At 39.7% G+C, this 57,671-nt stretch carries 54 protein-coding genes (2 of these 54 running past the window's edge); 23 read left to right on the forward strand and 31 right to left on the reverse strand.

What is annotated here, in order from left to right; translation table 11 throughout:
• Nucleotides 1-272, reverse strand: partial view of a cation:proton antiporter gene (locus tag ASU1_RS01605; RefSeq protein ID WP_014991116.1) — the start only. The gene continues 1,042 nt to the left of window position 1, outside the view; the window shows 272 of its 1,314 coding nt (coding positions 1-272); its start codon is at nucleotides 270-272; the stop codon falls past the left edge of the window.
• Nucleotides 273-526: 254 nt separating this feature from the next.
• Here ASU1_RS01605 and ASU1_RS01610 point away from each other — a divergent pair, with 254 nt between their 5' ends.
• From ASU1_RS01610 to apbC, 4 genes are all read left to right on the forward strand, one after another.
• Entirely contained in the window at nucleotides 527-2,404 is a 1,878-nt protein-coding gene (locus ASU1_RS01610; protein WP_014991117.1) for a SurA N-terminal domain-containing protein, read from the forward strand.
• A 118-nt stretch (nucleotides 2,405-2,522) separates the two neighbouring features.
• Complete coding sequence (locus tag ASU1_RS01615; RefSeq protein ID WP_039194890.1) at nucleotides 2,523-3,176, forward strand: YchE family NAAT transporter; 654 nt, start codon at nucleotides 2,523-2,525, stop codon at nucleotides 3,174-3,176.
• A gap of 13 nt (nucleotides 3,177-3,189) precedes the next feature.
• Nucleotides 3,190-4,740, forward strand: a complete 1,551-nt coding sequence (locus ASU1_RS01620) for a peptide ABC transporter substrate-binding protein (RefSeq protein ID WP_014991119.1) — start codon at nucleotides 3,190-3,192, stop codon at nucleotides 4,738-4,740.
• A 3-nt stretch (nucleotides 4,741-4,743) separates the two neighbouring features.
• On the forward strand, nucleotides 4,744-5,841 hold the full coding sequence (gene apbC / locus ASU1_RS01625; RefSeq protein WP_014991120.1) for an iron-sulfur cluster carrier protein ApbC: 1,098 nt from the start codon (nucleotides 4,744-4,746) through the stop codon (nucleotides 5,839-5,841).
• A 221-nt stretch (nucleotides 5,842-6,062) separates the two neighbouring features.
• Here apbC and ASU1_RS01630 read toward each other — a convergent pair whose 3' ends face one another.
• The 4 genes from ASU1_RS01630 to galT all read right to left on the reverse strand — a co-directional run bounded on the left by ASU1_RS01630 (nucleotide 6,063) and on the right by galT (nucleotide 12,345).
• The gene (locus ASU1_RS01630) at nucleotides 6,063-9,068 is read right to left on the reverse strand and encodes a glycoside hydrolase family 2 TIM barrel-domain containing protein (protein ID WP_014991121.1); all 3,006 of its coding nucleotides are present in this window, start codon (nucleotides 9,066-9,068) and stop codon (nucleotides 6,063-6,065) included.
• 24 nt (nucleotides 9,069-9,092) lie between these two features.
• Nucleotides 9,093-10,061: a galactose-1-epimerase gene (locus tag ASU1_RS01635; RefSeq protein ID WP_014991122.1), complete on the reverse strand. Its 969-nt coding sequence runs from the start codon at nucleotides 10,059-10,061 to the stop codon at nucleotides 9,093-9,095.
• A 63-nt stretch (nucleotides 10,062-10,124) separates the two neighbouring features.
• The gene (galK, locus tag ASU1_RS01640; RefSeq protein WP_014991123.1) at nucleotides 10,125-11,279 is read right to left on the reverse strand and encodes a galactokinase; all 1,155 of its coding nucleotides are present in this window, start codon (nucleotides 11,277-11,279) and stop codon (nucleotides 10,125-10,127) included.
• Nucleotides 11,280-11,295: 16 nt separating this feature from the next.
• A complete protein-coding gene (gene galT / locus ASU1_RS01645; protein ID WP_014991124.1) occupies nucleotides 11,296-12,345 on the reverse strand; it encodes a galactose-1-phosphate uridylyltransferase in 1,050 nt (349 codons plus the stop codon).
• 363 nt (nucleotides 12,346-12,708) lie between these two features.
• On the opposite strand from galT, the gene ASU1_RS01650 reads away from it, so the two are divergent.
• Nucleotides 12,709-13,848 carry a calcium-binding protein gene (locus ASU1_RS01650; protein WP_014991125.1) on the forward strand — a complete coding sequence of 380 codons (1,140 nt, stop codon included), beginning with the start codon at nucleotides 12,709-12,711 and terminating at the stop codon, nucleotides 13,846-13,848.
• Between the two features lie 112 nt (nucleotides 13,849-13,960).
• On the opposite strand, the gene ASU1_RS01655 is transcribed toward ASU1_RS01650, so the two are convergent.
• From ASU1_RS01655 to ASU1_RS11925, 8 genes are all read right to left on the reverse strand, one after another.
• Nucleotides 13,961-15,340 carry an ATP-binding protein gene (locus ASU1_RS01655; RefSeq protein WP_014991126.1) on the reverse strand — a complete coding sequence of 460 codons (1,380 nt, stop codon included), beginning with the start codon at nucleotides 15,338-15,340 and terminating at the stop codon, nucleotides 13,961-13,963.
• A complete protein-coding gene (locus tag ASU1_RS01660) occupies nucleotides 15,333-15,998 on the reverse strand; it encodes a response regulator (RefSeq protein WP_014991127.1) in 666 nt (221 codons plus the stop codon). The genes ASU1_RS01655 and ASU1_RS01660 overlap by 8 nt, the downstream gene beginning before the upstream one ends.
• A gap of 183 nt (nucleotides 15,999-16,181) precedes the next feature.
• Nucleotides 16,182-16,541: a YgiW/YdeI family stress tolerance OB fold protein gene (locus tag ASU1_RS01665; protein ID WP_014991128.1), complete on the reverse strand. Its 360-nt coding sequence runs from the start codon at nucleotides 16,539-16,541 to the stop codon at nucleotides 16,182-16,184.
• 56 nt (nucleotides 16,542-16,597) lie between these two features.
• Complete coding sequence (locus ASU1_RS01670; RefSeq protein ID WP_014991129.1) at nucleotides 16,598-16,966, reverse strand: YgiW/YdeI family stress tolerance OB fold protein; 369 nt, start codon at nucleotides 16,964-16,966, stop codon at nucleotides 16,598-16,600.
• A 42-nt stretch (nucleotides 16,967-17,008) separates the two neighbouring features.
• Nucleotides 17,009-17,392: a YgiW/YdeI family stress tolerance OB fold protein gene (locus ASU1_RS01675; RefSeq protein ID WP_014991130.1), complete on the reverse strand. Its 384-nt coding sequence runs from the start codon at nucleotides 17,390-17,392 to the stop codon at nucleotides 17,009-17,011.
• A gap of 261 nt (nucleotides 17,393-17,653) precedes the next feature.
• A complete protein-coding gene (glyA, locus tag ASU1_RS01680; RefSeq protein WP_014991131.1) occupies nucleotides 17,654-18,919 on the reverse strand; it encodes a serine hydroxymethyltransferase in 1,266 nt (421 codons plus the stop codon).
• Nucleotides 18,920-19,147: 228 nt separating this feature from the next.
• Nucleotides 19,148-20,035 (reverse strand): NAD(+) kinase, encoded by an 888-nt coding sequence (locus tag ASU1_RS01685; protein WP_014991132.1) that lies wholly within the window; start codon nucleotides 20,033-20,035, stop codon nucleotides 19,148-19,150.
• Nucleotides 20,036-20,160: 125 nt separating this feature from the next.
• Nucleotides 20,161-20,298 (reverse strand): hypothetical protein, encoded by a 138-nt coding sequence (locus ASU1_RS11925; RefSeq protein ID WP_158319027.1) that lies wholly within the window; start codon nucleotides 20,296-20,298, stop codon nucleotides 20,161-20,163.
• Between the two features lie 102 nt (nucleotides 20,299-20,400).
• Between ASU1_RS11925 and thrS the strand changes: the two genes are divergently transcribed.
• The 6 genes from thrS (at nucleotide 20,401) to ASU1_RS01715 (ending at nucleotide 24,857) form a co-directional block, all read left to right on the forward strand.
• Nucleotides 20,401-22,332 carry a threonine--tRNA ligase gene (gene thrS, locus ASU1_RS01690; RefSeq protein WP_014991133.1) on the forward strand — a complete coding sequence of 644 codons (1,932 nt, stop codon included), beginning with the start codon at nucleotides 20,401-20,403 and terminating at the stop codon, nucleotides 22,330-22,332.
• Between the two features lie 200 nt (nucleotides 22,333-22,532).
• Nucleotides 22,533-23,075: a translation initiation factor IF-3 gene (gene infC, locus ASU1_RS01695; protein ID WP_081456961.1), complete on the forward strand. Its 543-nt coding sequence runs from the start codon at nucleotides 22,533-22,535 to the stop codon at nucleotides 23,073-23,075.
• Nucleotides 23,076-23,322: 247 nt separating this feature from the next.
• The gene (gene rpmI, locus ASU1_RS01700) at nucleotides 23,323-23,520 is read left to right on the forward strand and encodes a 50S ribosomal protein L35 (protein ID WP_005596065.1); all 198 of its coding nucleotides are present in this window, start codon (nucleotides 23,323-23,325) and stop codon (nucleotides 23,518-23,520) included.
• A 67-nt stretch (nucleotides 23,521-23,587) separates the two neighbouring features.
• Nucleotides 23,588-23,941, forward strand: coding sequence for a 50S ribosomal protein L20 (rplT, locus tag ASU1_RS01705; RefSeq protein WP_005596075.1), 354 nt, complete (start codon nucleotides 23,588-23,590; stop codon nucleotides 23,939-23,941).
• A 48-nt stretch (nucleotides 23,942-23,989) separates the two neighbouring features.
• Nucleotides 23,990-24,526 carry a recombinase RecA gene (locus ASU1_RS01710; protein ID WP_039194921.1) on the forward strand — a complete coding sequence of 179 codons (537 nt, stop codon included), beginning with the start codon at nucleotides 23,990-23,992 and terminating at the stop codon, nucleotides 24,524-24,526.
• 31 nt (nucleotides 24,527-24,557) lie between these two features.
• Nucleotides 24,558-24,857, forward strand: a complete 300-nt coding sequence (locus ASU1_RS01715) for a hypothetical protein (RefSeq protein WP_014991135.1) — start codon at nucleotides 24,558-24,560, stop codon at nucleotides 24,855-24,857.
• Nucleotides 24,858-24,895: 38 nt separating this feature from the next.
• Here ASU1_RS01715 and paeA read toward each other — a convergent pair whose 3' ends face one another.
• A complete protein-coding gene (paeA, locus tag ASU1_RS01720) occupies nucleotides 24,896-26,191 on the reverse strand; it encodes a polyamine export protein PaeA (RefSeq protein ID WP_014991136.1) in 1,296 nt (431 codons plus the stop codon).
• Between the two features lie 43 nt (nucleotides 26,192-26,234).
• Entirely contained in the window at nucleotides 26,235-26,885 is a 651-nt protein-coding gene (locus ASU1_RS01725) for a TIGR01621 family pseudouridine synthase (RefSeq protein ID WP_014991137.1), read from the reverse strand.
• Nucleotides 26,886-26,934: 49 nt separating this feature from the next.
• On the opposite strand from ASU1_RS01725, the gene ASU1_RS01730 reads away from it, so the two are divergent.
• Entirely contained in the window at nucleotides 26,935-27,567 is a 633-nt protein-coding gene (locus tag ASU1_RS01730; RefSeq protein WP_014991138.1) for a histidine phosphatase family protein, read from the forward strand.
• A gap of 67 nt (nucleotides 27,568-27,634) precedes the next feature.
• On the opposite strand, the gene ruvX is transcribed toward ASU1_RS01730, so the two are convergent.
• From ruvX to rsmE, 3 genes are read right to left on the reverse strand one after another with little or no spacing between them, the layout of a single operon-like run.
• Nucleotides 27,635-28,048 carry a Holliday junction resolvase RuvX gene (ruvX, locus tag ASU1_RS01735; RefSeq protein ID WP_005596085.1) on the reverse strand — a complete coding sequence of 138 codons (414 nt, stop codon included), beginning with the start codon at nucleotides 28,046-28,048 and terminating at the stop codon, nucleotides 27,635-27,637.
• 51 nt (nucleotides 28,049-28,099) lie between these two features.
• Nucleotides 28,100-28,660 carry a YqgE/AlgH family protein gene (locus tag ASU1_RS01740; protein WP_014991139.1) on the reverse strand — a complete coding sequence of 187 codons (561 nt, stop codon included), beginning with the start codon at nucleotides 28,658-28,660 and terminating at the stop codon, nucleotides 28,100-28,102.
• A complete protein-coding gene (rsmE, locus tag ASU1_RS01745; protein ID WP_014991140.1) occupies nucleotides 28,660-29,391 on the reverse strand; it encodes a 16S rRNA (uracil(1498)-N(3))-methyltransferase in 732 nt (243 codons plus the stop codon). Before rsmE ends, ASU1_RS01740 begins: the two co-directional genes overlap by 1 nt.
• 141 nt (nucleotides 29,392-29,532) lie before the next feature.
• Between rsmE and ASU1_RS01750 the strand changes: the two genes are divergently transcribed.
• A complete protein-coding gene (locus tag ASU1_RS01750; RefSeq protein ID WP_014991141.1) occupies nucleotides 29,533-30,966 on the forward strand; it encodes an SPFH domain-containing protein in 1,434 nt (477 codons plus the stop codon).
• Between the two features lie 69 nt (nucleotides 30,967-31,035).
• Here ASU1_RS01750 and nrdB read toward each other — a convergent pair whose 3' ends face one another.
• The 4 genes from nrdB to ASU1_RS01770 all read right to left on the reverse strand — a co-directional run bounded on the left by nrdB (nucleotide 31,036) and on the right by ASU1_RS01770 (nucleotide 37,604).
• Nucleotides 31,036-32,166, reverse strand: a complete 1,131-nt coding sequence (gene nrdB / locus ASU1_RS01755) for a class Ia ribonucleoside-diphosphate reductase subunit beta (protein WP_014991142.1) — start codon at nucleotides 32,164-32,166, stop codon at nucleotides 31,036-31,038.
• 152 nt (nucleotides 32,167-32,318) lie between these two features.
• Nucleotides 32,319-34,589: a class 1a ribonucleoside-diphosphate reductase subunit alpha gene (gene nrdA / locus ASU1_RS01760; protein WP_014991143.1), complete on the reverse strand. Its 2,271-nt coding sequence runs from the start codon at nucleotides 34,587-34,589 to the stop codon at nucleotides 32,319-32,321.
• A 216-nt stretch (nucleotides 34,590-34,805) separates the two neighbouring features.
• Nucleotides 34,806-35,885, reverse strand: coding sequence for a metallophosphoesterase (locus tag ASU1_RS01765; RefSeq protein WP_014991144.1), 1,080 nt, complete (start codon nucleotides 35,883-35,885; stop codon nucleotides 34,806-34,808).
• Between the two features lie 192 nt (nucleotides 35,886-36,077).
• On the reverse strand, nucleotides 36,078-37,604 hold the full coding sequence (locus ASU1_RS01770) for a catalase (protein ID WP_014991145.1): 1,527 nt from the start codon (nucleotides 37,602-37,604) through the stop codon (nucleotides 36,078-36,080).
• A 228-nt stretch (nucleotides 37,605-37,832) separates the two neighbouring features.
• Between ASU1_RS01770 and htpG the strand changes: the two genes are divergently transcribed.
• Nucleotides 37,833-39,710: a molecular chaperone HtpG gene (htpG, locus tag ASU1_RS01775; protein WP_014991146.1), complete on the forward strand. Its 1,878-nt coding sequence runs from the start codon at nucleotides 37,833-37,835 to the stop codon at nucleotides 39,708-39,710.
• A gap of 93 nt (nucleotides 39,711-39,803) precedes the next feature.
• On the opposite strand, the gene metC is transcribed toward htpG, so the two are convergent.
• The 3 genes from metC to nhaB all read right to left on the reverse strand — a co-directional run bounded on the left by metC (nucleotide 39,804) and on the right by nhaB (nucleotide 43,248).
• The gene (gene metC / locus ASU1_RS01780) at nucleotides 39,804-40,994 is read right to left on the reverse strand and encodes a cystathionine beta-lyase (RefSeq protein ID WP_014991147.1); all 1,191 of its coding nucleotides are present in this window, start codon (nucleotides 40,992-40,994) and stop codon (nucleotides 39,804-39,806) included.
• Between the two features lie 76 nt (nucleotides 40,995-41,070).
• Nucleotides 41,071-41,610, reverse strand: a complete 540-nt coding sequence (dsbB, locus tag ASU1_RS01785) for a disulfide bond formation protein DsbB (protein ID WP_014991148.1) — start codon at nucleotides 41,608-41,610, stop codon at nucleotides 41,071-41,073.
• Nucleotides 41,611-41,706: 96 nt separating this feature from the next.
• Complete coding sequence (gene nhaB, locus ASU1_RS01790) at nucleotides 41,707-43,248, reverse strand: sodium/proton antiporter NhaB (protein WP_014991149.1); 1,542 nt, start codon at nucleotides 43,246-43,248, stop codon at nucleotides 41,707-41,709.
• A gap of 175 nt (nucleotides 43,249-43,423) precedes the next feature.
• Here nhaB and fadR point away from each other — a divergent pair, with 175 nt between their 5' ends.
• Complete coding sequence (gene fadR / locus ASU1_RS01795) at nucleotides 43,424-44,152, forward strand: fatty acid metabolism transcriptional regulator FadR (protein ID WP_014991150.1); 729 nt, start codon at nucleotides 43,424-43,426, stop codon at nucleotides 44,150-44,152.
• An 8-nt stretch (nucleotides 44,153-44,160) separates the two neighbouring features.
• Nucleotides 44,161-45,231 (forward strand): PhoH family protein, encoded by a 1,071-nt coding sequence (locus tag ASU1_RS01800; protein ID WP_014991151.1) that lies wholly within the window; start codon nucleotides 44,161-44,163, stop codon nucleotides 45,229-45,231.
• A 106-nt stretch (nucleotides 45,232-45,337) separates the two neighbouring features.
• Here ASU1_RS01800 and tkt read toward each other — a convergent pair whose 3' ends face one another.
• On the reverse strand, nucleotides 45,338-47,344 hold the full coding sequence (gene tkt / locus ASU1_RS01805; RefSeq protein WP_014991152.1) for a transketolase: 2,007 nt from the start codon (nucleotides 47,342-47,344) through the stop codon (nucleotides 45,338-45,340).
• A gap of 379 nt (nucleotides 47,345-47,723) precedes the next feature.
• Between tkt and rpmE the strand changes: the two genes are divergently transcribed.
• Nucleotides 47,724-47,936, forward strand: coding sequence for a 50S ribosomal protein L31 (gene rpmE / locus ASU1_RS01810; protein ID WP_005597698.1), 213 nt, complete (start codon nucleotides 47,724-47,726; stop codon nucleotides 47,934-47,936).
• Between the two features lie 60 nt (nucleotides 47,937-47,996).
• On the opposite strand, the gene ASU1_RS01815 is transcribed toward rpmE, so the two are convergent.
• Nucleotides 47,997-49,058 carry a heptosyltransferase gene (locus ASU1_RS01815; RefSeq protein ID WP_014991153.1) on the reverse strand — a complete coding sequence of 354 codons (1,062 nt, stop codon included), beginning with the start codon at nucleotides 49,056-49,058 and terminating at the stop codon, nucleotides 47,997-47,999.
• Nucleotides 49,059-49,166: 108 nt separating this feature from the next.
• On the opposite strand from ASU1_RS01815, the gene ASU1_RS01820 reads away from it, so the two are divergent.
• Genes ASU1_RS01820 through ilvY form a run of 3 tightly spaced genes read left to right on the forward strand, consistent with a single transcriptional unit; the run spans nucleotide 49,167 to nucleotide 51,777 of the window.
• A complete protein-coding gene (locus tag ASU1_RS01820; RefSeq protein WP_014991154.1) occupies nucleotides 49,167-49,850 on the forward strand; it encodes a glycosyltransferase family 25 protein in 684 nt (227 codons plus the stop codon).
• Nucleotide 49,851: 1 nt separating this feature from the next.
• Nucleotides 49,852-50,892 (forward strand): glycosyltransferase family 9 protein, encoded by a 1,041-nt coding sequence (locus tag ASU1_RS01825; protein WP_014991155.1) that lies wholly within the window; start codon nucleotides 49,852-49,854, stop codon nucleotides 50,890-50,892.
• Nucleotides 50,893-51,777, forward strand: coding sequence for an HTH-type transcriptional activator IlvY (gene ilvY, locus ASU1_RS01830; RefSeq protein ID WP_005623398.1), 885 nt, complete (start codon nucleotides 50,893-50,895; stop codon nucleotides 51,775-51,777). It abuts the gene before it with no gap.
• Between the two features lie 66 nt (nucleotides 51,778-51,843).
• Here the strand turns inward: ilvY and xthA are convergent, their stop codons facing one another.
• Nucleotides 51,844-52,647 (reverse strand): exodeoxyribonuclease III, encoded by an 804-nt coding sequence (gene xthA, locus ASU1_RS01835; RefSeq protein ID WP_014991156.1) that lies wholly within the window; start codon nucleotides 52,645-52,647, stop codon nucleotides 51,844-51,846.
• An 88-nt stretch (nucleotides 52,648-52,735) separates the two neighbouring features.
• Nucleotides 52,736-54,112 (reverse strand): Na+/H+ antiporter family protein, encoded by a 1,377-nt coding sequence (locus ASU1_RS01840; protein ID WP_014991157.1) that lies wholly within the window; start codon nucleotides 54,110-54,112, stop codon nucleotides 52,736-52,738.
• A gap of 482 nt (nucleotides 54,113-54,594) precedes the next feature.
• Here ASU1_RS01840 and ASU1_RS01845 point away from each other — a divergent pair, with 482 nt between their 5' ends.
• Entirely contained in the window at nucleotides 54,595-54,903 is a 309-nt protein-coding gene (locus tag ASU1_RS01845; RefSeq protein WP_014991158.1) for a CBU_0592 family membrane protein, read from the forward strand.
• 39 nt (nucleotides 54,904-54,942) lie between these two features.
• Here the strand turns inward: ASU1_RS01845 and ttcA are convergent, their stop codons facing one another.
• Together ttcA and yfbV are read right to left on the reverse strand one after the other, a co-directional pair.
• Nucleotides 54,943-55,896 (reverse strand): tRNA 2-thiocytidine(32) synthetase TtcA, encoded by a 954-nt coding sequence (ttcA, locus tag ASU1_RS01850; RefSeq protein ID WP_014991159.1) that lies wholly within the window; start codon nucleotides 55,894-55,896, stop codon nucleotides 54,943-54,945.
• Between the two features lie 169 nt (nucleotides 55,897-56,065).
• Nucleotides 56,066-56,500, reverse strand: coding sequence for a terminus macrodomain insulation protein YfbV (gene yfbV, locus ASU1_RS01855; RefSeq protein ID WP_014991160.1), 435 nt, complete (start codon nucleotides 56,498-56,500; stop codon nucleotides 56,066-56,068).
• A 143-nt stretch (nucleotides 56,501-56,643) separates the two neighbouring features.
• On the opposite strand from yfbV, the gene ASU1_RS01860 reads away from it, so the two are divergent.
• Both ASU1_RS01860 and ASU1_RS01865 read left to right on the forward strand, forming a co-directional pair.
• Entirely contained in the window at nucleotides 56,644-57,363 is a 720-nt protein-coding gene (locus tag ASU1_RS01860) for a hypothetical protein (RefSeq protein WP_014991161.1), read from the forward strand.
• A gap of 14 nt (nucleotides 57,364-57,377) precedes the next feature.
• Nucleotides 57,378-57,671: the 5' portion of a septation protein A gene (locus tag ASU1_RS01865; protein ID WP_014991162.1), read on the forward strand. It continues 258 nt past the right edge of the window; only the first 294 of its 552 coding nucleotides appear in the window; its start codon is at nucleotides 57,378-57,380; the stop codon falls past the right edge of the window.

Raw genomic sequence — 57,671 nt, forward strand, 5'->3', positions numbered from 1 at the left:
AGTTTTACCCCAAGTGATCCGGCAAAAAGCAAGAAACCAAGAATACCGTTAAGTAAAAAGCTCTTGAAGTCGATTTGTTCCATCACTTCTTTGGCAATGGTGTCGATATTAAACCAACCTAGTGAGCCTAAAACCCAAACGAGTAATGAACAAACCATAGCTGCGGCTGTAATAGCAATGGTTGATTGTACTTTTGCGCTAATTTTACTTGTAATGAATCCGAGCAAAATAGACAGCGCCGAGAGGAAGCAAATATATGCGTAAATGCCCATAGGTAATCCTGTCGATATGAATATAAGAAATGAGAAAGCCAGACATAGGCTGATGAAAGAGTGAAATTAAAACAATTTTCCGTATTAATGTAAAGGGAAAAGGCGAACTTAGAGGGCTGCAAGCGGTCTGATTTGTGCGTAAATTTACCAATAAATTTGTAAAAAAGTGACGAATTTCAGATTTGAGAATTGCTCACTTTACAGTATAATCGACACAATTTTTTGCATTAAACTTAATAATTAGGAATCTATCAATGATCGAAAAAATGCATGAACGGACAAATGGTCCCGTCTTTAAAATCATTTTTGCGTTAGTCTCTTTATCTTTCGTTATTACCGGGATCGGTACCGGCTTAGCGGGCGTAGATACTTCAGCCGCTAAAGTAAACGGTACGGCTATTGAGCAACAAGCATTCAATGCTGCAAAAAGTCGCCAACAAAATATTTTAAATACGCAAATGGGCGAGCGCTTTTGGGATTTATTAGATACGCCGGAATATGCGGCGCAATTCAACCAGTCTATCTTAAATGGCTTAATTGATGATGAACTTCTGCGTCAATATGCTCAGAACCTCAAATTAGGTATCAGTGCGGAACAAATCAAATCAGAAATTGTAAATAGTCCGACATTCCAACAAGACGGAAAATTCAATAATCAATTATATCAACAAGCATTACGTAATAACGGTTTAAGTGCTGACGGTTATGCCGCGATCGTAAATGAAGGAATGTTATTTTCTCAAATCCAAGAAGGGATTATTGGCAGTCATTTTTCCGTACCGGCAGAACAAGAATTATTAGCTAAATTATTACTGCAAAAACGCCAGGTTCGTTTAGCAAATTATTCAGTTGCAGCTGAAGCGCAAAATCAGACCGCTTCAGGTGAAGAATTACAGGCTTATTATGATGCGCATAAAAACGCATTTGTTGAGCCGGAAAAACTGGCTGTTGAGTATGTGACCTTAACACCGGAAAATGTGGCAAAAAATGTTCAAATTACAGATGAACAAATTGCAACATATTATGAAAAAAATAAAGCGGATTATGTTACTCGTGGTGAGTCTCATATCGCCCACATTCAAGTAGCAAATGAAGCGGAAGCGAAAGCACTTGAGCAACAGCTTGCCGGCGGTGCGGATTTTGCTGCATTGGCTAAGGCAAAATCAACTGACAAATTATCGGCGGCACAAGGCGGCGATTTAGGTTGGGCGAAAGCAGGAACTTTCCCGAAAGCATTTGAAGAGGCTGCGAATGGCTTACAAGTCGGCGCAGTTAGCCAAGCGGTAAATGTTGATGGTGCTTATCATATTATTAAAGTGCTGGCGCGTAAAAATGAGCAAGCGATTCCACTTGAACAAGTAAAAGACAATATCGCGAAAACGATTCGTAATGAATTGTTATTAACCGAATATTCAAGTTTAGCGCGTGAAATGGCAAATAAAGCGTTTGAGAATAACGGTTCATTAGAAAGCGTTGCTCAAGCGGGGGGGGGAGCGATTCAAAAAACAGCGCAATTTACCCAACAAAATGTGCCGGCTGAATTAAATAATGAGAAAGTATTAAAAGCATTATTTAGTGGCGAATTACGTCAAAGCGGTCAAAACTCTGATGCATTAGATGTTGGTGATGAACATAATCCGAAGACAATGTTCGTCCGTGTAAGCGATTATCAAGCTGAGCGCGTAAAAACCTTAGACGAAGCAAAGACGGATGTTGAAGTTGCAGTGAAACGGCAAAAAGCTGAGCAAGCATTAATCGCTAAAGCGCAAGAAACAATTAAAGCGTTGGAAAGCGATCAAGCGGCAGATGTTCAGTTTGGTGCGGCACAAACATTAGTGTATGCGCAAGCGCAAGGACAACAACCGGTATTAGCGCAAACTGTGTTTGCTATGCCAAAATCGGCCGATAAAGCGACTTATAGTGTCGCTCGTGATGAGCAAGGCAATGTGGTAATTGTTGCTTTAGATAAAGTGATTGATGGAAGTTCGGAAGAGTTTAAACCGCTTGCGGCGCAATTTAGCCAAGCAGATCAATTACTATTACGTAATGATTTGTTAAAAGATTTACGTGCGAAAGCTTCCATTGAAGTAAATGCAGATTTTATGGAACAACTAGGATCAGCATCACATTAATTTAAATTAGCTATTGTTATAAACGCCTAGAACATTGAGTTTTAGGCGTTTTTATTTTGTCACAGGATCGTATCCCCGATATAATGTTAATTTAGCTGTTATGTAAAAGTAGGTTTGTGTGGAAATAGTCATTAATTTTGCCATTTATCTTCAATTTTTTATCGGTTTATTTGCGATTGTGAACCCGTTTGGTTCATTACCGATTTTCTTTAGTATGACAAGCCATCAATACGAGGCGGAGCGTAATCATACAAGCCTAGTGACGGCAGTTTCTATCGGTGTCATTTTATTAGTCAGTTTATTTTTCGGAAAACTGATTTTAGATGCTTTCAGTATTTCACTTGATTCTTTCCGTGTAGCGGGCGGCTTCTTGATTGTGAGCATTGCGATGACGATGATTAGCGGTAAGTTAGGCGAACATAAACAAAATAAAGAAGAGAAAAATGCTGATGTAAGCGAATACGAAAATATCGCCGTTGTACCGTTGGCTATGCCGATTATGGCGGGACCGGGTGCTATCGGTTCGACGATTGTGTGGGGAACGCGTTATAATCATTGGGTGGATTATGTCGGATTCAGCGTAGCAATAGCTGCATTTGCTGCAGTATGTTACGTATTATTCCGTTTTTCAGCCCCTTTAGTGAAAAAATTAGGTAAAACAGGTTCTAATGTTGTAACCCGTATTATGGGATTGATTTTGATGGCATTAGGTATTGAAATTATTGTGGCGGGTTTAAGTAATCTATTTCCGGGTTTAACAGCTATTCATTAATAGGATTATACAGATGCTTTTTCTTAAACAAGCGGTCAAATTTTTGCGATTTTTTGCAATTTGCACAGTAGGTGCTGGGTTACTGTCTGCCTGCGATCAAAAAAGTAAGCAACCACAAGTCGTACAAACAAAATCACCGGAAATGCCAATTCGTGATCGAAGTATATTGAAGCGTGCTGTGTATGCAGAGCGTTTGAGGCTAGATACTCACTTTATCCAAACGGCAGATGAAGCTGCGTTTGCTCGAGATATTTTTGCTGGTTTGGTTGAGTTTAATGAAAAAGGAGTGGTTGTTCCGGCTCTCGCAAAAAATTGGTTTAGTGAAAATAATAAAGATTGGCTATTCATTCTTGATGACAGTGCTAAATGGTCAAATGGTGAAAGCGTAACGGCAGATGATTTTGTAGCTAGCTGGCAGCGTTTAGCTGATCCTAAAAACGTTGCTCCTCTTGCACCTTACCTAACTTATATGGGGATAGAAAATGCTAAAGAAATTGCTGAAGGGAAAAAGCCGGTTAGCGAATTAGGTATAAAAGCGTTAAATTCGCATAGCTTACAGATTAAGCTAACTAAGCCAAATGCGCAATTAGTGAAAATGTTAGGACATTCCGCTTTATTGCCAACTTTTAAAGGTGAAGCGCCGAAACTTAATACTTTGGCCACGAGCGGCGCTTATCATATTGCGGAAATGAGTGATAGATCTGCGAAATTACAAGCGGTTAAAAACGGCTTGGATTTTGCGAAAGTGGAGCATTATGCGATCAGCGATTTGCAAGCAATTAAGCAATTTGATGTGATTGAAAATCCATTGCAGAGTCAGCAGCATAATATTTGGGAATTCCCTCGCTTATGTACTTATTACTATGAGTTTAATTTTGCCGATCCGCAATTGAAGAAAAAAGAAGTACGCCAAGCGTTGAAAGCAATCGTGCTTTCTGCACGTATTCCACATTTATACGGCGTGGCTAATTTCTCTGTATTACCAAGGAATATGCAGGCTTCTGTGACTCGTCAATGGGCGCCGGTAGTGGTTGAACCATTATTAGCTCAAGCCGGAATTAACGTGCAGAATCCGCTAAAACTTACGCTGCTGTATGATGATCATGGCAGACACAGCGTGATTGCAAACCAAATGGTACGTACTTTAGGAGAGTCTGATCTATTACAGATCCAGCCGCAAGGGGTAAGCTGGGAACAATTTTTGGCATTAAGAGAGCAAAAAGCGTTTCAATTAAGCCGTTCCGGTTGGTGTGCCGAGTATGCGGATCCGCTACCGTTCTTATTACATTTCCACTCAAAAAGTCCGGATAATAAGAGCAATTATGCTAATGCCATGGTGGATAAACAGTTAGAACAATTGCAGAACGAGAAATTATCGGAAGAGCAGCGCCAACAACTTATTCAGAGTATTGTTCAGCAATTAGAGCAAGATGTAGCGATTTTGCCTATGTTCCAATATCATCGCAAAGTTGCGTTAGACTCCACCATTTTAGGTATTGATCTACATAACGATAGCGAAGTAATTTATAGTAAACATTTATATCGAATGAAGCCCAAGGATTAATCGATGAATCAACTTAACGAACAGCAATTAAGTGAAATTAAATTTATCTTACAAAATTTCACTCACCCTACCTTGCAAAAAGACTTAATCGCATTGAATGCGTTTAAAAAAGCGGAATTAGGCGCAGGCATTTTGCGTTTGGAATTTACCATGCCGTTTGCTTGGAATAGCGGTTTTGAAGCATTGAAAGCGGAAACAGAAGCAAAACTCAAACAAGTTACCGGTGTAAATGAGGTAAAATGGATCTTAAATTACCAAATTGCAACCTTAAAACGTGCCAATAACCATCCGGCAGTAAATGGTGTAAAAAATATTATTGCGGTTACTTCAGGCAAAGGCGGTGTAGGTAAATCGACCACCTCAGTAAATCTTGCATTAGCATTAAAAGCGCAAGGCGCAAAAGTGGGCATTTTAGATGCGGATATTTACGGCCCGTCAATTCCGCATATGTTAGGCGCTCAGGATCAGCGTCCTACTTCTCCGGACAACAAACACATTACCCCGATTGAAGTTTACGGTATTCAATCAAACTCAATCGGTTATTTAATGGCAGAAGATAATGCCACCATTTGGCGTGGACCAATGGCAAGTTCTGCACTAAGCCAGTTATTGAATGAGACGTGGTGGACTGAGCTGGATTATCTTGTGATTGATATGCCGCCGGGTACCGGTGATATTCAGCTTACCCTTTCGCAACAAATTCCGGTAACCGGTGCGGTAGTAGTTACAACGCCACAGGATATTGCGTTATTAGATGCAATTAAAGGCATTTCAATGTTCCAAAAAGTGTCGGTGCCAGTATTAGGTGTTATTGAAAATATGAGTGTACATATTTGCCAAAATTGCGGTCACCATGAAGATATTTTCGGCACCGGCGGAGCGGAGAAAGTGGCGAAAAAATACGGCACGCAAGTATTAGGTCAAATGCCGTTACACATTCGCTTACGTCAAGATTTGGATGCCGGTACACCGACTGTTGTTGCGGCACCGGAACATGAAACTAGCCAAGCGTATATCGAATTAGCGGCAAAAGTCGCTTCAGAATTATACTGGCAAGGTTCGGTTATTCCGTCTGAAATTATGATTCGTGAAGTGAAATAAACCCGTTCACTAACAACCACATAAAATAAAACAAGCGGTAGGATTTGCAGAAAAATTTGCAAATCCTACCGCTTGTCTTATTATAGTTAGAAATAGCTCTCGATAGGGCTAATCATGATTTAAAATATAAAAAAAGCACTCGACGGAGTCGAGTGCCAGTTAAGAGAGTAATTCAGACCTGTTATTGACGAGGTCATCTTCAGTCTATTTTCGTCGTTAAACTAACCCACCACTAAATCAAATCTCACACTAAACTTGTTTTCCATTAAACGGTATTGCTCTTTTAAGTTCGGGCCGCAAGAGTTGGAGCCGATGCCACTCATTTTGTAATCGATACATAGCACGCTGTAATCGGATTCTTGTAGCTCGTAGCAATGTTTTTTCGCGGTTAATTCTTCTTGCGTATATGGCGAGAGATTAAAGCTGAACGGTTGGCTTGCACGTACAAACAGATTTTCCGATTTGAGATATTCGCAACCGTAATGGCTGCCGTTCTCCTGCGGTTTAACATAATCGGTATGATTTTGTTTTGCCGTGGTATGGTAGATGCCTAACTTCGCTAAATGGTGTTTATCCACATAGCTTTCTTGCTCGCCATAACCGAAATATTCGACCGTATTTTCCGCTTTAGCAAGCCAGAAACGTAAACCGAAACGAGGTAAATACGGTAATTCGGTTGGGCGGATTGCGTTGATTTCCACCGAAATCTGTCCGTCATTGAAGATACGATAACCAATATCCAGTGTTAAAATGCGACCGCGAGAAATCGATACAATCGCAGATTTTACTGAAAATTCGACCGCTTGTTCGCTTTGCTGCCACTGAATTTCATACGCTCTGGTATAGGCTTTATCGTAGCCGGCATTTTGCCATGCTTCACGAATGAGACGATCATTATCAGTCGGCGCACGCCAGATATTAAAATCTAACGGTTGCTGAATAATCGCTTTACCGGCTTTTTCAATACGACTGAAAATCCCTTTCTGTTTATCTAATTGATAACTAAATTGCCCGTTGTGTACGTTAATGTGGAAGCGATCTTCCTGTACTTCAAATGTACTGTTCTCAATCGTGAATTGTGGCAATCCTAATTTATTTTCGCTAAATAAATTGAGCTGCTCGAAACCAAGTGAATGTGCTTCGTCTAATAATTCAACCACGGTATTTAAGCGATAATTTAAATTCAATAGCCATAAATGCCCGTTATTTTTTGGTAACTCAATCGGTAATACTACGCTACTGTGCGGTTGGCAAGAAACGGATAAATTTCCACCGCTTGTAACCACGCCGTTTTCGACAAATTCATAATCAATCATCAGATAATCAGCAAGATCGGTGAAATCCAAATAGTTGTGGAGCACAATTTGGTTATCGATTAATTCGGCACGTGCAGGGCGATTCACATTTTTAAGCTCTAATAAGTTACTGTGCGGAATACGATCCGGTGAAACCAAACCGTCCATACAGAAATTTCCATCGTGCGGGCTGTCGCCGAAATCACCGCCGTAACCGAATTGACCGTTAGCACGGTAAGGGGCGTGATCACTCCATTCCCACACAAAACCGCCGCATGATTGCGGATGACGATGGAACGCTTGCCAATAATCTTCCGCATCGCCGTTTGAGTTACCCATTGCATGGCTGTATTCACACAACACGAAAGGTTTGGCTTGCGCAGTGGCACAATAGCGGTCGATATCTTCGGTTGAGCCATACATTTCACTATAAAAATCCAAATTCGACAGATCATTGTTATCGGCAGAATGTTGGTAAATTGAGCTTTCGTAATGGACTAAACGAGATTTATCGCGTTGTTTAATCCATGCTACTGCCGCTTCAAAGTTTGCACCGTAGCCAGATTCATTACCTAACGACCAAATGATAATCGAAGTACGATTTTTATCTCGTTCCACGTTGGCTTGTTGGCGGTCTAAAATCGCTTTTTTGAACAGCGGATCACGGGCAAAGTAGCAGAAATTATCGATCGTATCTTGGCGGATACGTGCGGTTTGCAAATCGTTTTCATGGTTTAAGAAAATACTCGGTTCTGGTGTTTTGACCGTTAACATTGAAGCACCGTGCGATTCAACATCACTTTCGCCAATCAGATAAAAACCGTATTGATCGCATAATTCGCTAAACCAAGGCGCATTCGGATAATGGGCGGTGCGGATTGCATTGATATTATGTTGCTTCATCAGCTGTAAATCTTTATGCGCTTGTGCGTAGCTAATCGCATAACCGGTTTTCGGATCGCTATCGTGGCGGTTTACTCCTTTAAATTTAATCGGTTGCTGATTAAATAATAAAATGCCGTCTTTGATTTCCACTTTTCTAAAACCGATTTTTTGCACAATCACTTCTTCCGCAGTACGCAAAATTAAGGTGTAAAGTTGTGGGTTTTCGGCATTCCATAACTGAATATCTTCGACATCAATATTAAGCTGCGTATCGGTTTGATTGAAAACGGTAAAGCCTTTCGGGTCGAGTAATTGGTATTCAATCGCTTGCGGTTGGCGGCTAAAAAGCGTTTCCACTTTCAGATTTGCGTGACGTAATTCACCATCCAATTCATATTGAATAAAGAAATCTTGCAGATAATTTTGTTCACGCTCAAGCAAATAGACATCACGGAAAATGCCCGACATTCTGAATTTGTCTTGGTCTTCTAAATAGCTACCGTCACACCATTTCAATACCACTACGGTTAAATGGTTGGTGCCGACTTGTAAATAATCGCTAACATCAAATTCGGAGGTGTTGTGGCTGATTTGGCTATAGCCGATAAACTGTTTATTCACGTAAACAAATAAACAAGAGTCCACGCCTTCAAAATTGAGCAAATAACGCTTATTGCTTTTCGGAGTAAGTTGCAGAGTACGATGATACACGCCACATGGAGTTTGATGCGGTACAAATGGTGGATCAAACGGGAACGGGTAGTTAATATTCGTATAGTGATGATGATCGAAGCCGTGATTTTGCCAATTTGCCGGTACCGGAATTTTATGTTCAAACGCAACATCAAGGAAATTATCCGGTAGGTCATGATAGCTTTGGAAGTAATTAAAATCCCATTGACCATTGAGCAGGGTAAAGTAATCGGATTGCTCACGTTTACCACTTAATGCGGTTTCATTTTGTTTATGCGGAATAAAATAAGCATGATGATCAACAGTATTTACGTGGAGTATATTCGGATCTTGGAAGTAATTTGGCAGTATCATGATAATTTCCTCGATGTTTACAAATTAAAAGTGAAAGGTATAACGAATATCGTGTTTATAGTGTTCGCCCGCTTTGGTGATGCCACCGAATTTTGCCAGTTCAGCTTGGTTTGGCGAATCAGGGAAAAACTCCGGTTCTAAAGCAACGCCAGCATAGTCTTGATGAGTTGAACCGTTCAGATTCGGTTGCCCGCCAAGCCAATTCCCTGAATAACATTGCAACGCCGGCATTGAGGTATTGAGTTCAAGGCTAAGATCTTCAACGGTTAAACAAGCGGTCGGTTTTGAGGAATTTTTTACTAATTTGAAAGCGTGATCATAGCCTTTTACCAACTGTTGATCGGTATCTTTCAGCAAGTCTTGCCCGATAGGTTTAGGCGTTGAAAAATCGAAGCCGGTGTGAGCCACCGCTTTAAACGGTAAAATCGGGATACCGTCTGCGCCGACTGGTAAATATTCGTCTGCATTAATCATCAGTTGATGCGAAAGTACATTATCGCTACCAAGTAAATTGAAATAAGCGTGATTGGTAAAGCAGAGTGGGGTATCTTGATTGGCGGTTGCGTCAATTTCAATTTCGACTTCTTTTCCATGCAAACGATAAGTAACAACGGCATGAACTTCACCTCCGAACCCTTCCTCGCCATCTGCAAAAACTCGGCTGAATTTGACCGCTTGCGGATCAATTTGCTCCGCTTGCCAAACTTGCTTATCCGCCCCTTTTACACCACCATGTAAGCTATGTTCGCCATTATTTTTTGCCAATGTGTAGGTTTTGCCGTCAAGCCGATATTCGGCATTAGCAATACGATTGGCATAGCGTCCGCAGGTTGCACCGAAATAAGCGGTCTGATTTTGCCAATTTTTTGCAGAGGTAGTGATTAACACTTCTCGTTCGCCTTTCGGGTGTTTAACTACACAAGAAAGCCAAGATGCACCTAAATCGGAAAGGGTAATTTTGAGGAATGAGTTTTCGAGGGTAAATGTTTTCATAGTTCATATCCCAAGCAGAGGGAAAGTCACGGAAAATCTTCCGTGATTTCCGTGAATTAAACATTAAATAAGATGAACGCCGTCACAAGCGGTACAAAGGTGGAAAGTTTCTTTAATACCGGTTTGTTTTTCATAATTATCGGCAATGAGTTGGCGTAAATGTTCTACTTTTTCATTTGGTACTAAACAAACAATACAACCACCGAAGCCACCACCAGTCATACGTGCGCCGCCATTTTTACCGATCGCCACTTGTGCCAGTTCGACTAAGTAATCAATTTCCGGAATGGTAATTTCGAAATCATCACGCATAGAGTCGTGAGACCCGGCCATTAATTGACCGAGTTTGACCATATCATTTGCTTTTAAAGCTTCAACCGCTTCTAATACACGCTGATTTTCGCTGATGATATGTTTTGCACGTTTATAGGCAAGCTCATTTTCTGCTTGTAGCTCCGCCGCTCGCTCGATAAATTGCGCAGGTGTGACATCTCGTAATGCTTTCACACCGAAGAATTTAGCAGCAAATTCACATTCCTGACGGCGACTGTTATATTCACCGGTCACTAAATCGTGTTTGACGTTAGAATTGATGATCGCAATCGAATAGCCGTGCGGTACCGGTGTCGGGGTAATGTCTAGCGAACGGCAATCAATCATAATTAATTGATCTTTTTGTCCGAGCGCCGAGGTGAGTTGATCCATATTGCCGCAGTTTGCGCCAACGAATTTATTTTCAGCTTCTTGTCCGATTAAGGCGATTTTCGCCAAACTAAGTGGCAAATCACCTAACACTTGTGCGGTTTTACCGATTGAAATTTCTAATGCGGCAGAAGAACTTAAACCGGAAGACATCGGTACGTCACTGGTCATTGCTAAATCCGCACCTTGTTTAAACTCCGGACATTTCGCCTGAATATATTTCACCACGCCACGTACGTAATTCGCCCATTTGTGTTCGGACGGTTCAATCGGTTGGCTAAGGTCGAACTCATCTTGTTGGTTAATATCGATCGCATAGACTCGCCAAACCGAATCGTCACGTTTACTAAAGCTGGCAGCCATACCGTAGTTAATTGCACAAGGCATTACAAAGCCGTCATTGTAATCGGTGTGTTCACCGATAATATTGACTCGTCCCGGAGCAAATACGGTTTGAGCAGCCGAATAGCCGTAATGCTCGGCAAATTTTTGTATCGCAAGTTGTTGTGGTTTCATAGTCTCGGTCTCTTTTCTATTTATCTTTATAGTGAACGCTGTCGCTCACCGCATTTAATCTTTCTGCCGCTTGTTCCGGTGTCAGGTCTCGCTGGCTTTCCGCCATCATCTCATAGCCGACCATAAATTTACGTACAGTGGCAGAACGTAACAACGGTGGATAGAAATGAGCGTGTAGCTGCCAATGTTCATTATCACTTTCATTAAACGGTGCAAAATGGAAACCCATTGAATACGGGAAACTGATATTAAATAAGTTATCGTAGCGAGTGGTTAGCTTTTTAAGTGCGAGAGCTAAATCCGCTCGTTCGGCTTCGTTTAAATCGGTAATTCGCTTAAAGTACTTACGTTTTGGTAACAGTAAAGTTTCAAACGGCCAAGCCGCCCAGTAAGGCACTACGGCAATCCAATCTTCAGTTTCTACCACAATACGTTCTTTTTTAGTTAATTCACGGTCCGCATAATCCAGTAATAATGGGCGGCCGTATTGAGCAAAGTAATTCGCCTGACACTCGTCTTCAATCGCAATTTCGTTTGGTAAGAAATTACTTGCCCAAATTTGACCGTGCGGATGTGGGTTAGAACAGCCCATCATCGCCCCTTTGTTTTCAAAAATTTGTACCCATTGATAACGGCTTTTTAATTCATTAGCTTGTTCTTGCCAAACTTGTACGACTTGCTCTATTTCAGCCACCGAAAGTTGCGGTAAGGTTTTACTATGGTCGGGTGAGAAACAAATCACACGGCTTTCGCCTTGAGTATGTGAAATTTGGAAAAGCGGATCAGAATTGGTTTCCGGAGCAGGAGTATCCGGCAATAGTGCCGAGAAATCGTTTTTAAATACGAAAGGTTTTGTATAAGCAGGATTTTGCTCGCCGGTAATGCGTTTATTGCTTGGGCAAAGGTAGCAAGTCGGATCATAACTTGGTTTATCGTCAGCAACCGTTTCTTCTTGCTGACCTTGCCACGGGCGTTTTGCACGATGTGGTGAAACGAGAATCCATTGATTTTTTAATGGATTAAAACGGCGGTGAGGGTGATCATTTAGGATAAATTGCTCGCTCATGTAGAATTGCTCCAATTTAAGTTTTGTTATCGGAGTATAACCGACAATTTGAACTAAGGATGTGATTCTGATCACAGAAGCCGATTTTAGCTTACTGTTTTCTTTATCTTAATTGAATACTCAAATGTTAACGTTACCATTTGGTTTTTTAAAGAAAAAATTCTAAAAAATGTGAGAAAGATCACGCTTTTTTTGCAAGTGTAAATAGTGTGTAAATTATAGAGAATGATTTATTTTTTTGTAGGAAAATTGGTCTAAGCCTGATCGGTTCAAGATGTACCAGTAGTGGTCAGGCTGGCGTTTTGCATAAGTATTCTATACAGTGCGAGCGTTCTTATTCCACTTTATACATAAGGAGTGTATATGGCTTTCGATATCTTTAATTACTGGGGTAATTTTGATCCGATCAGACCTAATAGACCTGTAGTTGATGAATCAAATGATCCCGTAGGCCCTGTTCAGCTGTTACAACAATTTGTGATCGATGATGATCAGGCTACATTAGTATTAATTAATGAATGGGTAGCACCGCCGAGCTATCGTGATCGTATTGTGTTTGATGATATTAGCGGTGGTCGTTTACTACTTGTAAATAACGACGGTAGCTATCGTGAAATCAATGATTCAGATAATAACAACTGGGCATTCAGAGAATTAAGAAATACAGAGCATAACCGCCTTTATTTCTTACCGGATAATCCTAGCTCTGAAGATACGAGAATCCATGTAAAACTTCATGTGGAACCGAATAACTCAAATGTTGTGGATGTTCATGACGTTTATAATACGAATTATTCGATCCATTTTGATGTTCAGGATATCGCTTCAAGCAGTCCGGTTAAATTTGGTACGGATTATGCGGATAGTCTGTATGGCACACGTGAAAGCGATACGATCCATGGCTTAAATGGTAATGATTTTATTATGGGCGAAGCTGGTGATGATGTGATCACCGGTGGTGCTGGTAATGATCGTTTATTAGGTGGCTATGGTGATGATACATTATATGGCTCAGAGGGTGCTGACTGGCTAAATGGTGGTAATGGTAACGACTTCCTTTATGGTGGTGCAGGTAATGATACTTACTACTTCTATAAAGGCGCCGGCCGTGATGAAATCTTCGATGTTGAAGGTGAAAATACCTTACAATTTGCGAATGGTATTCGCCCTCAGGATATCACTATTGATGCGACAACAAATGATTTAGGTAATGTAAGTTGGCATATTCGTGTGAATGGTACGGATGATCAGGTTTTCATTTATGATCAATATTCAAATGGCGGTAAAACAATCGGTGTGAACAAATTTATCTTCGGTAATGATTTCTTCACAACGGAAGAGATCTCCGATATGTTCGGTTTACCGGAAGTACCTGTATTAGAAGCGGAAAATCCAGAACCTAACTTTGTTATTGAAGTAGCTGGCTATAACGATCTCATGATTCCAATTGCGGAAATCTCACCGATCACTTATCCAGAATATGCTAACTCATTCATGTTCTAATTGTAGCTATGTAATATAGTTAGTCATATAAGAAAGCGGTCTAATTTCGCGAAGAATTTGCAAATTCTTGCTGAAACTAGACCGCTTGTTATTTGGAAATGACTGAATTTGCTTAGAAGAAAATTTCAGCCTTTAACCCACCCATTTCACTACGACTCAATTTCAATCCAAAACGATGTAATTCGACAATGCGTTTAATGATTGAAATACCTAAGCCGCTACCTTTTTCATCTTGACTGGATTGAATCGGACGATCGACCGGACGGTAAAACGGCTGACCCAGTTTAGCCAAATCTTCATCACTCACCCCATTGCCGTTATCTTCTACGACGAGACTATTCGTTGATAACGTAATCTTGATGAGACTTTGTTCCGGCGTATAGTTAATCGCATTATCAATCAGATTTCGCAGCACTAAATTAAGCAATAATATCTTTCCTAACTGCGCTTGAGGTTCAGCTTGCAAATCAACAATGATTTCCGACCGCTTGTTTTCAGCTTGTTGGTAAAGCTGACTAACATTAGTTTCTATCAATTTTCGCCAATTAATCGGTTCCAATTGATCTAGTTCGGTTAAATTTTCCAAACGAGAAAGCGTGAGTAACTGCTCAATCAATTGCGCAATACGGTCGATACTATTTGTCATATTTTGTAGCGCTTTACCGTGCTCAATCGGATCGTCTAATGTCATTTGCGCTATCTCGGTTTGAATTCGCAAGCCAGCAAGCGGGCTACGCAATTCATGTGCTGCATCCGAAGTGAAACGTCTTTCCCGATTGAACATTGTTTGCGTGCGCTCAAAATAATGATTGAGATTATTGACCAACGGAATAATTTCACTGGGTAATTGTGCCGTACTAATCGCTTTGAGCTCGTCCGGCTTACGCAATGCAACATCATTTTCCAGTCGTTTTAAGCTGATAAATTCACGGTGAATAATCCATAAAATCGCTAAGATTGTCATCGGAAAACCGAATAACCAGCTCCAAGACTGCGAGATAATCGTTTTATTAATTAAATCGTTTCGATAATCAATTTCTTGCCCTACTGCAATATAAACATCATTATCTTTTAGCCAATAAATGCGCCAAATATCAATATCTTGTTCATCATCAATCTCATCATCTGCTTCTGTCAGCTGAATGTTCTGAAAACCTTCTACCGGTGTGAACGTAAAAAATTGTCCATCACGGCCATCATTAATAATTTGCTCGCCTTTATCAGTAAAAATTGCAAAGGCCAGCGCATCATCATCGACATCTGCTTGATAAAATCCACCTTTATTCTGGACGGTATGAAAGCCTTCGGCAATATTTGATGAAGCTAAACGTTCGGCAAAGAAAATTTGCTGCGAGTCGAATAATTCATTAATTTCTTTATGTAACACGCGCCATTCAATCATCGCAGAAATAAGCCAAATCAGCAGTGATATCCCAGAAAGTGCAACGAGCAAGCGGTATTTTAAGCTACGATTTTTTAATACTTTAGCCATCTTCAGCTCCTAAACGATAACCCACACCATGGACGGTTTTTATCCAGCTTTTACCTAGTTTCTTACGTAAATTATGGATATAGACTTCAAGCGTGTTACTGCCGACATCGTTGTCCCAGCTATATAATTTTTCCTCGATTGAAGAACGTGTTAACACCTTATCCTTATTGCTCACAAAAAGTTGCAATAACTGAAATTCTTTGGCGGTTAAAATGACCGCTTTTTCCGCTAGCGTGACGCTATGGGTATTATTATCAATTCGTAAACTGCCAATCACAATTTCACTTGAGCTTTGTTGATAACGGCGGCGAACCAATGCTTGTAAGCGCACAACCACTTCCATTAATGCAAAAGGTTTACAAAGATAATCGTCTGCACCTGAATTAAAGCCAAGAATGCGATCATCGAGCGTATCTCGAGCGGTCAGAATTAACACCGGTATGTCTTGATTTTCTTTGCGCCAGCGTTTCAAAATGTCTAAACCGTCCATTTTCGGTAAGCTGAGATCGAGTACCACCGCATCGTATTGCGTGGAGAACAGCGCATCAAAACCGAGTTTTCCATCTTGAAACCAATCAACCACAAAATTTTGTTTGGTCAATCCAAGCTTTAAGCCGTCTCCAATGAGTTTGTCATCTTCAATAAGCAATATACGCATTTCGTATCCTTTAAATAAGCAAACAAGCGGTTGAATTTTGCAAAAAATTTGCAGAATTTAACCGCTTGTAAGGAGTAAGAGTCGTTGGTTAACTTTACTTTGCAATTCCGCCTAATTTGGACAAAATTTTACCAACTATTTAAAACTAAACAACACACAATACTTCAAAAAGTGAGTAAGCAATTATTGTGCTTTCTCAACCGTATAAACATCAATCGATGAATGGAAAGTTTCTTTATCTAACTTACCTTGAATACGGATTTTATCGTTTGGGGTCACGTTTAAACCGTTCCATACGTGATCATCAATTTCAATTTTGATATCACCAGTTGCATCTGCAAAGATATATTCGTCGTTATCCACTTGACGAAGAATTTTACCTTCTAATGTTACACGGCTGTCATCGTGTGATGATTTCGCTTGTGCAACAGTAACGATACTGGTTGTATTAGCACCAAATGTTTGATTTTGAGAAGTCGGTTGAGAACAGGCTGCTAATAATGTTGCTGCCGCTAATGTTGAGAGAACAGTCAATTTTTTCATGTAAAACTCCTAATATAAAAGTGGAGGGGCAGAAATAGTCGTTAAATAATTAAGCATTATTTTTTAATGCTATATACATCAATGCTGGATTTACCCCAGTCATTTTTATCTACTTTACCTTCAATGGTAATTTTGTCTTTCGGGGTGACATTTTGTCCGTTCCAAGCGTGATCTTCCACTTCGATCTTAATTTCACCGCTAGCATCTTTAAAATAGAACTCATCGTGATCGATTTGCTTGGTGATATAGCCGGTTAATTTTACCGGTGCATCGTCCCACGCTTCGAGTGCTTGTGCAACGGAAGTCGGAGGTGTTTTTGTTCCTTCACCGCTAAAACCGCCTTGCTGTGCGGCAGGGCCTTCAAAATTTGCCACTGAAGTTGCAGATAAAGAGAGAAGCGTCGTTAAAACTAATACTTTTTTCATCGAAAATTCCTAATTAAATTTTTATTGTTTATGTTTATTAGATTATTTTAAAACAGTGATGTTATTTACATCTAAAGTCACTCGGCCGTCATCAAGGTCAACTTTGCCTGAAATACGCACACGGTTATTTGCATTTACTGTTTTGCCTTGCCATGCACCGTCTTCAACATCAATATGTACAGAACCGGTTGAATCTTTGAAGGTACAATCATCGTTATCGTAGCAATTGATAATGTTTCCAGTCATTGAAAAATGTGCGTTATCACCTGCTTTCTTTGCTTGTGCTACGTTCTTGATTGCTGCAGCTTGAACGTTTGTGTGGTTAGATTTAAAGCCATCGTTATTCGCTGAGGTGGTGTTTTCAAATCCAGCCATTGCCGGTGAAGAGATTGCGAAAATTGCAGTTAAAGCTAAAAGTTTTTTCATAAATTTGCTCCGAGTAAAAGTCGTTAAATAACCAAGATAAAAATCAAAGAAATAAAAAATTAAAAAATAAACAGTCGTTAAATAAAACACAAATGTGAAGTGCGTGCCTTATCGATGTGTGTATTAAATCAAACAGATCTTAACGAAATCTTAAGAAGTAAAAATTTTTTACCTTTTTGCTAAAAAATGATGGGGAAAGCTGATTGAACTCGGTGAGCATTAAAGAATAAGAAGCCCAAATAGGGCTTCTTACTTGAGAGATTATTTCGGATAAACCGGTAAGCGGGCGCAGATTGCTAAGACTTTTTGTTTGGTTGCGGCAATCACACTTTCTTCATTGTCAGTACCCATTGCATCTAGCACATCGCACATCCAGCCGGCTAATTCACGCACATCCGCTTCATTAAAGCCTCGGCGAGTAACCGATGGTGTACCGACACGAATCCCTGAGGTGACAAACGGTTTTTGCGGATCATTTGGCACGGCATTTTTATTTACCGTAATATTGGCTTTACCTAAAGCTGCATCTGCCGCTTTACCGGTTTTACCTTGTTTAATAAAGCTAACTAAGAATAAATGGTTTTCCGTACCGTTTGAAACGACATCGTAACCACGTTGTTTGAACACTTCTACCATTGCTTTTGCATTCTTGATTACATTTTGCTGATAGACTTTATATTCTGGCTCTAACGCTTCTTTAAAGCAAACCGCTTTTGCCGCAATAATATGTACTAACGGGCCGCCTTGGTTCGCTGGGAAAACCGAAGATTGAAGTTTCTTATAAATTTCTTCATCGCCACAAGCAGAAAGAATTAAGCCGCCGCGAGGGCCACCGAGTGTTTTATGAGTTGTAGTTGTTACAACATGAGCGTGCGGTAATGGATTCGGATATAAACCTGCTGCAATTAAACCTGCAACGTGAGCCATATCGACAAATAAATAAGCACCGACTTCATCAGCAATTTCACGCATTTTCGCCCAATCTACGATTTGTGAATAAGCAGAGAAACCGGCAACAATCATTTTCGGTTTACATTCAAGCGCTTTTTTGCGCACATCTTCATAATCAATTAAGCCTTCGGCGGTGATACCGTAGAGTACCGAATTATAAATTTTGCCTGAGAAGCTCACTTTTGCACCATGCGTTAAATGGCCACCGTGAGCTAAGTCCATACCTAAAATGATGTCGTTCGGTTGAATTAATGCGCCATAAACAGCCGCATTCGCTTGAGAACCTGAATGCGGCTGTACATTCACATAATCCGCACCAAATAATTGTTTTGCACGATCAATGGCTAATTGCTCAACGATATCTGCATATTCACAACCGCCGTAATAACGTTTACCCGGATAGCCTTCCGCATATTTATTAGTAAATTGCGAACCTTGCGCTTGCATTACTCGAGGACTTGCATAGTTTTCCGAAGCGATTAGTTCAATATGTTCTTCCTGACGGCGATTTTCGTTTTCAATTGCTTGCCATAAAATAGGGTCGTAATCTTGAATGTTCATGTTTGCTGTAAACATATGAAAGTCCTCTGTGTGCTAGTAAAGAAAATTGCGCAAACGTTTGCGCAATATGTTTTACAAGCATTCTACACATTTATTATGCTCTATGGTAGTGCTTTTTTAATAAAACAATTGCATATTAATTTGTGTAAATAATGAATGCAATTCATGTTACCTGGGTAAGCGGTTGAATTTAGATAATAATTTGCAAATAAAAAGGCACTCTGAAGAGTGCCAATATCTAGATTAGAATAACTTGCTAGACCAGCCAAGCTTAGAACCAAGCACCGTAAAATAATTATAATTGTTAAGGTGTAGCAGGTGTAAGGTATCCGGACTTTTGGTAACGATAATGCGATCTTCCGGTGTAAACGGCAAATCATATTGTCCGTCACAACTTACTTCCAAACTAGGTTGATTATATTGCGCAAAGCGTAAAGAGATTTGGCTGTCTCCATCAATCACTAACGGTCGGGAAGAGAGCGTATGCGGGTGCATCGGTACTAATGCGATCGCATTCATATTCGGCGTTAAAATTGGGCCGCCCGCCGATAATGAATAGGCTGTCGAACCTGTCGGTGTACTAATAATTAAACCGTCCGAACGTTGTGAGAATGCAAATTTACCGTCAATATATACTTCAAATTCAATAATGCGAGCCACTTGGCTGGGGTGAATTACAACTTCGTTCAGGGCATTATTGGTTGCAATAATTTTGCCATTACGCTCAATACGAGCTTCGAGTAAGAAGCGTTCTTCAATCACAAACTCCCCACGCTCAATACAATTATGTAATTGTTCAAAAGCAGATTGCGGTGCAATATCCGTCAGAAAACCTAAGTTCCCTCGGTTAATCCCAATCAGCGGAACACGATATTTTGCTAATTGACGAGCCATACCGAGCATATTGCCGTCCCCACCGATAACAATGACCAGATTGGCTTGCTGACCGATTTCTTCCAAACTTTTGCCATCCGGAAGATTGAGCTGACGAGCAATATTTTCTTCTAACAACACATCATAGCGGCGATCTTTCAACCAATTATAAACGGCTAAATGCGTCTCTAAAGCAATATCGTGACGAGGTTTACCTACAATCGCAATACATTCAAAAAATCGTTCTACAGATTTCATCTTTTTTACTCACAAAATAAGAATTGCTAAATTCTATCCTTTTTTTCACCGATAAGATATGTAAAAAATTTATAAAAAATGACCGCTTGTTACTACACATAAGAAGTTGAGAGCGTAATATCTTTTTATGAAGTGCGTACAACAAGCGGTCTATTTTCAGAGAAATTTTGCAAATTGAGCGAGAAATCAGACCGCTTGTTGAGATTTTGTGATAAAATTCGTCCGTTTTGCTCTTCATCCATGGTTGGGGTGATGTAAAACAAATTGTAAAAAAAGATTCAAATCAGACCGCTTGTCAGCGGTTTTTATTTTTAAACTAACAAGTCACCTCTCGTATGGGTGACCACTGTAACAAGGATATAAAAATGCCTATTATCACTTTACCAGACGGCTCACAACGCCAATTCGATAATCCCGTTTCTGTAATGGAAGTTGCGCAATCAATCGGTGCAGGTTTAGCAAAAGCTACGATTGCAGGGCGTGTAAACGGCGAACGCCGTGATGCGTGTGACATCATTTCTGAAGATAGCTCACTTGAAATTATTACTGCAAAAGATGAAGACGGTTTAGAGATCATTCGTCACTCATGTGCGCACTTATTAGGTCATGCGATCAAACAATTATTCCCAGATGTAAAAATGGCGATTGGCCCGACAATCGACAATGGTTTCTATTATGACGTGGATTTAGATCGCTCACTCACACAAGAAGATTTAGATGCGATTGAAAAGCGTATGCTGGAGCTGGCTAAAACCAACTATGATGTGGTGAAAAAACGCGTAAGCTGGCAAGAAGCGCGTGATACGTTTGAAAAACGTGGCGAACCGTACAAAATGGCGATTTTAGATGAAAATATCGAACGTACTGCAACGCCTGCGTTATATCACCACGAAGAATATATTGATATGTGTCGTGGTCCGCACGTACCAAATATGCGTTTCTGCCACCACTTCAAATTACAAAAAGTTGCAGGTGCATACTGGCGTGGCGATAGCAAAAACAAAATGTTGCAACGTATTTACGGCACGGCTTGGGCAGATAAAAAACAATTAGCGGAATACTTAACCCGTTTAGAAGAAGCGGCAAAACGTGACCACCGCCGTATCGGTAAAGCGTTAGATTTATACCATATGCAAGAAGAAGCACCGGGTATGGTGTTCTGGCACAATGACGGTTGGACGATTTTCCGTGAACTTGAAACTTTCGTGCGTACTAAATTAAAAGAGTACGATTACCAAGAAGTAAAAGGTCCGTTTATGATGGACAGAGTGCTTTGGGAGCGTACCGGCCACTGGCAAAATTATGCGGATTTAATGTTCACTACGCAATCTGAAAACCGTGAATATGCAATCAAACCGATGAACTGCCCAGGTCACGTTCAAATCTTCAATCAAGGTTTAAAATCATACCGTGACTTACCAATCCGTATGGCGGAATTCGGTTCGTGCCACCGTAACGAGCCGTCAGGTTCATTGCACGGCTTAATGCGTGTACGTGGTTTTACTCAAGATGATGCGCATATTTTCTGTACTGAAGATCAAATTGAAAGCGAAGTAACTAGCTGTATCCGTATGGTTTACGATATCTACAGCACTTTTGGTTTCAGCAACATTCAAGTGAAACTTTCAACTCGTCCTGAAAACCGTATCGGTGATGATGCGATGTGGGATCGTGCGGAAGATGGTTTAGCAAAAGCATTAACGGCAAATGGCTTAAGCTATGAAATCCAAGAAGGCGAAGGCGCATTCTACGGTCCGAAAATTGAGTTTGCATTACGTGACTGTTTAGATCGTGAATGGCAATGCGGTACGATCCAATTAGACTTCGCATTACCGGGGCGTTTAGATGCGTCTTATGTGGCGGAAGATAACGGTCGCCGTACACCGGTTATGATTCACCGTGCGATTTTAGGTTCTATCGAACGCTTTATCGGTATTATTACCGAAGAATACGCTGGTTTCTTCCCAACGTGGTTAGCGCCGACTCAAGCAGTGGTAATGAACATTACCGATAGCCAAGCTGACTACGTACAAAAAGTAACGAAAGCGTTATCTGATGCGGGTATCCGTGCGAAATCAGACTTACGTAACGAAAAAGTCGGCTTTAAAGTACGTGAACACACCTTACGTCGAGTACCTTATATGCTTGTGTGCGGCGATAAAGAAATTGAAGCGGGCAAAGTATCGGTACGTACCCGTAAAGGTGCGGATTTAGGCACATTCACCATTGAAGAATTTGTTGAAATCCTTAAAAACCAGGTGAAAGCTCGTGAACTTAAATTATTAGGCGAAGAGTAATTTCATTATTTGTAAAAAAGCGGTCAAATTTGACCGCTTTTTTGCATTTGAAGCGCACAAATAATTTCAGCAAATCATTGCACTATTTTACAAAATCAATTAAACTCAAAACGTTTTTGTGCTTGGTTTTGCTAAGCCTATATATTCATATCTCTGCTACTGCAGTCGATCGTAGTTAAATTAATAGAAGGAATAATACTATTAAACCTGTAAAACGTGTTCAGTCGAATCGCGCACATCGTCTTAATGATGAAATTCGTGGCGTGAAGGAAGTTCGCCTAACTGATGAAAATGGCGAACAAGTTGGTATCGTATCAATTCAAGATGCTTTGGCGAGAGCGGAAGATGCTGAATTAGATTTAGTTGAAATCAGCCCTAATGCAGAACCGCCGGTTTGTCGTATTATGAACTACGGTAAGTTCATCTACGAAAAAGAAAAAGCTGCAAAAGAGCAAAAGAAAAAGCAGAAAGTCGTACAAATTAAGGAAATTAAATTCCGTCCTGGTACAGACGATGGCGATTATCAAATTAAATTACGTAGCATTTTACGTTTCTTAGAAGACGGCGATAAAGTTAAAATTACCGTTCGTTTCCGTGGTCGTGAAATGGCACACCAAGATATCGGTTTAGACGTTTTAGAACGTGTTAAAACAGATACGGCTGAAGTGGCAGTAGTTGAATCGGCACCGGGCAAACTTGAAGGCCGCCAAGCGGTAATGGTTATTGCACCGAAGAAAAAATAATTTATTCTTGCATAAAACGGGCGGATCCTATAAAATCCGTCCGTTTTCTCTTTCGTAAAAAAGAGAAACAAAAGCGATCTACAGGCACATTTCGCAGCCTGATTTGCTTTTTAAGCTGCAAAGCTTATGAGCGGTAACGCTCTTTCGAGATAATTAGCGCTTTCCAAGTAAAAATATGATTAGCAATAATCGCATTTTTCGCCTAATTATTGTGTATTATGTAAAACAATGCGGAGTTTATAAAACAATGCCTAAAATTAAAACAGTACGTGGTGCTGCTAAGCGTTTCAAGAAAACAGCTTCAGGCGGTTTCAAACGTAAACAATCTCACTTACGTCATATTTTGACTAAGAAAACCACTAAACGTAAACGTCACTTACGCCACAAATCAATGGTAGCGAAAGCAGACCAAGTATTAGTAGTAGCGTGCTTACCATACGCATAAGCGTTGAGTCAAGTTAAAACGTACTTTAGTGAATTTTAGTTAATTATATACATTAGGAGATTTAATAATGGCTCGTGTAAAACGTGGTGTTATTGCAAGAGCACGCCATAAGAAAGTTCTTAAGGCTGCTAAAGGTTATTATGGTGCGCGTTCACGTGTTTATCGCGTTGCGTTCCAAGCTGTAATTAAAGCTGGTCAATATGCTTACCGTGACCGTCGTCAACGTAAACGTCAATTCCGTCAATTATGGATTGCACGTATCAACGCTGCAGCACGTCAAAACGGTTTATCTTACAGCAAATTCATCAATGGCTTGAAAAAAGCTTCTGTTGAAATCGACCGTAAGATTTTAGCTGACATCGCTGTATTCGACAAAGTTGCATTCGCAGCTTTAGTTGAAAAAGCAAAATCTGCTCTTTAATTTTAAAGAATAGAGATTAGGACGCCTTCGGGCGTCCTTTTTTATATGATGCGAAAATTAATCATTATTCGAGGGCATTCCGGTTCGGGCAAATCAACGTTTGCTAAGCAAAAAATAGCGGAGTTTGAGCTGCATTTTCCGAATGGCAAAATTTTTCATATTGAGAATGACCAATTTCTATATGAAAACGGTGAATATATTTGGACGAAAGAAAGATTTCGGTCCGCTAAAATGTTAGCTGAACAGAAATTAGCATTAGCTTGGGAATTTGCCAAAAGTCATCCGCAACTTCCCGTATTCATTGTGATCAGTAATGTGAATCTTAGTTTACAAGCGGTTGAAAAATACCAAAATATTGCAAATTCATTACAGATGAAGATAGAAAAGTATCGTTTGATGAATTTCTTTAAGAATCAACATCATGTTGATATTTATACGGTATTAAGTATGTATTTGGCGTTAGAACAGCAGCCGTTAGTAGATGAAGTTATTGTCAGACCAATCAAGAAAATGCCTTATTTTATGCGTATAATATTAGAAAAAATGCGTAAGCGTAGGGATAAAAAAGACATACAAGCGGTCTAATTTTCGCTTATTTTTACAAAGAGGAAAAATAATGAAAAAAGTAATGTTACTTGCGTTGCCTTTCGTTGTAGCGGCTTGTTCGGCACCGGAGCAGCAAAGTACGGTTCCGATGGATATGCAAGTAGTTGCGGAATATCAACAACGTGTCGCAAGCGGGAATACCGTTTCGGAAAAACAAAAGCAACGTGTTGCTCAGCAAATTGAACCGGATGAACCGCTTAATCAAAGTGATAAGCGTCCGAAAGTAGTCAGACAGGTTGTAAGAGAGCCGGTGATTTATCCAAGCATTGGCATTGGTTACGGTTATCACAGACATCGTCATCATTGGTAACAAAAAAAGCTCCGATTAAGGTCGGAGCTTTCACTATGCTAGTTTGCGATATCTTTACGGAAAGAAACCATTAATTGGTCGATTTTAAAATTCTCGGTATCAATAATTTCGAATTTATATTGATCATAAAGAACAAAATCGGTTTTCTTTGGAATTTTACGTAACATATACATCATAAAACCACCAATAGTTTCATAGTTTTCCGCATTCGGGAAGCTTTCGATTTCTAACGCTTTCATCACGTCTTCGAGCGGTGTAGCACCGTCAATTAACCACGAATCTTCATCTCGGCGGACAATTTGTTCCTCTTCGGTTGAAACCAATTCGCCCATCACGATACTCATTACATCATTGAGGGTTAGAATCCCCACCACTAATGCGTATTCATTTACGATAACCGCAAAATCTTCACCGGCAGATTTAAACAGCTCTAATACTTCGTAAAGTGACAGAGTATCCGGGATGAAAAGTGATTTTTTCAGTAATTTCGCATCTGTTAGCGACACGTTATCGTTTTTTAGGTACTGTGTCAGTAGATCGTGCGTTTCAATATAACCTAAAATTTTATCCAATCCGTCATCGCAGATCAGTACTTTGGAATAGGGATCTTCACCCAATGTTTCCAGCACTTTTTCTCGGTTATCGGTGCGATTTAAAAACACAATATTTTCACGGGTGGTCATCGTTGATGTTACACGGCGTTCCTGCATTTCAAACACGTTTTCAATGAGATAATGTTCTTGTGCTTTTAAAATACCGGCTTTCGCTCCCGCATCAACTACTGCAACAATATCTTCGGAGGTCATATTGTCTTGGCGAACAGTAGAAACGTGAAATAACTTAAATAATGTGTTGGCAATCCAATCGAAAAACAGTACAAGCGGCTTAAATAATGCAATACAAAACATCATAATGCCGATGGTTCGTACTGCTACTTTTTCCGGGTATGTCATCGCAATACGTTTCGGCATTAAGTCTGCAAAGAGAACAAATGCCGAAGTGACAATGATAAAGGCAATCCAAGATGCTGCACTATCAACCCATTCCGCTTGTGTATATTTGGCAAGCCATTCGCTAAAGTAAGGATTAATCGCACTTTCACCGACCACACCACCAAGGATCGCCACCATATTTAATCCGATTTGTACCACGGTAATAAAGCGTCCCGGCTGTTCCTGGAGCTTTAAAACTTTTTCGGCACGGAGGTCGCCCTCGTTAATCATTGCCTGTAATTTCAGTTTTCTTGCACCGGCAAGAGAGATTTCTGAAGATGAGATAATTGCACTGGCAATAATCAGTAATAAGATAATCAAACTTGCTTCAAATAAGCTCATAAAATCCTCTGTTTGATAAGTTATGATGTATAAAATTATAGCATTAAATATTTTTTACAGATTCAGCATTGCAAATTTTTGCCCAAAATTGACCGCTTGTCGGTGGACTTTGGATACAAAAAGATTCGCCTTGATATTCAAATTTTAGCTGATAAGCATGTAAGTAAACCCGATCCGCTTCTGTGCCGGCATAGAGTTGATCACCTAAAATCGGGCTGCCTAAACTTTTCATCGCTACCCTTAATTGATGTGTTTTACCGGTTTTCGGTTGCAAAATAAAATGGCGTAAATTTGGTTCAAGCGAGTATGAAATAAATTGAGTCACGGCAGGATTCTGTTTGCTATGGCACAATTTCCACGCGCCGTTACGGCTTTTTTGCATATCACCGCTAATTTTACCTTGTTTCTTTTTCGGTTTTTGATCGCTCAATGCCCAATAGGTTTTTTCGATTTTATGTTGTTCAAATAGGTGATAAAAGTGTACGGCTGCTTGTTTATTCAAGGCAAAAATCAATAAGCCGGACGTGACTTTATCTAAGCGATGTACCAGCCATACTTGTTCCACTTGTAATTGTTTAGCGAGTTTTTCGGTTAATCCGACCGCTTCCTCGTCTTTGTGTACACTCACGCCGACCGGTTTATCAATCACAACAAAGTCGTGATGTTGGAAGCAAATAGTCAATTTTTCAGTCATTTTTTGCTATACTCCGATAAATTTTGTCTATTTTAACAGGGAATTGAATATGGCACTCAACATTTATTTAGTCCGTCACGGGAAAACTGTTTGGAATTTAGAAGGGCGTTTGCAAGGCTCCGGCGATTCACCTTTGGTTGAAGAAGGTATTGAAGGGGCGAAAAAAGCGGGGAGAGCGTTAAAAGAGGTTAAATTTGCCGCTGCTTATTCGAGTATGCAAAAACGTGCGCAAGATACCGCAAATTATATTTTGGCAGAAAATAGTGAGAAGAACATTCCGCACTTTCACCACTTCGGTTTAAATGAGTTTGATTTTGGGCTTTGGGAAGGTACGAAATCGGTAGATTTATACTCAAATGATGAATATTGGACGATGAAAAAAACACCGGCGGAATATCGTGCGGAAACTAATGGCGGTGAAACTTATGAAGATCTTTATAACCGAGTGATTAAAGTGTTTAATCAAATTGCTCAGTTGCACCAAGATAATGAAAACGTATTAATTGTTGCACACGGTATGACATTAACCGTTCTCACAGCGGTATTACGAGGCTTGCATTGGTCGGAATGTCGTGATGAAACTAAACACAGTTTTGTGATTAACACCGCTATTAACCGAGCGGTTGTTGAGAATGGTAAGGCTGAATTAGTTGAGTTTAATCGCGTGGAACATTTGGCTTAGACTTGCAAAAAAATCCCAAAATTAGACCGCTTATTTGCGTTGTTCAAATTAGCGGTCTTACTCTTTTTTATTGGGCTTCAAACCAGCTTTCTAAAATTAAGCAGGCGGAAATCGAATCCACTTTATCTTTTTTTAAGGCTTTGTAACCGCCCCGTTCAAAAATTTCCGCTTTCGCTGATACTGTTGTGAGGCGTTCGTCTTGTAACTCAACCGGCAAATTAAAACGTCCGTTTAAGCGATTCGCAAATTTTTTCGCTCTTTGGGTAAGCGGCTGTTCGCTGCCGTCCATATTGAGCGGTAAGCCGACCACTAAGCGTTCCGGTTGCCATTCTTTGATCACTTTTTCAATTTGATCCCAGTTCGGAATCCCGTCTTGCGCTTTAAAAGAGGGAAGTCCCTGCGCCGTACCGGTAATATCCTGCCCGACTGCACAGCCGATGCTGTAAGTACCGAAATCAAATGCGAGAATTGTTCTTGCCATATTATCCTTTTGCAAAAAATTGTTTATTTTCGACCGCTACTTAAGCCATCATTAGGCTCTGCCGGCACGGGCTAACACACCTGAAATACCGAGCATTTCATTTGCTTCTACCCAACGTTCTAAATAACCGGTTTCGAATAAGGTTTTGTCGTTCGCATCGGATACCAACCAATAATTGCGTGCGATTTCTTGTTCGAGTTGTTCCGGTTTCCACGTGGCACAACCTAAACAGACAATAAATTTTTCCGGCGCTTCTGGTTTACCAAGGCTATCCAGCACATCGCCTGATGTAGTTAACAAAATATTATCGGTAACACGATAGCTATGTAAAAATTCTTGTTCGGTTTTGGTGTGAATAATAAAGCCCCGATCTTGACTGACCGGCCCGCCGCTTAAGACCATCTGATCTTTATGGTAATTACGTTGATTCGCCATTTGAAAATCCATACGGGTAATCAATTCCAAAACGGATAAGTCGGTCGGTGTATTAATTACTAAGCCCATCGCGCCATTACTGTTATGTTCGCAGATATAAATTACCGTGCGATCAAAGTAGTCATCATCAATTTCCGGCGTTGCAATCAAAAATTTGCCTTGTAAATTTTCTAACATTAAATATCTCCAAAACAAACCTGTAGGGCGGTAATTGCCGCAAGGGAGGCGGTTTCCGTACGCAAGACTCGTTTGCCGAGTAAAACTTCGGTAAAGCCTTGAGTTTCAGTCATCGCGATTTCTTCAGCGGATAAGCCGCCTTCCGAACCGATTAATAAACGTACGCCAGCTTCAGGCACATTTGGCAGCTGGCGAATGGTGTATTTCGCACGAGGATGCAGATTTAATTTCAGCATATCATCTTGTTCTTTGCACCAGTCGGTCAGTTTCATAATCGGGCGAATTTCAGGAATTTCATTACGTCCGCATTGTTCACAAGCGGCAATCGCAATTTTTTGCCATTGCTGTAGTTTTTTGTCTTGGCGTTCATCGTTAAGTTTTACCCCACAGCGTTCAGACCAAAGCGGAGTAATGGTTTTTACGCCTAGCTCAACCGATTTTTGAATGGTAAATTCCATCCGATCGCCGCGAGAAATCACTTGCCCTAAATGGATCGCTAAATTGGATTCACGATTATCCAATTCGCTGCTATCAATTTTTGCAATAATTTGCTTTTTTCCAACCGCTTGTAATGTCGCGTGGAAAATGTGGTTTGATCCGTCAAATAAAATAATTTGATCGCCTTCCGCCATACGTAATACACGACCGACGTGATTAGTTGCATCTTCACTTAAAATACAACTGGTTTGATTCGCTAATAATTCAGGATGGTAAATTCTTGGAATGCGCATAAGATATTCTTTCATTAACAATAATATGCTTATTGTAATGGAAATTGCCTGTTAAATAAATTTTTGCAAAATATTTCTAGAATTTCACCGCTTGATGGCGTAAATTGATAGAGATTCATTCTTTCAAAAGGAGGCTAAGTTATGGATTTTATTTATGTCGCAGTGGGTGTTGCGCTGATTGCTATTTTAGTGCTTTCATTGGTAATTGCATTGCTATTTCGCCGAGTGGTGAAAACCAATGAAGTACACATTGTACAGTCGGGCGGAAAGACCACCTCTTATGGTAAAGATACCGGAAATGGTAACGTTTATTATGCGTTTCCTTCATGGTTACCTGTGATTGGTGTGAGTACGATTGTGCTGCCGGTTTCGGTCTTTTCTATCAAAATTGATAACTACGAAGCATATGATTTAGAACGTTTGCCTTTTGTGGTGGATATCACCGCTTTCTTCCGTGTATCCGATTCAAATCTTGCCGCACAACGTGTGTCGGATTTCCATGATATGAATATTCAATTGGTTGATATTATCCAAGGCTCGGTGCGTTCGATTCTTTCAAGCCGTAATTTAAACGATATTTTACAAGTACGTTCGGAATTGGGTGATGATTTTACCCAAGCGGTCAAAGAACAATTGAAAAATTGGGGGATTGAGCCGGTTAAGAATATTGAACTGATGGATATTCGTGATAGCGGCAATTCAAAAGTAATTTTCAATATTATGGAAATTAAAAAATCATTTATTGAAAAAGAGAGCCGTGTCGAAGTCGCTCGTAACCAAAAAGAAGCACAAATTGCGGAAATTGAAGCGAAAAAAGAAGCGGATGTAAAACGCCAAGAGGCGGAAAAAGAAGTCGGCTTAAAAACGGTAGAAAATCAACGAGAAGTGGCGGTGTCTAACGAACAAGCGCAACAGTTGGTGAAAGAGCAAGAAAAAATCACTAAAGAACGCGAGATGGAAGTCAAACGTGTTGCGGAAGTAAAACAAGCGGAAATTGCCAAAGATGTTGAAATTGTAAAAGCGGATCAGGAAAAACGTACACAAGAAATTAAGGCGGAAGCGAATAAAAATGCGTTGATTATTGATTCTGAAGCTGAAAAACAACATCAAATTTTAGTAGCGGAAGGTGAAAAACAAAAAGCGTTTTTAGCTGCTGAAGCATTGCTTGAAACAAAAGATAAAGAAGCGCAAGGTATTGCGAAAATCGGTTCGGCAGAAGCAGAAGCGAAGCAAAAACTGGAGATTTCATTAGTATCCGGTCAAATTGAATTAGCGAAAGAAATCGGGGGTAATGAAGGTTATCAAAGCTACTTGATCAGTATTCGTCAAATTGAAGCAAATCAGGCGATTGGTATTGAACAAGCGAAAGCACTTTCAAATTCAGATATGAAATTTATCATTAATGATGAAAAAGTGGATAAAGGTATTCAGCGCGTAGGTGAGTTATTCAGTTCGACCGGCGGCACGAAAATTGCTGCAACGTTGGAAGGATTAAACCAATCAGACTTAGGTAAGGCATTAATTGGTAAGTTTTTAGGTACTAACGGCTCGGAGCCTAAAACATCGGATAAATAGGTTAAACAAGCGGTCGAATTTTTTCTATTTTTTGCAAAAAATAATGGAAAAACGACCGCTTGTTTTTATTTAGAGTTCAAAACTGTCAAAATCATTCGTATCGACTTTAGCATCGATTTGCCCAACCAAATAGGAGCTGACTTCGACTTCTTGCGGTGCAACTTGTACGTTATCAGACACCAACCAAGCATTAATCCACGGAATCGGATTTGAAGCGGTGGCAAAAGGGCGAGGTAATCCGACCGCTTGCATTCGAATATTGGTAATATATTCGACATATTTCACCAAAATATCTTCATTTAAACCAATCATTGAACCGTCTTTAAATAAATACGCCGCCCATTCTTTTTCTTGTTCTGCCGCTGCCACAAAAAGCTCATAAGCTTCTTGTTTACATTCTTCGGCAATTTGTGCCATTTCCGGATCATCTTGTCCGGCTGCCATAATGTTCAACATATTTTGTGTGCCGGTTAAATGTAGGTATTCATCACGTGCGATAAATTTGATGATTTTGGCATTACCTTCCATTAACTGACGCTCGGCAAACGCAAAAGAACAAGCGAACGACACGTAAAAACGAATCGCCTCCAGTACGTTCACACTCATTAAGCATAAATAAAGTTGGCGTTTTAAGTTACGTAAGGTCACTTGGTATTGCTTGCCGTCCACCGTATAACAACCTTCTCCGTAGAGTGTATAAAGTTGCGAATCTCGAATTAAATCATCGTAGTAGCAAGAAATATCTTTCGCACGTTTAATAATTTCTTCGTTAGTTACGATATCGTCAAACACAATCGACGGATCATTCACGATATTACGGATGATATGCGTGTAAGAACGTGAGTGGATCGTTTCGGAAAATGTCCAGGTTTCGATCCAAGTTTCCAACTCCGGAATCGATACTAACGGCAAAAATGCCACGTTCGGGCTGCGACCTTGAATAGAATCAAGTAATGTTTGATATTTTAAGTTACTGATAAAAATATGTTTTTCGTGTTCCGGCAATGATTGGTAGTCGATACGATCTTGCGAGACATCAACTTCTTCCGGACGCCAGAAAAATGAGAGTTGTTTTTCGATTAACTTTTCAAATAATTCATATTTTTGTTGGTCATAACGGGCGACATTGACATTTTGCCCGAAAAACATCGGTTCTTTTAATTGATTATTTTTATTTTGTGAGAAAGTGGTATATGCCATTTTGTATCCTTTTTGAATTGCCCAAGCACGGCAAGCCGTACGTGGTTATGATCAGCCTTCGGCTGAGTGAGCCACGCTGTGGCTCTTAATATTCTCCGAATTATTTCTGTATTCTCCGTGTATTCCGTGGTTAGCTAAATTCATGCTAGACACTAAATTTTGCAGGCGCCGCCGGCACAACCGTCATTTAAATCTTGTTGGGCGTCTTCCGCTCCGTCTCTGGTATTTTGGTAATAGAGCGTTTTTAATCCGTATTTATAAGCGGTTAGTAAATCGGCAAGTAAGCGTTTCATCGGTACTTTGCCGTCTTCAAATTTTTGCGGGTCATAATTGGTATTTGCCGAAATCGCCTGATCAATGAATTTCTGCATAATACCGACCAGCTGTAAGTAACCGCTCATATCGGGGATATCCCATAATAGTTCGTATTGTGAACGGAGCTTTTCATATTCCGGCACAACTTGTTTTAAGATACCGTCTTTTGAGGCTTTGATACTCACGTAGCCACGCGGCGGCTCAATACCGTTGGTTGCATTAGAAATTTGCGAGGAAGTTTCTGACGGCATTAATGAGCTTAATGTTGAGTTACGTAAACCGAATTGCTTAATTTCTGCACGCAAGCTTTCCCAATCATAATGCAACGGTTCTGTTGTCAGGTTATCCAATTCTTTTTTATAGCTATCAATCGGTAAAATGCCTTGAGCATAGCTAGTCTCGTCAAATAACTTACAAGCACCTTGTTCTTTGGCTAAATTGAGCGAGGCTTTCAGCAAATAATATTGCATCGCTTCAAAGGTTCTGTGCGTAAGCGCATTGGCAGAACCGTCTGAATAACGCACGCCGTTTTTCGCTAAGTAATAAGCGTAGTTGATGACCCCGATGCCAAGCGAACGGCGAGCTAATGCGGCGTGTTTTGCCGCTTTCACCGGATAATCTTGATAATCTAACAAGGCATCTAGCGCGCGTACCACTAAGTCGGCAAGCGGTTCAAATTCATCTAAATTTTGCAAAGTACCTAAGTTAAATGCTGAAAGGGTACAGAGTGCGATTTCTCCGTTTTCATCGTTAATATCGTTCAGTGGTTTGGTCGGCAATGCGATTTCTAAACACAAATTGGATTGTTTGATCGGTGCAACTTGTGGATTAAACGGCGAATGCGTATTGCAATGATCGACATTTTGAATATAAATACGACCAGTTGAGGCACGTTCCTGCATAAGTAGTGAAAATAACTCAACCGCTTTCACACTGCGTTTGCGAATAGTCGGATCTTGTTCATATTGCAGATAAAGTTGTTCAAATTTGTCTTGATCAGCAAAAAACGCTTCATACAAACCATCGACATCAGACGGGCTGAATAAGGTGATTTCGCCACCCTTAATTAAGCGTTGATACATCAGCTTGTTGAGCTGTACGCCGTAGTCCATATGACGACAGCGGTTGTCTTCCACACCTCGATTGTTTTTTAACACCAATAAACTTTCTACTTCCAAGTGCCATAGCGGGTAATAAACCGTTGCAGCGCCGCCACGTACACCGCCTTGAGAGCAAGATTTCACCGCACTTTGGAAATGCTTATAAAACGGAATGCAACCAGTGTGGAAAGCTTCTCCTTGACGAATCGGGCTGCCTAAGGCACGGATTGCACCGGTGTTAATGCCAATGCCCGCACGTTGCGACACATATTTAATAATCGCAGCGGAAGTAGCATTGATTGAATCCAAACTATCGCCGCATTCAATTAATACACAAGAACTAAACTGACGAGTCGGTGTTCTTACCCCCGACATAATCGGGGTAGGCAATGAAATTTTGAAGGTTGAAGTCGCATCGTAAAAGCGTTTTACATAATCCAAACGTATGGCTTTCGGATATTTCGAAAACAAGCAGGCAGCAACTAGCAGATATAAGAATTGTGCCGACTCATAGATCTCACCGGTCACTCGATTTTGGACTAAATATTTTCCTTCGAGCTGTTTGACCGCCGCATAGGAAAAATCCATATCTCGGCTGTGTACGAGGAACTCATTCATTAACTGCCATTCTTGTTCAGTATAGTCGGTTAACAGCGCTTGATCGTATTTACCGAGTGCAACCAGCTTTTTAATATGAGTGAATAAATGAGGTGGGGTGAAGTCCCCGTAAGCTTTTTTACGCAGATGAAACATCGCTAAACGCGCAGCAAGATATTGATAATCCGGCGTTTCGGTACTGATTAAATCAGCGGCAGCTTTGATGATTGTCTCGTGAATATCAGCAGTGCGAATACCTTGGTAAAACTGAATATGGGCGCTCAGTTCCACTTGTGATACCGATACATTCTGTAAGCCTTCGGCAGCCCAAGTAATAACACGATGAATTTTGTCCAAATCAAACGGCTCTTGTTGCCCGCTACGTTTGGTTACCATCAATGTTTTCTGCATAAAATGTGTCTCCTTTTATCTTATTGTTTAACCACTATATGTTGTGGTTTTGAAATTCCTATATACAAGATATTGTTTTATTCAAACGGATGCAAGCAGAAAATTTTGTAAAAGGATATTGACAAAAGATAAGTGATTGAAGATATGGCAATTCGAGAAATGTAAAAAAATAAACCCCTGAAAATCAATTCAGGGGTTTGCATAAAAAAACTAAGGTTATTTACCTTTTACGTCAATAATAAAGACTTCAGATTGCGAACCAAGCCGCATCGGTATGCCCCAAAAGCCGTAACCGGAGGTGACAAAATAATGTCCTAAACCAATTTTTTCATAGCCATAGTGCAGGCGATAAATCACGTTAGTCATTAAATTTGCCGGAAAAATTTGTCCTTTATGCGTATGTCCGGACACCTGTAAATCAATCGGTAATTGCGAATGTTGCTCGATTTGCGTTGGGCGATGGTCAAGTAAAAACACCGGTAAATCCGAATTGACTGCCGTTAATAATTGAGCGGCACTCGGTCGGTTTTTTACGAGGTCATCGTTACGTCCGATAATGGTAAATTTTCCGTTAATTTCGGCCGCTTGATCCCATAGTACTTGGATACCTGCTTTTTGAATTTCGGTGGCAATCGCTTGTTGCTTTCCGAAGAAATCGTGATTACCCAAAGTGGCATAAACCCCTAAAGGCGCTTTAAGCTTAGCAAAATGCGGTTGCATATTTTCAGCTACATAAGCATCGGTATTGTCGTCCATAATATCGCCGGGTAATAAAATCAGATCGACATTTTGCTGGTTAAAGATCTCCGCTAATTTATCTAATTGCTTTGCACCAAACCATTGCCCTAAGTGCAGATCACTTGCTACCCCAATACGCAGCGGTTGATCAAGCGGTTTATCCAATTGTACGGAATAATGCACTACTTTCGGAGTGTAAGCGTTATATAAGGCGAACCCAACAATACCGAAAAATGCGAAAGGATAGGTAATTTTTAAGGCAAAATTGACCGCTTGTTTGCCTTTAAATAAGCGGTAAATCACCGCACAAGCAAGGCTAACGAATAATGCAAACAGCAATAGGGCGAGCATTAGCGCCGTAATTCTAAAACCGTTAAATGTTCGTGTGACGGTAAGAATCGCTAAGCCATTTGCTGCTAAATAGCTAATAAATGTTACGATCTTGCGTGATTTGGTAGATAAGTTGAATAGCCAACCTACGGTACGAGAAAAGTTAAATACGAGGCATTGCAAAACAAGAATGGCAATTCCCGTAGTGATGTAATAACGATATTCCAAAAGCTTTCCTTTTTGTTTAAAAATAAAAAACGTGGGAATTGTAACGCAGATTGATTTTTCAAACAAAAGAAAAGCCCTATCGTGTAGATAGGGCTTTGATAGAGCAAATGCATTTATGTAAGGAGGACTACTGTGTGCGATTATCTCGCGGGTTTTTGAACAGTTGCATTTGCTAATTTGGTGACTTCTAAATTAGAAGTTAGGTTTTAATAAACCTGGTTGACCCATTGCCGGATCAGTGTTGTATGCTTCCATTGCATCTGCAACGGTCATACCTAATGCTTTTGCTACACCTTCACCGTAAGCCGGATCACAGAAGTAGCAGTTACGGATATGGCGATATTTAATAAAGTCTAACGCATCGCCCATACCAGCAGCTGTATTCTTGAATAGCGCTTCTTTTTCTGAGTCAGTCATATTGTTGAATAACACACGTGGTTGGCTGAAATAATCCGCATCGTCTTGGCGGAAATCCCAGTGTGCCGCATCACCGTTAATTTTGAGTGGCGGTTCTGCAAATTGTGCTTGTTCTTGCCATTGACCGAAGCTATTCGGCTCATAATGTAAAGTTGAACCGTAGTTACCGTCTACACGACCTTGACCGTCACGCGCATTGCTGTGAACTGGACAACGAGGCGCATTTACCGGGATTTGGTGGTGGTTTACACCTAAACGGTAACGTTGTGCATCCGCATAGTTAAATAAACGAGCTTGTAACATACGGTCCGGAGATACGCTGATACCCGGTACTAAGTTGCTCGGTGCAAATGCAGATTGTTCAACATCTGCAAAGAAGTTTGCTGGGTTACGGTTTAATTCCATTACCCCTACTTCGATTAATGGATAGTCTGATTTTGGCCATACTTTGGTTAAGTCAAACGGGTGGTATGGTACTTTTTCCGCATCAGCTTCCGGCATCACTTGGATATAAAGCGTCCATTTCGGGAAATCGCCTTTTTCGATTGCTTCATATAAATCACGTTGGTGTGATTCACGATCATTTGCGATAATTGCCGCCGCTTCTTCGTTGGTTAAGTTCTTGATACCTTGTTGGGTACGGAAGTGGAATTTCACCCAGAAACGTTCGTTATCAGCATTAATCATACTATAAGTGTGTGAACCGAAACCGTGCATATGGCGGTATGAAGCCGGGATACCACGTTCAGACATTACGATCGTTACTTGGTGGAATGCTTCCGGTAATAACGTCCAGAAATCCCAGTTGTTTGTCGCACTACGCATATTAGTACGAGGGTCACGTTTAACCGCTTTGTTTAAGTCAGGGAATTTACGAGGATCACGCAAGAAGAATACCGGTGTATTGTTACCAACTAAGTCCCAGTTACCTTGTTCGGTATAGAATTTAACCGCAAAGCCACGGATATCACGTTCTGCATCTGCCGCACCACGTTCACCGGCTACGGTGGTAAAACGTGCGAATAATTCAGTTTCTTTACCCACTTCGCTAAAAATTGCTGCTTTAGTGTATTGAGTAATATCGTGCGTTACAGTGAATTTACCGAATGCGCCAGAACCTTTAGCGTGCATACGGCGCTCAGGAATCACTTCACGTACGAAGTTAGCTAATTTTTCGTTTAACCATAAATCTTGTGCAAGTAATGGACCGCGAGGACCGGCAGTTAAACTATTTTGATTATCAACAACCGGCGCACCGTTGTTCATCGTTAATGATGTATGATGGAATGGACATTTAGACATAATAATTACCTTGGAATGTTAATAGGTTTGATGTATGAATGTTATTATTATTGATTGGTTTTATTTTGTAAAACTATCGATTTGATAAAATTTAACAATCAAATTAGATTTTTTAATAGAAAATAACTTTGAATCTATAACTTGAAAAGTTAGCTACTTTTCCCCATTTACTAAAGCATTTGAAAGCGGTGAAATTCCGCTTATTTTTTGTAGATTAAAGAGGATAAGATGAGTACAAATCAAGAAACGAGAGGCTTTCAATCGGAAGTTAAGCAATTACTTCAGTTAATGATCCATTCACTTTATTCAAATAAAGAAATTTTCTTACGTGAATTAATTTCCAATGCGTCTGATGCGGCGGATAAACTGCGTTTTAAAGCGCTTTCGAATCCTGCTCTATATGAAGGTGACGGCGAATTACGTGTACGAGTGAGTTTTGATGAAACTTTAGGCACACTGACTATCAGCGATAACGGTATCGGTATGAACCGTGAGCAAGTTATCGATCACTTAGGCACGATTGCTAAATCAGGTACCAAAGAGTTTTTAAATTCGTTAGGTACAGATCAAGCAAAAGACAGCCAATTAATCGGTCAATTCGGGGTTGGTTTTTATTCGGCATTTATTGTAGCGGACAAAGTGACAGTGAAGACCCGTGCTGCGGGCGAAACACAAGCCGTACTTTGGGAATCTGCCGGTGAAGGCGATTACACCGTGGCGGATATTGAGAAAGCAACACGTGGTACGGACGTTATTTTACATCTGCGTGAGGATGAAAAAGAATTTTTAAGCGAATGGCGTTTACGTGAAATTATCGGTAAATATTCGGATCATATCGGTTTACCAGTTGAAATCCAAACTACCGAATACGATGAAGAAGGCAAAGCAAGCGGTCAAAAATGGGAAAAAATTAACAAAGCGCAAGCACTTTGGACTCGTTCAAAAAACGAAATTTCAGACGAAGAATACCAAGAGTTTTATAAGCATTTAAGTCACGATTATAACGACTCGCTTATTTGGGCACATAATAAAGTGGAAGGTAAACAAGAATATACCAGCTTACTTTATGTGCCGGCAAAAGCACCTTGGGATATGTTCAATCGTGAGCAAAAACACGGCTTAAAACTTTATGTACAGCGTGTGTTTATTATGGACGATGCAGAAGTGTTTATGCCAAATTATCTCCGTTTTATGAGAGGTTTACTAGATACGAATGACTTGCCGTTAAACGTTTCACGTGAGATTTTACAAGAAAATAAAGTCACCGCTTCATTGCGTTCGGCATTAACTAAACGAGCATTACAGCTATTAGAAAAATTAGCGAAGGACGATCAAGATAAATACCAAACCTTCTGGAATGAATTCGGTTTAGTGCTAAAAGAAGGCGTTGGTGAAGATTTTGCGAATAAACAACAAATTGCGTCATTATTCCGCTTTGCTTCAACCCAAACTGATTCTAGCGAACAAACAGTAGGTTTGGCGGATTATATCGGCAGAATGAAAGAAGGCCAAAAAGCGATTTATTTCTTAACCGCTGATAGTTATGTGGCTGCGAAAAATAGTCCGCACCTTGAACTGTTCAATAAGAAAGGCATTGAAGTGCTACTATTATCTGATCGTATTGACGAATGGGTAGTGGGGCATTTAACTGAATTTGACGGCAAACCGTTGCAAAGTATCACAAAATCGGATCTGGATTTAGGCGAGCTTGCCGATAAGGAACAAGAAGAGAGCCAAAAAGCGCAACAAGTGGAATTCGGATCTTTCCTTGAACGTGCGCAAGGCTATTTTGGTGACCGAGTGAAGAAAGTGGTATTAACGCATCGCTTAACCGACACACCGGCAGTGGTTTCAACCGATAATGATGAAATGACGACGCAAATGGCAAAACTGTTTGCCGCAATGGGACAAAAAGCTCCGGAAGTGAAATATACATTTGAGCTAAATCCGGATCATCGTATGGTTAAGAAAATCGCAGATCTTACTGATGAAACAGAATTCAATGATTGGATTGAATTATTGTTTGAACAAGCATTGCTTGCAGAGCGCGGTTCATTAGAAAACCCGGCAGCATTTATCAAACGTATGAATAAATTGCTTGGTTAATTGCTAGAAATATAAAAAAGGCTATCGAAAGATAGCCTTTTGTTTTTAGCTAAAAATTGCAATTTTTTCTGGAAATTTGACCGCTTGTCACACTTATTTTAAACGCTCAAAACCTTTTTCTAAATCGGCAATCAGATCTTCAACCGCTTCTAAACCAACGTGAATGCGAATCAGTGTACCGTTGAGTTTTCTTTCGATCGCCGGGCGGATGCGAGTAATTTCTTCCGGTTGGTTAGCTAAAATCAGTGATTCAAAGCCACCCCAAGAATAAGCCATGGTAAATAATTCGAAGTGATCTAAAAAGTTAGCTAATTGTTCATCGTTTAACTTTTGGTTAAGTTCGAATGAAAACAGACCGCTTGCCCCTTTAAAATCTCGTTTGAAAAATTCATGTCCCGGGCAGCTTGGTAACGCAGGGTGGAAGACTGCTTTTACTTCCGGACGTTGTGCTAGCCATTGTGCTACTTGAATTGAACGTTCTTGGTGTTCTTTCAAGCGAATACCGAGTGTACGTAACCCTCGTGCCGTGGTATAAGCTGAATCCGCATCAACCATTTGCCCCATCAAATATGAACGTTCACGAAGCTGATCCCAACAACGCGCATTAGATACGGCTGTGCCAATCATCACATCAGAGTGACCGACTAGATATTTAGTACCGGCTTGAATCGAAATATCAATACCGAATTCAAGTGCTGGGAACAATACACCGCCTGCCCAAGTATTATCGATCATAATTACGATATCTGGATTGACTTCACGAGCCACTCGAACCAAAGTCGGAATATCCGGTACTTCCATTGTTAGTGAGCTTGGCGATTCTAAAAATAGAACTTTAGTATTCGGCTGAATTAAGGCTTGAATCCCTTCGCCAATGAGTGGATCGTAATACGTAGTGCTTACGCCAATATTTTTTAAGATAACGTTACAAAAATCTTGGGTTGGTTCATAAGCCGCACCGGTCATTAACACGTGATCGCCTTGAGAAACAAACGCTAAGATTGAGTTAGTCACGGCTGCCGCGCCACACGGATAAAGGTAACAGCCTGTTCCACCTTCTAATTCACACATTGCATCTTGGAGAGCGAAATGGGTAAGCGTGCCTCGTCTGCCGTAAAATAATTCGCCTTTATAGCGATTGCGAGTAGCATTCTTTTTTTGTGCCACTGAGTCAAACACTAAAGAAGAGGCACGTTGAACGACAGGATTCACAGAACCTTGAGTATAACGAGATTTACGTCCGACATGGACAAATTTGGTTTCCAGTTGAGAGAAATTTGACATTGTGTTTCCTTATTGTAGTTATAAAAAAGCGGTCTGATTTCTGCAAAATTTTGCAAAAATTCGACCGCTTGTAAGGTTATCTGAATACGCTACGATATTGTGGTTTGGCACGTTTGAATTGGCTGATAAGTACGATAACAAAAGCAAGTGCGAACATTGCGAAGGCAACGATAAGCCATTCCGGCATGCCTAAGCCAAGCATTTCCCATTGTTTCTCACTACAATTTACCGGGCCAGGTGCAAAAATGCTTGGGAACCATTGATCAAACGGCATTGTCTGTGGGAATTCCGGTTTAAACTCACATTGATTCCAAGGAGAAGGATTTGCTTGATAATCATGGTGTTTGACTGCTAATGCAAGCCCTTTAAAGGCACTGAAGCCCCAAATGAATAAAGCAAGCCAGCGAGTAAGAAAAAAGCGAGGGGAGATAGAAGCAAGTAAACCGGCAATGATAAGTCCTAAAATCGCAAGACGTTCATAGACACACATGACACAAGGAACTAATCCCATTCCGTATTGGAAATAAATACCCGTTGCTTCGAGAGCAAATGCAATAAAAGCAAGTAATAGCCATGCTGTGCGATTTAATGATAGTTGTTTGAAATAGCTGAGCATAAGAGTTCCTTTAGTTTGAATTATATATGCATTGTACCTGATTTTACTCAGCTTTCGTAAAAAAATCTCCCTAAAAGTAGGGAGATTTTTTAGCGTTTAGCGACTGATAATCCAGCCCCAATCTGTCATGATTTCTGTAAACGGAGGAAGTAAATATTCCAATGTGAAGAAACCGACAGTCGACAATACGATAGTATAAGGTAATGCCATATACAACATTCTGCCGTATGAGAGTCGGATTAACGGCGCAAACGGTGAAGTGAGCAAGAATAAGAATGCTGCTTGTCCGTTCGGTGTCGCAACAGAAGGTAAGTTCGTACCGGTATTGATTGCCACCGCAATTAAGTCGAATTGTTCACGACCAATAATGCCTGAGGTTAGCGCATTTTTTGCTTCGTTAATATAAACCGTTCCTACGAATACATTGTCGGATACCATAGAAAGTAAACCGTTAAATACATAGAACAAGGCTAATTGAGAATGTGCATCCGCAGAGAGTACGAATTGGATAATCGGTTCAAATAATTTAAGATCCACAATTACCGCAACCACAGTAAAGAATACTACGATTAACGCAGTAAACGGCATTGGTTCTTGGAATGAACGACCGATTACGTGTTCATCTGTGATGCCACAGAATGCCGTACAAATGATGATAATCGTTAAACCAATGATACCAACATCAGCAAGATGGAATGCAAGCCCGATAATTAACCAAATACCGGTAAGCGCTTGAATCCCCATTTTTACACGGTCTTGCTGTGTCATACGCTGTTCTTTTAATAAATTATAACGTGCGAGGACACCCCATACACGACGTGGTAAACGCTCACCGTAACCGAATAATTTAAAGTGTTCTAATGATAAACACGTGATGACACCGAAAAGTAAGACAGGTAAGCTTACCGGTGCAACACGTAAGAAGAATTCAACAAAGCCCCATTCGGCTTGACCTGCAATGATTAAGTTTTGTGGCTCACCTACCATTGTCATTACGCCACCTAATGCACTACCTACAGCCGCATGCATCAACAGACTACGCAAAAATGCTCGGAATTGTTCGAGAATTTGTTTATTGGTAACGATTTTTTCGTCATTAGTAATATCTGTAGAATCCTCAAAGCTATTACCTGAAGCCACTTTATGGTAAACGCCATAAAAGCCAGTACCAACACTAATGATAACCGCAATAACTGTTAGTGCATCTAAGAATGCCGATAAAAATGTGGCACTGAGACAGAAAGCAAGAGAAAGAACTTTTTTAGAATGAATAGCAATAAGTAATTTAGTAAAAACATATAATAACAATTGCTTCATAAAATAAATGCCGGCAACCATAAACATTAACAATAAAATAACGTCAAAGTTTGCCATTATTTCTTCTTTTACATGGTGAGGACTGGTCATGCCGATAATAACTGCCTCAATCGCTAATAAACCTCCGGGCTGAAGCGGGTAACATTTTAGCGCCATTGACAAAGTAAAAATAAACTCGGCAACTAATACCCATCCGGCAACAAAAGGGCTAATAAAGAAAAAGACAAGAGGATTAATAACTAAAAAAGCCAAAATAGCTAATTTATACCATTCCGGCGCTTTACCTAAAAAGCTTTTAAATATAGCGTTCGAGCTATTCATTTAAAGTTCTCCTTGTAAATAAAAAATATAAGCTAATTGTAATCTAGTTTAGATTAAAGGATAATAGCACTTATCCCATATTTCTGTGGGTGTTTTTTGATTTTGGATAAGAATCGTTTCTTTATTTTTATTTTTGCGCCATTTTCGCAAATTATGTTATGGAGGCATAAACATGATGGACAGATCTTATATTTTAAAAGCTCAGAGTCCAGCTGCTCTTGCAGAAGAATATATCGTTAGAAGTATTTGGGATAATAAATTCCCTGCAGGAACAGATTTACCGGCGGAGCGAGAGCTTGCAGACCGTATCGGGGTAACTCGTACAACGTTACGAGAAGTGTTACAACGATTAGCCCGTGACGGTTGGTTACACATTCAACATGGTAAACCGACTCGTGTGAATGATGTTTGGGAAACAGCAGGTCCAAATATTATCAGTACGATTATTAAATTAGACAAATCGTATTTACCCGTCATTATTGCTAACGTGGTTTCATTACGTACCCGTATGGCAGAGTCTTATATCCCCGAAGCCGTCAAATTAAATCCAGAAGAATGTGTTCAGTATTTTGCACAATTAGATTCCTTACAAGATTCGGCTGAAGCATTTGCCAAATTTGACTATACATTATTTAGACAGTTTACTTTTTCGGCAAATAAACCTGTGTACGCCTTGATTTTAAACAGTTTTAAAGGAATGTACCATCAAGTTGCGAGCATTTTCTTTGCAGATCCGGTTTGTCGTCAACTTACTCTTGCTTTTTACCGAGAATTATTAAAAGCCTGTGTAGAGAAAGATGCGGAGAAAGCAGCTAATGCAATGGCTCAAAATCGTCAATCAAGTAGCGAAATTTGGGGCAAACTTTTACAAAGTATCCCAGAAAATTTTGGTGAACTAAAATAGGATATGTTTTGAACGAAATTCTCTTAACTTTAGAACCTCAAAACAATGCACGCCTGCAATCGCTTTGTGGCGCGTTTGATGAACATTTAACTTTAATTGAGAAAAGTTTTAATGTCACTATTGCTCGTAGCGGTTTCTCTTTTTCGATTCAAGCCGATGACGAGAACCATTATTCGGTGACATTAATCCAAAATGCGGCAAAGCTCTTAAAACAGCTTTACATTGATACCGCACCAATTAAAGGTAAAATCAAAGAATTGGATTTGGAAGATATTCATTTAGCTATTCAAGAAAGCCGAATGTTACTTCAAAATCAATGGAATGTTGGGGGACAAGGAGAGATTTCAATCAAAACGAAGCGAGGTGTGATTAAGCCGAGAGGTGAACATCAGCAAGCTTATTTAAGAAATATTCTTAGTCACGATATTAGTTTCGGTATTGGACCAGCTGGCACAGGAAAAACATTTCTTGCCGTTGCTGCCGCAGTAGAATCGCTTGAACGTCAAGAGATTCGCCGAATTTTATTAACTCGTCCGGCAGTTGAGGCAGGTGAAAAACTCGGTTTTTTACCCGGCGATCTTGGGCAAAAAATTGAGCCGTATTTAAGGCCTTTATACGATGCTTTATTTGAAATGTTAGGTTTTGAAAAAGCACAAAAATTAATGGAACGTAATGTGATTGAGATTGCGCCTCTTGCTTATATGCGTGGGCGTACCTTAAACGATGCGTTTATTATTTTAGATGAAAGCCAAAATACTACGACGGAGCAGATGAAAATGTTCTTAACTCGTATTGGTTTTAATTCAAAAGCGGTAATTACAGGGGATGTTACGCAAGTAGATTTACCTCGTAGCCAAAAGTCAGGTTTAAAACACGCAATGGAAGTGTTGAAAGATGTGCCTGATTTAAGTTTTAATTATTTTGATAGCCATGATATTGTCCGTCATCCGGTGGTGGCAAAGATTGTACAGGCTTATGATGTTTGGGAAGCAGAGGATGAACAGCGCCGTGAGCAACGTCGTTTGGAAAAACTTGCTCTAGAACAGCAAAAAATTTTAGAACAAGCAGAACAGTTATAAGAGATAAGCGGTTATTTTGGTAAAAAAATTTGCAAATTTGACCGCTTATTTATTAATAGAAAAAAGGCGAGAAGATTATTCTCGCCTTTTGTGTTTTTAAGTGAAATTATAAAATTTCTTTCGCTTTCGCTACAACATTCTCAACCGTGAAGCCGAATAGTTTGAATAACTGATCAGCCGGTGCAGATTCACCGAAGCTATTCATACCTACGATACGACCTTCAAAGCCAACGTATTTATACCAGAAGTCAGATAATTGTGCTTCGATAGCTACACGTTTTGTTACTGAACGTGGTAACACAGATTCACGATATGCTTCATCTTGTTTATCAAACACATTTGTGCTTGGCATTGAAACCACACGTACTTTTGTACCTTCTGCTGCTAATACATCAGCCGCTTTCATTGCTAAATCAACTTCAGAACCTGTTGCGATAAGAATTAAATCTGGGCAACCGCCTTTTTCACAGCATTCACGTAAGATATAACCACCACGTGCTACATTTGCTAATTGTTCAGCAGTACGTTCTTGTTGAGCAAGGTTTTGACGAGTGAAAATTAATGCACTTGGGCCGTCTTTACGTTCAACCGCTGCTTTCCACGCTACCGCTGATTCTACTTGGTCAGCCGGACGCCATGTTTCTAAGTTTGGAATGAAACGTAGTGATGCGGTTTGTTCTACCGGTTGGTGAGTTGGACCGTCTTCGCCTAAGCCGATAGAATCGTGTGTATACACGAATAATGAACGTTGTTTCATTAATGCCGCCATACGTACCGCATTGTGCGCATATTCATAGAACATTAAGAAGGTTGCGCCGTAAGGAATAAAACCACCGTGTAATGCAATACCGTTCATAATTGCAGACATACCGAATTCACGTACACCATAGTTAATGTAGTTACCGTCAACATTGTGATCCGCACGGATTGGTTTTGAACCAGACCATAAAGTTAAGTTAGAACTTGCTAAGTCTGCAGAACCACCTAAGAATTCAGGTAAGATATGCGCATAAGCTTCAATTGCATTTTGTGATGCTTTACGGCTTGCAATCGCTGCAGGGTTAGCTTGTAATTTTTCGATAAATGCTTTGCTTTCTGCTTCCCAGTTTGCCGGTAAATCGCCAGCCATACGACGTTTAAATTCTGCCGCTAATTCAGGGTGTGCCGCTTCATAAGCCGCAAATTTCGCATTCCATTCTTTTTCTACTACCGCACCTTGTGCTTTAGCATCCCAGTCTGCATAGATTTCTGCCGGAATTTCAAATGGAGCATATTCCCAATTAAGCGCTTGGCGAGTTAATGCGATTTCATCGTTACCTAATGGTGCACCGTGGCAGTCGTGTGATGCCGATTTGTTTGGAGAACCGTAACCGATGATCGTTTTACAGATGATTAATGTTGGGCGATCTGTTTCCGCTTTTGCATTTTCAATCGCAAATTTGATTTGTTCCGCATCATGACCGTCTACATTACGGATAACTTGCCAGCCATAAGCTTCAAAACGTTGTGCCGTATCATCAGAGAACCAACCGTCTACGTGACCATCGATTGAGATATTATTGTCATCATAGAAAGCGATTAACTTACCTAAGCCTAAAGTACCCGCTAGCGAACAAGCTTCATGTGAAATACCTTCCATTAAACAGCCATCACCTAAGAATGCATAAGTGTAGTGGTCAACAATTTGGTGGCCTTCACGGTTAAATTGTGCAGCTAATGTTTTTTCTGCAATCGCCATACCTACAGCATTGGTGATACCTTGACCTAATGGACCAGTAGTGGTTTCAACGCCCGGAGCATAACCATATTCTGGGTGACCAGGGGTTTTAGAATGTAATTGACGGAATTGTTTTAAATCTTCAATTGAAAGATCATAGCCTGTTAAGTGTAATAAGCTATAAATTAACATTGAACCATGGCCGTTTGAAAGTACGAAACGGTCGCGATCAGCCCATTTAGGATTGGTTGGATTGTGCTTTAAAAAGTCGCGCCATAATACCTCAGCGATATCTGCCATACCCATTGGGGCACCCGGGTGACCAGAGTTAGCTTTTTGTACTGCATCCATACTTAAGAAGCGAATTGCATTCGCTAATACTTTACGTTCTGCCATGTGTTTACTCCTAGACAAGAAAGTGACAAAAACTCTATAAATAGATAGATTTAGTTAATGAGATTAATTCTACACTATTTTTGAAGTAATACTCAAAAAATCTCTAGAGAAATCTGTGATCTTCTTCACAAAATATGAGAAAAAGTTGATTGAAAATGATTTGTTTTGATTAAGTTACATAATGGGGATATTTTGTGGAAAATTATGTTAATTGGTAAGGCTGAGTATTGATCTTAATGACTAAATACCATAGAATACGCACTCTTTTTGGCGTCGAGTAAATACTCGGCATATTATTTATTCACATATGGTACTTATCAGCGGATATACGAATGTATAACAAGATAAGTGGCGATATGGCTTCATTAGAGGTTTTCCAATGAAACAAGGTATTCACCCAGAATATACAGAAATTACTGCAACATGTTCATGCGGTAACGTAATCAAAACTCGCTCAACAGTGGGTAAAAACTTAAATCTTGATGTGTGCGGCAACTGCCACCCATTCTATACAGGTAAACAACGTGTTGTTGATACTGGTGGTCGTGTTGAACGTTTCAACAAACGTTTCTCAATCCCAAGCACAAAATAATTTCCGAATTATTGACAAAACCCCGCGTTTGCGGGGTTTTGTTTTTTAAGCACTCTGAATTCAAGCGGTTTGATTTTTAAGTTTTTTTGCAAGTTGCTGATTTAACCATTTACTTGCGTCTTGCAAATTAAATCCCTTAGTTTCATTATTATCATTCGTTACTTTTGTTGCAATAACCATAAAAGAATCAATTTGTGGTTTTGGTCTCGGATGCCAGCGAGCTAAGTTCGCTAAGTGATTGGCATAGAATGATAATAATGGCTTACCATAAGCGCAAGCCATATGAACACCACCGCCATCTACGGCAACCACTATATCTGAAGCATTGACTAATGCGCAGTAATTTAAGGTATTTGTTTGCGGGGAGATTTCCACTGGTACTTTTGTGGTGTTATTTAGTACTTGAAGATATTGTTCACTTGATTTGGTATAAGTGAGTAAAAAAGCAATCTTATCTAAATATTGAGGATCAATATTATTTAATAGACTTGCTAATTCAATAGCTGGAACCTCTCGCATACTTCCTTGTGGATTTAATAACACTCTAATTTTGTCTGTGTTATGCCAATAGGTATCAGCAAGTTCTCTGTATTCGGATGATACCGCTAAAGTATAATCATTAGGCTCTCTGATGAGATATGGAGCTAGTACAGAATGATGTAAGTAATCTGCAATATGTGTATTATTCGGAATTAGCGTAGTAAAGTCATAGTTTTTTACGGTTTCTAATGAATAATGCTTTTTTTTATCTTTACCGAAATTAATAAGAATTTTAGGGTTGAGTAACGAATCTAAAATAATTGATTTAGAGGTAAAGGTAGGCTGAAAATCGAGGTATAAATCCCATTTGCCTCGTTGTATTAAATAATTCAGTGGGCGTTCATCAATTAATTGATCAACAGAATCAGCTTGTGCAAAGAGTTGCTTATTACGCTCCGTAACCAATACGGCTGTTTTTACGTTAGGAAAGGCTTGCTTGATTTGCGCTAAATGGGCAATGTGTACAATAGCATCACCAATGGCATCTCCGATTGGTTTCAGTAGTACACTTTCAATCTCGTTTAATTTCGTTTCATTCGATGCAACTCGTTTGCCAAATAGCGATATGATCAATTTCTTCATTCGTCAATTTCTCCTTTATATGACGAATATAACATATTTCAAAGCTTGAATAATTAGCTTTTTTCCGTAAAATCCATGCGCACATTAATGGATGTATAAGAGAACTCTATGATAGATGATAAAATGCCTATTCCGCCTATTTTTGTTATTAGCTTAGCTAATTCTGTTAGGCGTAAAATAATTTCTGCTCGACTTAACAGTTTAGGATTAGCGTTTGAGTTTATTGATGCAGTAAATGGGCGAGATTTAACAGAAGAACAACTTTCTCAAGTTGATTATGATTTTTACCCTCAGCGTTTTGGAGGGAAACATAGACTGAAGCTGGGTGAAATTGGTTGTGCGATGAGTCATATTAGGGCTTATCAGCACCTTGTGGATAATAATATTAAAGAAGCAATCATTTTAGAAGATGATGCGATAGTTTCTCACTATTTCAGACGTATTGTTGCAGATGCATTACGTAAAGTTCCAAGTAGAAAACAAATTATATTCTTTGACCATGGTAAGGCTAAATATTGGCCGATAACACGTTCTCTTAAAGAAGGTTATAGATTGGTTCGTTATCGTTCGCCTTCTAAAAATTCTAAACGCACAATTATGATTACTACCGGCTATTATCTTACTTTAGGTGGTGCGAAATTATTATTAAAACATGCATACCCAGTAAGAATGCCGTCCGATTCCTTAACCGGTGCACTCCAAATGACAGGGATTAAAGCCTATGGTGTTGAGCCTCCTTGTATTTTTATTAGTCCCGGTTCAGAAATCGATGAAATAGAAAAACGTGGTTAAAATGAGTAAGCTAACATTAAAACAAAAGCTTCGAAGAATCAGGCTCAAATTAGGTAAATTGTTGCTAGATAAAAAAGTAGCATCGAATACTTTAGAAGCGATTCCCAAAAAAATCTTATTCCTTCGCCAAGATGGGAAAATTGGGGATTACATCGTCAGTTCATTTGTATTTCGGGAGATAAAAAAACAATCGCCGGCAACGCATATCGGGGTGGTTTGCTCTCGTAATAATGCTTATTTATTTGAGCATAGTCCTTATATTGACCAATTGTATTTTGTACGTACTAAAAATATTGGCGATTATTTAGCCTGCGGTAAGCAACTGGCAAAAGAACAATATGATGTTGTTATTGATCCTACTGTCACATTACGTAATCGGGATCTACTTTTTTTACGCACGATCAATGCCAAAATGTATATCGGATATGATAAATCAGACTATAAGCTTTTTACGTTAAACGTACAGAATGAACAGCAACATTTTGCTGAGATCTATAAACAGGCACTGGAACTTGCCGGTTTTACCAATATTGATATCCAGTATGATATACCGAGAGATGAAAAGAGTGTGAAAGCTGTACAAGATTATTTATCAGAAAATCAGCTTGAGCATTTTATTACGCTGAATTTGTTTGGTGCAGGATCAGCTCGCCGTTTTAGTGATGAGAAAATGATGGAATTAGTGACTTACCTGTGCAAGGTTAGCACAAAGCCCATCCTTTTACTCACATTTCCTGAAGTGACACCTAAATTGAAGCAGATTGCCGCTCAGCTTGAGAATGTCTTTGTTTATGAAAACACGCAAACTGTGTTCGATACGATTGAACTGATTTATCATTCGGACATATTGATTTCGCCGGATACTTCAACAGTACATATTGCCTCGGGTTTATCTAAGAAAATTATTGGCTTTTATAGTTCGGATGAACAGAATTTTATTCATTGGCATCCGAATAATAAGGCAGAGACTTATGTTTTACACTTTAAGCAAAGTGTGAATGATCTTGATTTTAATCAGATTAAACCGGAATGGTTAAATTAGATGGAATTCCAATCCCTTAAATTGTTTTTAGATATTGCGCAAACCCGAAGTTTTATTCGTTCGGCTGAAAATAATTATATGAGTGCGTCTACACTGACGCGCCATATTCAGCGGATTGAAGAAGAGTTAGGGCAGCCGTTATTTATTCGGGATAACCGACAAGTTCGCTTAACGGAAGCGGGTGAAAAGTTCTTAGTATTTGCGAAACAAAGTTGGTCTGATTGGCAGCAATTACAGCATCAGCTTTCACCGATACAAGGTCAGTTAGAAGGCGAATTAAAAGTGTTCTGTTCGGTAACGGCGGCTTATAGCCATTTACCGCAAATTTTGGAGCATTTTCGTCAGGCACATCCGAAGGTAGAGATTAAGCTGAGTACTGGCGACCCGGCTCAAGCGGTGCATACGGTGCATTCTTTCGAAGCGGATATTTCCTTAACCGGCAAACCGGAGCATTTGCCGAACAGCATTGTGTTTCATTATATTGATGATATTCATCTTTCAGTTATTGCGCCACGGGTGGCGTGTGCAGCAACACAATGTTTACAGCAACAACCGATAGACTGGCAAAATATTCCGTTTATTTTGCCGGTTGACGGGCCGGTTCGAAAGCGAATTGATCGTTGGTTCAAAGAATTAAAAATTAAAGAACCGAAGATTTATGCCACAGTGGCGGGACACGAGGCGATTGTACCGATGGTTGCGTTAGGTTGTGGTGTGGCATTGTTACCGGATGTGGTTATTAAACACAGCCCGATGAATAATCAAATTTCTTATTTGAAATTGCCTAAACCAATATCGCCGTTTGAGCTAGGAATTTGTGTACAAGAGAAAAGGTTACAAGAACCGATTATTAAAGCATTTTGGGAATTGTTACCGAAAGACTAAAAACAACAAGCGGTTAAATTTTAAGAATTTTTTGCAAATTTCTTCCTAAATTTAACCGCTTGTTTTTTATTTAAATACCGCCCAAACCGGTGCGTGATCAGATGGTTTTTCCATTGCACGGATTTCTAGATCAATCCCTGTTTCAACGCAATGTTCCGCTAAGCCTTTTGAAGCAAGCACTAAGTCGATGCGTAAACCGCGATTGTCATCAAATCCTTTCGAACGGTAATCAAACCACGAGAATTTGTCATCCGCGCTTGGATTCATTGCTCGGAAGGTATCAACTAAACCATAGTTATATAAACGATTTAACCATTCACGTTCTTCCGGTAGGAATGAACATTTTCCGTCACGTAACCAACGTTTGCGATTCGGCTCACCGATACCGATATCTAAATCGGTCGGGCTAATATTCATATCACCCATAATCACAATCGGATTCTCTGGAGTCAGTTCAGTTTCTAAATAATGCTGTAAATCGGCGTAGAATTTTTCTTTTGCCGGGAATTTGGTTTCGTGCGCACGATTTTCACCCTGTGGGAAATAGCCGTTTAACACGGTAAGCACACCAAATTCCGTTTCAATATCCGCCATAATCATACGCTTTTGTGCATCAGCCTCATCAGTTGGGAAACCTTTACGTACGGCAAGTGGTTCTTTTTTGGTTAAAAGCGCCACACCGTAGTGTCCTTTTTGCCCGTGATGAAACACATGATAGCCTAAATGATTGACTAAATCCCAAGGGAAATCTTCATCAGCCACTTTGATTTCTTGTAAACCAATAACATCCGGCTGATGCTTTTCAATCAGCGCTTCTAGCTGGTGTGGGCGGGCACGTAACCCATTAATATTAAACGAAATAAACTTCATAAATAAAATCCAAATAGAAACCACGGATAAGGCAAACAAGCGGTCATTTTTTCGCGAAAATTTGCATTACCCGTGGCGTAAGTAAAAATTAGAGCGTCATTGCAGCAATCCAACCGAACACTAGTAACGGAATATTAAAGTGTAAGAAGGTTGGCACAACAGAATCCCAGATATGATCATGTTTCCCATCAGCATTTAAACCTGATGTTGGGCCTAATGTTGAATCAGATGCTGGCGAACCTGCATCACCTAAAGCGGCCGCTACACCTACGATAGCCATAGTCGCTAACGGAGAAAAACCGAATGATACACATAATGGCACGTAAATAGAGGTAATAATCGGCACAGTTGAGAATGATGAGCCGATACCCATCGTAATAAATAAACCGACAATTAACATCAATAACGCAGCCATTTCTTTACTTTGAATCGAACCACGTAATGCTTCAACTAATTCAGGTACTCCACCGGTTGCGTTTACTACACTTGCGAAGCCGGATGCGGCGATCATCACGAAACCAATCATCGCCATTAAACGTAAACCGTCTTGGAATAAATCATTGGTTTGTTTTAGTTTAAATACACCGCCTAATGCAAAAATAATTAAGCCGACTAAACCGCCCATGACAGTTGAGTTAGTAGCTAATTGCACCGAACAAGTTGCGATAATTGCAACAATACTTACACCGATATGGAATGGTTTTACTTTTGCTACGCGGGCAGCAACTTCATCAGCGGTCGGTTCTTTTACATTTTCTACATAAGTACGAGGCTTACGGTAAGAAACAAAAAAGGCAAATAGTAAGCCTAAAATCATACCTGATACAGGAATTGCCATTGCTTTAGTCATTTCTGATGTGGTGGCAACTAAATTGAATGTTTGACCGGCCTGGTTGATATTTTTAACGAGAATACTTTCAATAAAAATTTGTCCGAAACCTGCTGGAATTAGCATATAGGTTGCAGTTAAACCAAAAGTTAATGCGCACGCTACTGCACGACGGTCAATTTTTAATTGATTCATTACGCTTAATAATGGCGGTACTAAAATTGGAATAAAGGCAATATGAATCGGAATTAAGTTTTGTGATGACATTGCAAATGCAGTTAACACAAATAACACGATGTATTTAAACCAAAATATCGAGCGACCGGACGGTTGTTTGCCAAAAGCAGAAATCACTTTATAAGCGAGTAAATCGGTTACGCCGGATTTAGAAAGCGCTACAGCGAAAGCACCAAGAACCGCATAATTCATTGCTGTTTCTGCACCACCGCCTAAACCACCGGTAAATTTTTCGATAGTCTTGGTGAGTGCTTCGAAGAGGCTCATACCAGCAACACCATAGAAACCGATAACGCCACAGGTAAGGGCAGCAATAATTAGCGCAATTACTACGTTAATTCTGAGTAAACTCAAAGCAAGTAATACGATAATTGAGATAACAACTTCGTTAGAGAACATTGTGTTTTACCTTTTTTGTAATAAATTGGAAATAGTCTTTTAATGTAACGTAAAAAATAGACTTGTCGAGTATTTTTTTACAGAATGAATAAAATTGATTTTTCCTTATAAGCACTCACGGTCGCCTTGATAAACAAAACGACTAATTCGTCTATTTTAATAGAGAAAATCGATTAAAAAACACCAGTTTTTGGGGCGGTGGAATGGATGATTGGCTAAAAAATGGTCGATTGAATTAATTCTATAAATAGGGTAAATAAAGAACAGAAAATTTCTGAAAAAGACATATTAGCGTAGCTAAAGGAGAGCAAACGATTACCAAAAATATCTTGGATTTTATTGTGTGAAAACTAGTAGAATAGTAGCGGTTTAAGGGGCTAATTTTTCATTTTATACATACAGAAACTGGGGTATACTCCGTTTCCCTCTCTAAAAAATGTAGGGGAATTTGCCTTTGCAAATTCAATAATAACGGAGGAAAAATGAGTGGTATGTTGAATCTTGGTGCGCTTAACGCATCTCAGCTCGAAATAGTGAATACGTCAGCACATATCGTTGGTTTTATTGGTATGGCGTGTGTCGTATTGGCATTTTGGTTTGTAGTAAGTGAACGCTGGAAGCCAACTTCATTGTCGTATAATATTTTAAACGGCATTGGCGCAGTGTTACTTATTCTGAGCTTGTGTGTGCATTTTAATTTAGGTTCGTTTGTGATTGAAATTTTCTGGATTTCAATCTCTGCAATGGGTATTTATAAAAACCTAACGAGACGTAAATTAGTTGCCGCTTAAAAACGAAAAGAGCAAACGTAAAAGTTTGCTCTTTGTTTTTTATTGAACTTCTTTAAATTGAATCATCCCATTTTCGCTATAGTCAGCTTGTTCGTCTTCATCCTGAATTAACGGTTGATTTGGAATTTCCGCTTTATCAAAAGCAATATCGCCTTCCACACCTTCTAATATTTGACCACGTTTTAACCCTTTAAAATCAAACAGGCTCGGATCACAAAGATGAGAGAGTGTGATGTTCTGCATTGCACTAAACATCGTTTCAATTCGTCCTGGGTATTGACGATCCCAAGTTTGGAGCATTTCTTTTACAACTTGGCGTTGTAAATTCGGCTGAGAGCCACATAGGTTACACGGAATAATCGGGAACTGTTTGGCTTGCGAATATTTTTCGATATCTTTTTCTTTGCAGTACGCTAACGGACGAATCACGATTTGTTTACCATCGTCCGAAATAAGTTTTGGTGGCATAGATTTTAATTTACCGCCGTAAAACATATTTAAGAATAAGGTTTCCAGCATATCGTCACGGTGGTGACCAAGCGCAATTTTCGTTGCACCGAGTTCGGTTGCTGTGCGATATAAAATACCGCGACGTAAACGTGAGCAAAGCGAACAAGTCGTTTTACCTTCCGGAATTTTCTCTTTTACGATGCCGTATGTATTTTCTTCGACAATTTTGTATTCAACACCGATAGATTCTAGATATTCAGGCAAAATGTGTTCTGGAAAGCCAGGTTGCTTTTGATCTAAATTTACCGCCACAATATCGAAGTGAATCGGTGCGCTTAGTTTGAGGTTGAGCAGAATATCCAGTAATGTATAGCTGTCTTTGCCGCCGGATAGGCAAACCATCACTTTATCGCCGTCTTCAATCATATTAAAATCGGCAATTGCATTACCGACATTGCGGCGTAAACGTTTTTGTAATTTATTGAAATTATAGGCAATCTTTTTTTCTTGTTGAGTATTCGTTGATTGAGTATCTTGATTCATAATTGTGAATTTTTAAGTAAATGTTCGGTTCGGTATATGAGATAAAAAAATGAAGTCCGCAATACTAAAGCCTTCAGTATTTTTTGCAAGCATTTCATTTGATGTTTTTGTCGATAGATAAATCTCTATCAGCAAACAGGCGGTCTAATTTTAGCATTTTTTTGCAATTTTAAAGCTTATCAAAATATTCATTGCCCCAAGTTTGTTCGGCAAGTTGCAATAAGTTGGCAAAATCTTGATAAGAGGGCATCGCTTGGTCTTCGACTTTTTTATTTTCATTAATCAGTTTTTGTTTTAATTCTTGATACCAGCCTAATAGTGAAAGTGGTAATGGAGAAGCCGCACGTTTCCCTAACCAATATAAGCCTTGATACGGCAAGCTTAATGCAAATAATGAAGTGATAATTGCATTAGCGAGAATAGATTGGCTCGGATCAGCAAAAAAGTATTGCCATAAAATAGCAAAACAAGCAAAAGCAGGCATAAAGCGAGCGGCTAATTTCACTAATCGGATTAACCGATAATCCGGCATAAACAACCCTAGCTTTTTTTGATTCGGATAAGTGTTAAGGTAACGTTGACCCGCTTGAAATGTTGCATTCATAATGATAACTGTGTACAAAAAAATGATAGAAACAGCATAGCATAAGTTTTATCCATCGAAAACGCACAGATTTTAATGCAGTAACGGCGAACTGTTGCTATACTTTGCAACAATTTTTTTACACCTGTTAGAAGGAACGATAAATGCCAATTAAATTTCCTGACTTATTACAAGATAGTTGGAATTTTATCCGTAATCAACGTATGTTTTCTCTTTATGCAATGCTCTTGTTTTGTATTTTACAGCTGGCAAGTTTATTTCTTATGCCTCGAACGGGAAATGCTCAAGCTCAAAGTACAACGATGACTTTGGCTGATTTATTTCCATTATTATTTATGGGCGTAGCCAATATTTTTATTACAACATTGTTAATTTTAAATATTAAAGCGATTAACAATGCTAATTTCAGTCATTTTTTTCAGAATCTATCAACTACACTTACCAAGTTATTCCCAGTAATTTTGTTGAATATTATTATGGTTCTGCCTCTCTCAGTTGGTATGGCTTTTCAAGTATTTGGTGCACAAACTGGAAATGGTTTAGTCTTGTTGGCTTTTCCGTTAATTATTAGTGGCGCATTTTTATTTATTAAATTGTGTTTATCGGTTTATGCTTATTTAGTAGAAGAGCTACCAAGTGTAGGAGATACAATCCGTTTTACGTGGCAACTAAGCCGAGGTAAGGGCATTGCGTTAGTACTGTTCTGTGTGATTGCTTATTTTGTCCCTCAAATCTTAATGTCATTTGTGAGTCGTTTAGGGGATAATGTGACTGAACTTGTGCTAACTGTGTTTATCAGTTCATTTTTTTCCTTATTCATCACTGTATTTAGCTTCCGTTTTTATCAAGCGTATCGTCAATAGAAGGGTAAGGTAATATGAAACAATTACTTGAATTTATCCCGCTAATTTTGTTTTTTGCGGTTTATAAATTATATGGTGTGCAGCAAGCTGCAATAACATTGGTGATCGCAACGGTCGTTCAATTGATTGCATTACAAGTGCTTTATAAGAAAATAGAAAAATCACAGTGGATTATGGGAATTTCGGTGGTTTTCTTCGGGATTTTGACCGCTTATTTCAATGACTTAAATTTCTTGAAATGGAAAGTCACCATCATTAATGGTCTGTTTGCCGCTGTATTATTAGTCAGCCAATTTGTGTTTAAAAAG

Source organism: Actinobacillus suis ATCC 33415 (genome assembly GCF_000739435.1).
Lineage (GTDB): Bacteria > Pseudomonadota > Gammaproteobacteria > Enterobacterales > Pasteurellaceae > Actinobacillus > Actinobacillus suis.

Excerpts from the sequence above, each read along its gene's own strand:
- ruvX (WP_005596085.1), bottom strand. The coding sequence starts at position 28,048 with ATGGCAAGAACAATTCTCGCATTTGATTTCGGTACTTACAGCATCGGC.
- fadR (WP_014991150.1), top strand. The coding sequence starts at position 43,424 with ATGGACAGATCTTATATTTTAAAAGCTCAGAGTCCAGCTGCTCTTGCA.
- ASU1_RS01750 (WP_014991141.1), top strand. The coding sequence starts at position 29,533 with ATGGATTTTATTTATGTCGCAGTGGGTGTTGCGCTGATTGCTATTTTA.
- ASU1_RS01730 (WP_014991138.1), top strand. The coding sequence starts at position 26,935 with ATGGCACTCAACATTTATTTAGTCCGTCACGGGAAAACTGTTTGGAAT.
- ASU1_RS01845 (WP_014991158.1), top strand. The coding sequence starts at position 54,595 with ATGAGTGGTATGTTGAATCTTGGTGCGCTTAACGCATCTCAGCTCGAA.
- ASU1_RS01770 (WP_014991145.1), bottom strand. The coding sequence starts at position 37,604 with ATGTCTAAATGTCCATTCCATCATACATCATTAACGATGAACAACGGT.
- ASU1_RS01655 (WP_014991126.1), bottom strand. The coding sequence starts at position 15,340 with ATGGCTAAAGTATTAAAAAATCGTAGCTTAAAATACCGCTTGCTCGTT.
- tkt (WP_014991152.1), bottom strand. The coding sequence starts at position 47,344 with ATGGCAGAACGTAAAGTATTAGCGAATGCAATTCGCTTCTTAAGTATG.
- nrdA (WP_014991143.1), bottom strand. The coding sequence starts at position 34,589 with ATGCAGAAAACATTGATGGTAACCAAACGTAGCGGGCAACAAGAGCCG.
- ASU1_RS01815 (WP_014991153.1), bottom strand. The coding sequence starts at position 49,058 with ATGAAGAAATTGATCATATCGCTATTTGGCAAACGAGTTGCATCGAAT.
- ASU1_RS01675 (WP_014991130.1), bottom strand. The coding sequence starts at position 17,392 with ATGAAAAAACTTTTAGCTTTAACTGCAATTTTCGCAATCTCTTCACCG.
- ASU1_RS01740 (WP_014991139.1), bottom strand. The coding sequence starts at position 28,660 with ATGTTAGAAAATTTACAAGGCAAATTTTTGATTGCAACGCCGGAAATT.
- yfbV (WP_014991160.1), bottom strand. The coding sequence starts at position 56,500 with ATGAATGCAACATTTCAAGCGGGTCAACGTTACCTTAACACTTATCCG.
- rpmE (WP_005597698.1), top strand. The coding sequence starts at position 47,724 with ATGAAACAAGGTATTCACCCAGAATATACAGAAATTACTGCAACATGT.
- rpmI (WP_005596065.1), top strand. The coding sequence starts at position 23,323 with ATGCCTAAAATTAAAACAGTACGTGGTGCTGCTAAGCGTTTCAAGAAA.
- ASU1_RS01620 (WP_014991119.1), top strand. The coding sequence starts at position 3,190 with ATGCTTTTTCTTAAACAAGCGGTCAAATTTTTGCGATTTTTTGCAATT.
- htpG (WP_014991146.1), top strand. The coding sequence starts at position 37,833 with ATGAGTACAAATCAAGAAACGAGAGGCTTTCAATCGGAAGTTAAGCAA.
- rsmE (WP_014991140.1), bottom strand. The coding sequence starts at position 29,391 with ATGCGCATTCCAAGAATTTACCATCCTGAATTATTAGCGAATCAAACC.
- ASU1_RS01725 (WP_014991137.1), bottom strand. The coding sequence starts at position 26,885 with ATGACTGAAAAATTGACTATTTGCTTCCAACATCACGACTTTGTTGTG.
- ASU1_RS01715 (WP_014991135.1), top strand. The coding sequence starts at position 24,558 with ATGAAAAAAGTAATGTTACTTGCGTTGCCTTTCGTTGTAGCGGCTTGT.
- ASU1_RS01820 (WP_014991154.1), top strand. The coding sequence starts at position 49,167 with ATGATAGATGATAAAATGCCTATTCCGCCTATTTTTGTTATTAGCTTA.
- ASU1_RS01630 (WP_014991121.1), bottom strand. The coding sequence starts at position 9,068 with ATGATACTGCCAAATTACTTCCAAGATCCGAATATACTCCACGTAAAT.
- ASU1_RS01635 (WP_014991122.1), bottom strand. The coding sequence starts at position 10,061 with ATGAAAACATTTACCCTCGAAAACTCATTCCTCAAAATTACCCTTTCC.
- thrS (WP_014991133.1), top strand. The coding sequence starts at position 20,401 with ATGCCTATTATCACTTTACCAGACGGCTCACAACGCCAATTCGATAAT.
- ilvY (WP_005623398.1), top strand. The coding sequence starts at position 50,893 with ATGGAATTCCAATCCCTTAAATTGTTTTTAGATATTGCGCAAACCCGA.
- ASU1_RS01660 (WP_014991127.1), bottom strand. The coding sequence starts at position 15,998 with ATGCGTATATTGCTTATTGAAGATGACAAACTCATTGGAGACGGCTTA.
- galK (WP_014991123.1), bottom strand. The coding sequence starts at position 11,279 with ATGAAACCACAACAACTTGCGATACAAAAATTTGCCGAGCATTACGGC.
- glyA (WP_014991131.1), bottom strand. The coding sequence starts at position 18,919 with ATGTTTACAGCAAACATGAACATTCAAGATTACGACCCTATTTTATGG.
- ASU1_RS01665 (WP_014991128.1), bottom strand. The coding sequence starts at position 16,541 with ATGAAAAAATTGACTGTTCTCTCAACATTAGCGGCAGCAACATTATTA.
- ttcA (WP_014991159.1), bottom strand. The coding sequence starts at position 55,896 with ATGAATCAAGATACTCAATCAACGAATACTCAACAAGAAAAAAAGATT.
- metC (WP_014991147.1), bottom strand. The coding sequence starts at position 40,994 with ATGTCAAATTTCTCTCAACTGGAAACCAAATTTGTCCATGTCGGACGT.
- rplT (WP_005596075.1), top strand. The coding sequence starts at position 23,588 with ATGGCTCGTGTAAAACGTGGTGTTATTGCAAGAGCACGCCATAAGAAA.
- dsbB (WP_014991148.1), bottom strand. The coding sequence starts at position 41,610 with ATGCTCAGCTATTTCAAACAACTATCATTAAATCGCACAGCATGGCTA.
- xthA (WP_014991156.1), bottom strand. The coding sequence starts at position 52,647 with ATGAAGTTTATTTCGTTTAATATTAATGGGTTACGTGCCCGCCCACAC.
- ASU1_RS01650 (WP_014991125.1), top strand. The coding sequence starts at position 12,709 with ATGGCTTTCGATATCTTTAATTACTGGGGTAATTTTGATCCGATCAGA.
- apbC (WP_014991120.1), top strand. The coding sequence starts at position 4,744 with ATGAATCAACTTAACGAACAGCAATTAAGTGAAATTAAATTTATCTTA.
- ASU1_RS01685 (WP_014991132.1), bottom strand. The coding sequence starts at position 20,035 with ATGAAATCTGTAGAACGATTTTTTGAATGTATTGCGATTGTAGGTAAA.
- nrdB (WP_014991142.1), bottom strand. The coding sequence starts at position 32,166 with ATGGCATATACCACTTTCTCACAAAATAAAAATAATCAATTAAAAGAA.
- ASU1_RS01825 (WP_014991155.1), top strand. The coding sequence starts at position 49,852 with ATGAGTAAGCTAACATTAAAACAAAAGCTTCGAAGAATCAGGCTCAAA.
- galT (WP_014991124.1), bottom strand. The coding sequence starts at position 12,345 with ATGAGCGAGCAATTTATCCTAAATGATCACCCTCACCGCCGTTTTAAT.
- nhaB (WP_014991149.1), bottom strand. The coding sequence starts at position 43,248 with ATGAATAGCTCGAACGCTATATTTAAAAGCTTTTTAGGTAAAGCGCCG.
- ASU1_RS01710 (WP_039194921.1), top strand. The coding sequence starts at position 23,990 with ATGCGAAAATTAATCATTATTCGAGGGCATTCCGGTTCGGGCAAATCA.
- paeA (WP_014991136.1), bottom strand. The coding sequence starts at position 26,191 with ATGAGCTTATTTGAAGCAAGTTTGATTATCTTATTACTGATTATTGCC.
- ASU1_RS01860 (WP_014991161.1), top strand. The coding sequence starts at position 56,644 with ATGCCAATTAAATTTCCTGACTTATTACAAGATAGTTGGAATTTTATC.
- ASU1_RS01840 (WP_014991157.1), bottom strand. The coding sequence starts at position 54,112 with ATGTTCTCTAACGAAGTTGTTATCTCAATTATCGTATTACTTGCTTTG.
- ASU1_RS01670 (WP_014991129.1), bottom strand. The coding sequence starts at position 16,966 with ATGAAAAAAGTATTAGTTTTAACGACGCTTCTCTCTTTATCTGCAACT.
- ASU1_RS01610 (WP_014991117.1), top strand. The coding sequence starts at position 527 with ATGATCGAAAAAATGCATGAACGGACAAATGGTCCCGTCTTTAAAATC.